Source organism: Petrotoga sp. HWHPT.55.6.3 (genome assembly GCF_002895495.1).
In the GTDB taxonomy this organism is placed as follows: Bacteria; Thermotogota; Thermotogae; order Petrotogales; family Petrotogaceae; genus Petrotoga; species Petrotoga mobilis.
In genome coordinates this window covers 1-57,671 of record NZ_AZRJ01000011.1, presented here as the reverse complement: position 1 = coordinate 57,671, position 57,671 = coordinate 1, and the positions used below count along the sequence as shown (strand labels likewise).

53 protein-coding genes and 4 tRNA genes (1 of these 57 running past the window's edge) are annotated in these 57,671 nt (G+C 34.6%); 26 read left to right on the top strand and 31 right to left on the bottom strand.

The genetic code is table 11. The annotated features are described in order from the left end of the window. The 7 genes from X926_RS04490 to X926_RS04460 all read left to right on the top strand — a co-directional run. Positions 1-243: the 3' end of an NAD(P)/FAD-dependent oxidoreductase gene (locus X926_RS04490; RefSeq protein WP_103065180.1), read on the top strand. The gene continues 975 nt to the left of window position 1, outside the view; 243 of the gene's 1,218 nt are visible here — the last part of the coding sequence; its start codon lies beyond the left edge, outside the window; it ends in the stop codon at positions 241-243. Then, positions 230-622, top strand: a complete 393-nt coding sequence (locus X926_RS04485) for a DUF1667 domain-containing protein (RefSeq protein WP_103065179.1) — start codon at positions 230-232, stop codon at positions 620-622. The genes X926_RS04490 and X926_RS04485 overlap by 14 nt, the downstream gene beginning before the upstream one ends. A 31-nt stretch (positions 623-653) precedes the next feature. Continuing rightward, positions 654-1,211: a glycerol-3-phosphate responsive antiterminator gene (locus X926_RS04480; protein ID WP_103065178.1), complete on the top strand. Its 558-nt coding sequence runs from the start codon at positions 654-656 to the stop codon at positions 1,209-1,211. A gap of 251 nt (positions 1,212-1,462) precedes the next feature. Beyond that, positions 1,463-2,800 carry an MATE family efflux transporter gene (locus tag X926_RS04475; protein WP_103065177.1) on the top strand — a complete coding sequence of 446 codons (1,338 nt, stop codon included), beginning with the start codon at positions 1,463-1,465 and terminating at the stop codon, positions 2,798-2,800. Between the two features lie 224 nt (positions 2,801-3,024). Then, positions 3,025-3,100: transfer RNA gene (locus X926_RS04470), tRNA-Lys, on the top strand. Between the two features lie 17 nt (positions 3,101-3,117). Continuing rightward, positions 3,118-3,205, top strand: a tRNA-Leu gene (locus X926_RS04465). A gap of 10 nt (positions 3,206-3,215) precedes the next feature. After that, positions 3,216-3,290: transfer RNA gene (locus X926_RS04460), tRNA-Gly, on the top strand. A 52-nt stretch (positions 3,291-3,342) separates the two neighbouring features. Here the strand turns inward: X926_RS04460 and pruA are convergent. From pruA to X926_RS04400, 13 genes are all read right to left on the bottom strand, one after another. Further along, on the bottom strand, positions 3,343-4,974 hold the full coding sequence (pruA, locus tag X926_RS04455; protein ID WP_233186678.1) for an L-glutamate gamma-semialdehyde dehydrogenase: 1,632 nt from the start codon (positions 4,972-4,974) through the stop codon (positions 3,343-3,345). A gap of 23 nt (positions 4,975-4,997) precedes the next feature. After that, positions 4,998-6,143: an FAD-binding oxidoreductase gene (locus X926_RS04450; protein ID WP_103065176.1), complete on the bottom strand. Its 1,146-nt coding sequence runs from the start codon at positions 6,141-6,143 to the stop codon at positions 4,998-5,000. 28 nt (positions 6,144-6,171) lie between these two features. Then, positions 6,172-6,459 carry a (2Fe-2S)-binding protein gene (locus X926_RS04445; RefSeq protein ID WP_103065175.1) on the bottom strand — a complete coding sequence of 96 codons (288 nt, stop codon included), beginning with the start codon at positions 6,457-6,459 and terminating at the stop codon, positions 6,172-6,174. Further along, positions 6,452-8,095 (bottom strand): FAD-dependent oxidoreductase, encoded by a 1,644-nt coding sequence (locus X926_RS04440; RefSeq protein WP_103065174.1) that lies wholly within the window; start codon positions 8,093-8,095, stop codon positions 6,452-6,454. Before X926_RS04440 ends, X926_RS04445 begins: the two co-directional genes overlap by 8 nt. Further along, positions 8,088-8,396: a (2Fe-2S)-binding protein gene (locus tag X926_RS04435; RefSeq protein ID WP_103065173.1), complete on the bottom strand. Its 309-nt coding sequence runs from the start codon at positions 8,394-8,396 to the stop codon at positions 8,088-8,090. The genes X926_RS04440 and X926_RS04435 overlap by 8 nt, the downstream gene beginning before the upstream one ends. Before the next feature lie 264 nt (positions 8,397-8,660). After that, the gene (locus X926_RS04430; RefSeq protein WP_103065172.1) at positions 8,661-9,293 is read right to left on the bottom strand and encodes a hypothetical protein; all 633 of its coding nucleotides are present in this window, start codon (positions 9,291-9,293) and stop codon (positions 8,661-8,663) included. Positions 9,294-9,418: 125 nt separating this feature from the next. Further along, on the bottom strand, positions 9,419-10,153 hold the full coding sequence (locus X926_RS04425; RefSeq protein WP_012208120.1) for an ABC transporter ATP-binding protein: 735 nt from the start codon (positions 10,151-10,153) through the stop codon (positions 9,419-9,421). Further along, positions 10,150-10,947, bottom strand: a complete 798-nt coding sequence (locus X926_RS04420) for an ABC transporter ATP-binding protein (RefSeq protein WP_103065171.1) — start codon at positions 10,945-10,947, stop codon at positions 10,150-10,152. Before X926_RS04420 ends, X926_RS04425 begins: the two co-directional genes overlap by 4 nt. Before the next feature lie 27 nt (positions 10,948-10,974). Then, complete coding sequence (locus tag X926_RS04415; RefSeq protein WP_103065170.1) at positions 10,975-12,048, bottom strand: branched-chain amino acid ABC transporter permease; 1,074 nt, start codon at positions 12,046-12,048, stop codon at positions 10,975-10,977. A 2-nt stretch (positions 12,049-12,050) separates the two neighbouring features. Next, entirely contained in the window at positions 12,051-12,965 is a 915-nt protein-coding gene (locus tag X926_RS04410) for a branched-chain amino acid ABC transporter permease (RefSeq protein ID WP_012208117.1), read from the bottom strand. Between the two features lie 74 nt (positions 12,966-13,039). Further along, on the bottom strand, positions 13,040-14,170 hold the full coding sequence (locus tag X926_RS04405) for an ABC transporter substrate-binding protein (protein ID WP_103065169.1): 1,131 nt from the start codon (positions 14,168-14,170) through the stop codon (positions 13,040-13,042). A gap of 451 nt (positions 14,171-14,621) precedes the next feature. After that, a complete protein-coding gene (locus tag X926_RS10125; protein WP_155811035.1) occupies positions 14,622-14,768 on the bottom strand; it encodes a hypothetical protein in 147 nt (48 codons plus the stop codon). Between the two features lie 4 nt (positions 14,769-14,772). Beyond that, positions 14,773-15,333 carry an ABC transporter ATP-binding protein gene (locus tag X926_RS04400; RefSeq protein WP_012208115.1) on the bottom strand — a complete coding sequence of 187 codons (561 nt, stop codon included), beginning with the start codon at positions 15,331-15,333 and terminating at the stop codon, positions 14,773-14,775. A 91-nt stretch (positions 15,334-15,424) separates the two neighbouring features. Between X926_RS04400 and X926_RS04395 the strand changes: the two genes are divergently transcribed. Further along, the gene (locus X926_RS04395; protein ID WP_012208114.1) at positions 15,425-16,573 is read left to right on the top strand and encodes an RNA-guided endonuclease TnpB family protein; all 1,149 of its coding nucleotides are present in this window, start codon (positions 15,425-15,427) and stop codon (positions 16,571-16,573) included. 321 nt (positions 16,574-16,894) lie between these two features. Here the strand turns inward: X926_RS04395 and X926_RS04390 are convergent, their stop codons facing one another. The 6 genes from X926_RS04390 to X926_RS04365 all read right to left on the bottom strand — a co-directional run bounded on the left by X926_RS04390 (position 16,895) and on the right by X926_RS04365 (position 20,963). After that, the gene (locus X926_RS04390) at positions 16,895-17,293 is read right to left on the bottom strand and encodes a secondary thiamine-phosphate synthase enzyme YjbQ (RefSeq protein WP_012208113.1); all 399 of its coding nucleotides are present in this window, start codon (positions 17,291-17,293) and stop codon (positions 16,895-16,897) included. A 20-nt stretch (positions 17,294-17,313) separates the two neighbouring features. After that, positions 17,314-17,580: a hypothetical protein gene (locus X926_RS04385; protein ID WP_012208112.1), complete on the bottom strand. Its 267-nt coding sequence runs from the start codon at positions 17,578-17,580 to the stop codon at positions 17,314-17,316. Positions 17,581-17,586: 6 nt separating this feature from the next. Then, positions 17,587-18,408 (bottom strand): septum site-determining protein MinD, encoded by an 822-nt coding sequence (minD, locus tag X926_RS04380; protein WP_012208111.1) that lies wholly within the window; start codon positions 18,406-18,408, stop codon positions 17,587-17,589. Between the two features lie 154 nt (positions 18,409-18,562). Then, complete coding sequence (locus tag X926_RS04375; RefSeq protein ID WP_103065168.1) at positions 18,563-18,745, bottom strand: ferredoxin; 183 nt, start codon at positions 18,743-18,745, stop codon at positions 18,563-18,565. A 130-nt stretch (positions 18,746-18,875) separates the two neighbouring features. After that, positions 18,876-19,808 carry a D-2-hydroxyacid dehydrogenase gene (locus X926_RS04370; RefSeq protein ID WP_103065167.1) on the bottom strand — a complete coding sequence of 311 codons (933 nt, stop codon included), beginning with the start codon at positions 19,806-19,808 and terminating at the stop codon, positions 18,876-18,878. Positions 19,809-19,814: 6 nt separating this feature from the next. Beyond that, a complete protein-coding gene (locus X926_RS04365; protein WP_103065166.1) occupies positions 19,815-20,963 on the bottom strand; it encodes an alanine--glyoxylate aminotransferase family protein in 1,149 nt (382 codons plus the stop codon). A gap of 202 nt (positions 20,964-21,165) precedes the next feature. Here X926_RS04365 and X926_RS04360 point away from each other — a divergent pair, with 202 nt between their 5' ends. The 3 genes from X926_RS04360 to aroH are packed head-to-tail and all read left to right on the top strand — an operon-like array spanning position 21,166 to position 24,006. Then, positions 21,166-21,492 carry a ribosomal L7Ae/L30e/S12e/Gadd45 family protein gene (locus X926_RS04360; protein WP_103065165.1) on the top strand — a complete coding sequence of 109 codons (327 nt, stop codon included), beginning with the start codon at positions 21,166-21,168 and terminating at the stop codon, positions 21,490-21,492. Positions 21,493-21,508: 16 nt separating this feature from the next. After that, positions 21,509-23,611, top strand: coding sequence for a translation initiation factor IF-2 (gene infB, locus X926_RS04355; protein WP_103065164.1), 2,103 nt, complete (start codon positions 21,509-21,511; stop codon positions 23,609-23,611). Positions 23,612-23,649: 38 nt separating this feature from the next. Continuing rightward, positions 23,650-24,006, top strand: coding sequence for a chorismate mutase (gene aroH / locus X926_RS04350; protein ID WP_103065163.1), 357 nt, complete (start codon positions 23,650-23,652; stop codon positions 24,004-24,006). Positions 24,007-24,011: 5 nt separating this feature from the next. On the opposite strand, the gene X926_RS04345 is transcribed toward aroH, so the two are convergent. From X926_RS04345 to X926_RS04325, 5 genes are all read right to left on the bottom strand, one after another. After that, positions 24,012-24,782 (bottom strand): ABC transporter ATP-binding protein, encoded by a 771-nt coding sequence (locus tag X926_RS04345; RefSeq protein ID WP_199171173.1) that lies wholly within the window; start codon positions 24,780-24,782, stop codon positions 24,012-24,014. Between the two features lie 20 nt (positions 24,783-24,802). Then, a complete protein-coding gene (locus X926_RS04340; protein WP_103065187.1) occupies positions 24,803-25,849 on the bottom strand; it encodes a MetQ/NlpA family ABC transporter substrate-binding protein in 1,047 nt (348 codons plus the stop codon). A 37-nt stretch (positions 25,850-25,886) separates the two neighbouring features. Then, positions 25,887-26,675 carry an ABC transporter permease gene (locus X926_RS04335; protein ID WP_103065161.1) on the bottom strand — a complete coding sequence of 263 codons (789 nt, stop codon included), beginning with the start codon at positions 26,673-26,675 and terminating at the stop codon, positions 25,887-25,889. Positions 26,676-26,774: 99 nt separating this feature from the next. Beyond that, a complete protein-coding gene (locus tag X926_RS04330) occupies positions 26,775-28,472 on the bottom strand; it encodes an FAD-dependent oxidoreductase (protein WP_103065160.1) in 1,698 nt (565 codons plus the stop codon). Positions 28,473-28,561: 89 nt separating this feature from the next. Continuing rightward, positions 28,562-29,854, bottom strand: coding sequence for a YeeE/YedE family protein (locus tag X926_RS04325; RefSeq protein WP_103065159.1), 1,293 nt, complete (start codon positions 29,852-29,854; stop codon positions 28,562-28,564). 365 nt (positions 29,855-30,219) lie between these two features. Between X926_RS04325 and X926_RS04320 the strand changes: the two genes are divergently transcribed. Next, a complete protein-coding gene (locus X926_RS04320) occupies positions 30,220-30,924 on the top strand; it encodes a YjjG family noncanonical pyrimidine nucleotidase (RefSeq protein ID WP_103065158.1) in 705 nt (234 codons plus the stop codon). 2 nt (positions 30,925-30,926) lie between these two features. On the opposite strand, the gene X926_RS04315 is transcribed toward X926_RS04320, so the two are convergent. After that, entirely contained in the window at positions 30,927-32,237 is a 1,311-nt protein-coding gene (locus tag X926_RS04315) for an alpha-amylase family glycosyl hydrolase (RefSeq protein ID WP_103065157.1), read from the bottom strand. Positions 32,238-32,420: 183 nt separating this feature from the next. Here X926_RS04315 and X926_RS04310 point away from each other — a divergent pair, with 183 nt between their 5' ends. The 8 genes from X926_RS04310 to gcvH all read left to right on the top strand — a co-directional run bounded on the left by X926_RS04310 (position 32,421) and on the right by gcvH (position 41,973). Beyond that, complete coding sequence (locus X926_RS04310) at positions 32,421-33,902, top strand: B12-binding domain-containing radical SAM protein (protein WP_103065156.1); 1,482 nt, start codon at positions 32,421-32,423, stop codon at positions 33,900-33,902. 13 nt (positions 33,903-33,915) lie between these two features. Then, a complete protein-coding gene (locus tag X926_RS04305; protein WP_103065155.1) occupies positions 33,916-35,115 on the top strand; it encodes a hypothetical protein in 1,200 nt (399 codons plus the stop codon). A 132-nt stretch (positions 35,116-35,247) separates the two neighbouring features. Next, a complete protein-coding gene (locus X926_RS04300) occupies positions 35,248-36,171 on the top strand; it encodes an alpha/beta hydrolase (protein ID WP_233186677.1) in 924 nt (307 codons plus the stop codon). A gap of 34 nt (positions 36,172-36,205) precedes the next feature. After that, complete coding sequence (locus X926_RS04295; protein WP_103065153.1) at positions 36,206-37,219, top strand: dienelactone hydrolase family protein; 1,014 nt, start codon at positions 36,206-36,208, stop codon at positions 37,217-37,219. A 293-nt stretch (positions 37,220-37,512) separates the two neighbouring features. Then, a complete protein-coding gene (locus X926_RS04290; RefSeq protein ID WP_158245193.1) occupies positions 37,513-38,802 on the top strand; it encodes an amidohydrolase family protein in 1,290 nt (429 codons plus the stop codon). Positions 38,803-38,877: 75 nt separating this feature from the next. Further along, positions 38,878-40,878, top strand: a complete 2,001-nt coding sequence (locus X926_RS04285; RefSeq protein WP_103065151.1) for a S9 family peptidase — start codon at positions 38,878-38,880, stop codon at positions 40,876-40,878. Positions 40,879-40,922: 44 nt separating this feature from the next. Next, a complete protein-coding gene (locus tag X926_RS04280; protein WP_012208096.1) occupies positions 40,923-41,519 on the top strand; it encodes an ECF transporter S component in 597 nt (198 codons plus the stop codon). A gap of 103 nt (positions 41,520-41,622) precedes the next feature. After that, complete coding sequence (gcvH, locus tag X926_RS04275) at positions 41,623-41,973, top strand: glycine cleavage system protein GcvH (RefSeq protein ID WP_103065150.1); 351 nt, start codon at positions 41,623-41,625, stop codon at positions 41,971-41,973. A 30-nt stretch (positions 41,974-42,003) separates the two neighbouring features. Here gcvH and X926_RS04270 read toward each other — a convergent pair whose 3' ends face one another. The 6 genes from X926_RS04270 to hutH all read right to left on the bottom strand — a co-directional run bounded on the left by X926_RS04270 (position 42,004) and on the right by hutH (position 49,306). Beyond that, positions 42,004-43,182, bottom strand: a complete 1,179-nt coding sequence (locus tag X926_RS04270) for a ComEC/Rec2 family competence protein (RefSeq protein ID WP_103065149.1) — start codon at positions 43,180-43,182, stop codon at positions 42,004-42,006. Positions 43,183-43,400: 218 nt separating this feature from the next. Continuing rightward, a tRNA-Leu gene (locus X926_RS04265) sits at positions 43,401-43,489 on the bottom strand. 57 nt (positions 43,490-43,546) lie between these two features. Further along, positions 43,547-44,860: an imidazolonepropionase gene (gene hutI / locus X926_RS04260; RefSeq protein WP_304465925.1), complete on the bottom strand. Its 1,314-nt coding sequence runs from the start codon at positions 44,858-44,860 to the stop codon at positions 43,547-43,549. Next, positions 44,823-45,722, bottom strand: coding sequence for a glutamate formimidoyltransferase (ftcD, locus tag X926_RS04255; protein WP_103065147.1), 900 nt, complete (start codon positions 45,720-45,722; stop codon positions 44,823-44,825). Before ftcD ends, hutI begins: the two co-directional genes overlap by 38 nt. 12 nt (positions 45,723-45,734) lie before the next feature. Beyond that, the gene (locus X926_RS04250; protein ID WP_103065146.1) at positions 45,735-47,762 is read right to left on the bottom strand and encodes a urocanate hydratase; all 2,028 of its coding nucleotides are present in this window, start codon (positions 47,760-47,762) and stop codon (positions 45,735-45,737) included. 17 nt (positions 47,763-47,779) lie between these two features. Beyond that, positions 47,780-49,306 (bottom strand): histidine ammonia-lyase, encoded by a 1,527-nt coding sequence (gene hutH, locus X926_RS04245; RefSeq protein ID WP_103065145.1) that lies wholly within the window; start codon positions 49,304-49,306, stop codon positions 47,780-47,782. 360 nt (positions 49,307-49,666) lie between these two features. Between hutH and xylF the strand changes: the two genes are divergently transcribed. The 6 genes from xylF (at position 49,667) to xylB (ending at position 57,511) form a co-directional block, all read left to right on the top strand. Beyond that, positions 49,667-50,695 (top strand): D-xylose ABC transporter substrate-binding protein, encoded by a 1,029-nt coding sequence (gene xylF, locus X926_RS04240; RefSeq protein ID WP_103065144.1) that lies wholly within the window; start codon positions 49,667-49,669, stop codon positions 50,693-50,695. Between the two features lie 83 nt (positions 50,696-50,778). Further along, positions 50,779-52,317: a sugar ABC transporter ATP-binding protein gene (locus X926_RS04235; RefSeq protein WP_103065143.1), complete on the top strand. Its 1,539-nt coding sequence runs from the start codon at positions 50,779-50,781 to the stop codon at positions 52,315-52,317. Between the two features lie 41 nt (positions 52,318-52,358). Next, complete coding sequence (locus X926_RS04230; RefSeq protein WP_103065186.1) at positions 52,359-53,453, top strand: sugar ABC transporter permease; 1,095 nt, start codon at positions 52,359-52,361, stop codon at positions 53,451-53,453. A 33-nt stretch (positions 53,454-53,486) separates the two neighbouring features. Further along, on the top strand, positions 53,487-54,803 hold the full coding sequence (gene xylA, locus X926_RS04225) for a xylose isomerase (protein ID WP_103065142.1): 1,317 nt from the start codon (positions 53,487-53,489) through the stop codon (positions 54,801-54,803). Between the two features lie 23 nt (positions 54,804-54,826). Further along, positions 54,827-56,023 (top strand): ROK family transcriptional regulator, encoded by a 1,197-nt coding sequence (locus tag X926_RS04220; protein ID WP_103065141.1) that lies wholly within the window; start codon positions 54,827-54,829, stop codon positions 56,021-56,023. Positions 56,024-56,038: 15 nt separating this feature from the next. Then, complete coding sequence (xylB, locus tag X926_RS04215; protein WP_103065140.1) at positions 56,039-57,511, top strand: xylulokinase; 1,473 nt, start codon at positions 56,039-56,041, stop codon at positions 57,509-57,511. Positions 57,512-57,671 lie beyond the last annotated feature (160 nt).

Below are 57,671 nucleotides of genomic sequence, written 5' to 3'. Positions count from 1 at the left end.
AAGGTTAAAAAAGGAGAAAATATAAATATATTGCACCCAATGTATATAGATCCCAACGAAAGGACAAAGTTGTACCTTAGAGTCTCAAAAACTTTCAAAAGAGCAGAAGTTACAGTAGAACCTCTTGGAATTAAGTTGGTGGAAGAAGAAGCTAGACCTTCTGAAATGATTGAAATTTCCATAAAGCCATTTAATGATAAAAATCTGAAAGAAATAGAGGTGAGTGCACATGAACTCGGTTGAATATAAAAAAAAGAAAATAGTGTGTACACAATGTCCTTTGGGATGTAAAATAAACGTTGTTTATGCAGATGCGGATGAAATAGAAATTGTAGAAGTTAAAGGGAACAGATGTAAAAGAGGATTAGAATTTGTAAAGCAAGAAATCACCGACCCGTTAAGAGTGGTGGTAACAAGCGTTAAAGTAGAAAATGGGGAAATCCCAATGGCTTCGGTTAGGTCTGATAAACCTGTCCCATTAAGACTTATGCAAGACATAATGAAAATATTAAAACAAACAAAGGTAAAGGCACCCGTCAAAAGAGGGGACGTTATAATACAAAATATATTGGGCACAGGTAGTGATATAATAGCTACGAGAAGTGTCGACAGGAAAAAATAAGAAACAAAAAAGTGTCTTAAAAGGAGATAATATGGAAGGTTTATGTAATTTAATCAATAAAAATACGATAATTCCTGCTATTAGAGATTTAAATGACTTAGATGATGCCTTAAAAACTGAATCCCCTATCATTTTTTTGCTTACGGGATCCATATTGATTTTAGAAGATGTTATGCCTATTGTAAAACAATTTAATAAAAAGTTATTTATCAATATCGATTTACTAGAAGGCATCGCTTCTGATAAAAAAGGTATTGAATATTTAGCTCGTAAACAGTTATGTGATGGAATAATATCCACAAAAAATAACGCTATAAAAACAGCAATGCAAGAAAATTTAATGGCAGTTCAAAGGGTGTTTTTGATAGATTCTAACTCTTTAAAATCTGTTGTAAATTTTCTGGAAAAAACTTCTCAACCTAATGCCTTTGAAATATTACCAGCGATAGCAGCACCATATTTTTTAGAAAATATAGGAACAAAGGTATGTTTGATAGCTGGTGGATTGGTAAGTAAAAAAGAAGAGGTTTTGGAGCTCTTTAAAAAGGGTATCCATGCTATTTCTACCAGTGCTAAAGATTTATGGTAAAAAGATTATTTTAAAGTTTCTGATAAAGATGTTATATAATAAGTCTGCTCTGGGATAATTCTTTTTGAGCGGACTTATTTCTTTTAGTATTTGATGTTACCCAATTTTATTTTAGTAGAAGCACAGTTTTTATTCCGAGTGATTCTTAACAATTATTTTTTGATTTTTTAGAAAAATAACCATGACTATTGTGGTAGAATTCCTTTTGTGTATATATTCTTTATTTTGCAAAATGCATTGTGGGAGGTTCTATGGAGATCTACAAAAGAATAATCAGAATAGCTTTCCCAATAGCGCTTCAGCAAGTTATCTTTACAAGCGTTAATTTTGTTGATACCTTAATGATCGGTCTTTTGGGAGAGGTTGCCATCGCTTCAGTTGGACTTTCAAATCAGTTTTTCTTCTTGTACAACTTAATATTGTTTGGACTAGTCTCTGGAGGAGGCATTTTCTTTGCACAGTATTGGGGGAAAAAAGATGAAGATGGTTTATCTCGTTCTGTTGCGTTAACTATCTTGTCTTCCCTTCTCTTCTCTATTCCATTCTTTTTATTGAGTTATTTTACTCCAGAATTGGTTTTGAGATTTTTTAGCCCGGATATTGAGGTTATTAAAGCTGGAATACCTTATTTAAAGGTAATTGCTTTTAGTTACCCTTTATTTGCAATTACAATGGTCTTTTCTTTCATGCTTAGAAGTATAGGAAAAGCTCATCTGCCTTTGATAATAACTATTATAGAATTATCTACAAATATATTTTTAAATTATTTGCTAATTTTTGGTAAACTTGGTTTTCCTGTTTTAGGTATAAAAGGTGCTGCAATAGGAACTTTGATTGCTAGAGCAATAGGATGTACTGCAACAGTTTTTATAGTTTACGGTGGGAAACTTCCAGGAAGAGCTTATTTTAAACATGTTGCTAAATTGAATTCAAAATTTATGAAAAATTTCTTTCATTACGCCTTACCTACTTTGGCTAATGAATTCGCTTGGTCATTAGGGTTCACAATGTATTCTGTTGTTTATGCCCATATGGGGACAGATGTCATAGCTGCTCAAAGAGTTATGTCAACTATAGAAGGGTTTGCGGTTTCTGTGACTTTTTCTATAGCAAATGCCGCATCTGTAATTATTGGAAATATATTGGGAGTATCTAAATTTGAAGAAGCCTTTGAAACCTCCAAAAAAGCCTTAAAATTGGCGGAGTTAATAAGTGTAATAGCAGCTATTATAGGGATAGTAACTACATTTTTAGTAGTTGATATATTCGATGTTTCAGAAGAAGTAAAAAATATGGTAAAAGTCACAATAATTATTTCAATGGGCTTTCTACCGGTAAAGATCTTCAACGGTATGAACGTTGTGGGATTTTTAAGAGCCGGAGGAGACACAAGATTCTCTTTTTTGGTTGAAGCCTCTACGTTATGGCTTATAGGGGTTCCTCTAGCTGCAATTGGAGGACTGATATTAGATTTGAGTTTTCCCACCGTTTATTTTTTAACGATGATGGAAGAGATCATAAAATCAATAATTCTTTTTTTCAGATATAGAAGTAAAAAATGGCTTAGAAACGTTTTAGAAGAGGCTTAGGTTTTGGAGAGACAATAACGTAGAAATTGCTTCCATCGATTTAATAAGGTTCACAGGAAGTATCTAACAAATTAACTTAAACAATTTTTTAATAATGAAAAAAACTATCAATATTAAACTCAATTTTACTTGTTGTTTTAACTTTGTACTTGACAAAAGTGTTGTGAGCGGTTATAATATTCAACGGTTGCAAAAAAGAATTTTGATATATGTAACTACTAAGTGACCCGCTAGCTCAGCTGGTAGAGCATTTGACTTTTAATCAAAGGGTCCTGGGTTCGAATCCCAGGCGGGTCACCATTTTTTTATAGTTATTAGCGCGAGTGGCGGAACTGGCAGACGCGCAGGACTTAGAATCCTGTGGATTTATAATCCGTGTGGGTTCAAGTCCCACCTCGCGCACCAGCCAAATATTGCGGATATAGCTCAGCGGTAGAGCACTTGCTTGCCAAGCAAGGGGTCGTGGGTTCGAATCCCATTATCCGCTCCAACAAAAAAGTCCCCTGGTGGGGACATTTTCTTTACCTGCCGTGAGGCTGTCTTCATTCTTCTTTCATGAATGGATATTTGAAATCTTTTGGTGGAGCAAAATTTTCTTTAATTGCTCTGGTGGAAACCCATCTTAAAAGGTTTATAACGCTTCCAGCTTTGTCGTTTGTTCCTGAAGCCCTTGAACCACCAAACGGTTGTTGAGCTACTACAGCACCTGTAGGTTTATCGTTGATGTAAAAGTTCCCGGCAGCGTTAACGAGTACTTCTTCTGCCTTTTTAATAGCATTTCTATCTTGAGCGAAGATCGCTCCAGTCAAACCATAGGGTGAAGTTTCATCACATAATTTCAATACACTGTCAAATTCTTTTGCATCGTAAACGTAAATACTCAAAACAGGGCCGAATATTTCTTCTACCATAGTTTTAAACTTTGGATTAGTAGTTAATATTACAGTTGGCTCAATGAAATATCCAATAGAATCATCACACTTTCCACCATAGATTATTTCTGCTTCATTACTTTCCTTTGCAAAATCTATGTAACTTTTTATCTTATCAAAAGCCTCTTTGTCAATTACAGCATTCATAAAGTTGGTGAAATTTTCTGGAGAGCCGATTTTAATTTCTTTCAAATTTTCGATCAAATTTTCTTTTACCTTCGGCCAGATGTTGTTAGGTATATAAGCTCTTGAGACAGCCGAACATTTTTGACCTTGATATTCAAAGGCTCCCCTAATTAGCGCTGTTGCCAGTGTTTCTATTTCACTACTTTCGTGTGCAATCACAAAGTCTTTTCCACCTGTTTCCCCTACTATTCTTGGGTAAGTTTTGTAATTTCTTATGTTCTTCCCAATTGTTTCCCACATATTTTGAAATGTTGGAGCTGAACCAGTGAAATGTAATCCCGTAAAGTTAGGATCTTTAAAAACTATACTTCCAATTTTGGACCCTGAACCAGGTATGAAATTTATTACGCCATCGGGTAAGCCGGCTTCTTGTAGCAATTTCATAAAGAAGTATGCAGAATATACAGCTGAAGAAGCAGGTTTCCACAAAACCGTATTTCCCATGATAGCAGGTGCCGTGGGTAGGTTTCCTGCTATAGAAGCGAAATTAAATGGAGTAACTGCGAAAACGAATCCTTCTAAAGGCCTATACTCTAATCTATTCCATACACCTTTGATAGATTTTGGTTGATCCATGTATATCTTTGTTGCATAGTATGAGTTGAATCTTAAAAAGTCTATCAATTCGCAGGCTGAATCTATTTCTGCTTGAAAAACATTTTTGCTTTGACCGAGCATGGTTGCTGCATTTAATGTTGATCTCCAATTCGTTGATAACAGTTCAGCTGCTTTTTTGAAAATGGATAGTCTATCAGCCCATGAAAATTTATCCCATATTTTCTTTGCCTCTAAGGAACTTTCTATTGCCATTGCAACTTCTTTCTCGCTAGCTTTGTGATATTCTGCCAATACATGTCTATGATCATGAGGCATAACACATTTTCCAAGATCACCTGTTCTTACTTCTTTTCCACCAATTATAAGAGGGATTTCGATTTTCTCACTTTTGAGTTCAGAAAGTTTTTCCTTTAATTCTTTCTTTTCTTTACTTCCTGGCTCATAGTTTAAAATTGGCTCGTTTTCAGGCATTTCGAAAATAGGTATCGAGTTGTTCAAAGTTGATTCCTCCTTTTGAAGTTTTATACCACAGAGGGTTCTTCAATGATTTCTCCCCTGTTGAATCTTTCTAAATCTAAAATTACATCGTAAGTTAATTTATCTCCTGTAAGTATATCTGCCATTAGAATCCCAACGGCTGGTGCAAGCATAAAACCATGTCCACTGAATCCACAAGCCACATAGAGACCTTCTACCTGATTAATCTTTGATACTATTGGTTGTCTATCTGGTGAAATGTTGTATAAGCCAGCCCATTGCCTAATGATGCGAATATTTTTAAGAGGAGGCAGCAGCCACGTTGCCTTTTTTGACATAGTTTCAAGAAATTCCCATGAACTTTCCATGTTGTAAGTAGAGGGCTCGTTATCTGGTCCATAGCCCATAATGAAACTTCCATTAGGTTCTTGTTGACAATAAATATTGTAAGAGAAGGACATTAACATTGGATCGAGTATATTTTTAACAGATTCTGTTACCAATATTTCGTGTCTTTCGGAGTAAACTGGGAGTTCTATTCCAGCCATTTTAGCTATATTTTGTGTCCAACCTCCTGCTGCTACAACTACATTCTTACATTCTATGAAACCTTTGTTTGTTTGTACCCCCAGCACTGTGTCATTCTTAATTTTTATATCTTTGACTTCGGTAAATTTGTTTATTTCCACACCTAATCTTTGTGCAGCTTCAGCATAACCCAAAGTCACTTGGAAAGGGTTGGCATGCCCATCTTTAGCACAGTAAGCGGCTCCTACCAACTTTTCTATGTTTAAGTCGGGAACAATCTCTTTAGCTTCTTTAGGAGTTAATAGAATAGAAGGTATATTTAAACTGTGTTGAACTTCGATATTTTTTTTAAATTGCTCTAATTCTTTGTCAGAGTATGCTAGTAACAAATAACCTTTTTGCTTTAATTCTATGTATCTTTTTATTTGAAGGACATCTTCAAAGTGTTCAAAAATATGCATACTTTCGCTTGCCAAAAGACAGTTTTGTTTGGTGCCCCATTGTTGCCTAACTCCCGCACCACATCTACCAGTTGCTCCGCTTGAAAGGTAGGATTTTTCAAGTACTACTACATCTTTAACCCCTTTTTTGGCAAGGTTATAGGCAATGGAACAGCCTACAACTCCTCCTCCTATTATCACAACGTTTGCTTTATTTTTCATATTTTTCACCTGCTAATTATATTAGAGTTTATTTATCATTCTTCATTACGGTTCCTTTTGTTACTTCTTCAAAGGTTATTCCTCCGTATGGAGGTCTGATGTTTTGTAATTCTATTTCTTCCATCGGCTTGCCAGTCATCTGTGAAATTTCCCTTGCGATCAACAAGCCACAGGTTTTACCTTGACAAGGTCCCATCCCGCTTCTTGTCACCCTCTTTATTTCTTCAACGGTGGTGAATCCTTCTCTTATGGCATCCCTTATTTCTTTTAAAGTTACATCTTCACATCTACAAATTATTACCTTGTTTTCATCCATGGTTTCCTTCCTCCACTTTAAAATTCCTGGCTTGTAAATAGTATCTCTTTGGAATTTCTATACTCACTGCGGCTGTTTTGTCTTGAAATTTTCCATCCAATATTCTTATTACTTTGCCATCACATAAGTATTTTCCCTCTCTATCAAATACCTTTACAATTTCTCCTTTATGGGGTCTTGGAAGAAATTCGTAAGGCATAATAACAACCGAAGTTGTTTCACTGAAATTCTTATGAACTACAAACATTGCCAGTCCTGGACATTTGCTAACACATATGCCACATCCGGTGCATTTTTCAAAGTCAACGTAGGGAATGTTGTTGATGTTACCATTTTCAGATATGGCGTTGAAAGGGCAGCTTTTTACGCAGGGGTCGCAAGGGAATCTTTGAAAGCACTCTGATATGGCTATAGGTCCTTTGTCAAAGACCTTTTCTTCTGATGGTAACTTGTTTTTTAAGTTTTCTTCCGAAGGTACCCCAGTTTTCATCAAGTGAGAGATATCGAGTGCTTCTTCTGAAAAATTTTCGTTATAATTTTTCCCGTGATTCAAACCTAATTTAGATAAACCTTTCCTAATTTTCTTGCCTACAGGTCCAGATCTTAGCAATTCTAATTCATTTTTACCTTCTTCTATTCTTTTTTCAATTTCTTTTTTGTTGTTTTTTCCGATTCTTTTGGCAACGGATAAACCGGCTATTTGACCTTCGATCATTGCTGCTGTTGCTTCTTCTATCCCTGAAACATCCCCTGCAACAAATAAATTTTTAATTGAGGTTTCCATATTTTCGTCTCTTAAGGGGACGTAGCCGCCCAGTTCTGAGACATAAGTGGTTTTTACTTTCCTTTGTTTTAAGAGGTCAACCAATGGGGTTAATCCAACAGATAGACAGATTGCATCACATTTGATCAGTTGTTCTGTATCTTTTACTTCATTCCAATCGTTGTCGAGTTCACATATTACCGCTCCTTCAACTTTTTCTTTTCCGATAGCTTTTTTTATGGTATGAGACGTTAAAATCGGTACGCCCAACCTTCTGAGTTTTGATGCATGAACAGAGTATCCACCTATTTTTGGCGCTGCTTCAACTATTGCAGCTACTTTTACACCAGCTTGTAATAATTGGTAAGAAACTATCAACCCAATATTTCCCGAACCAATCATTAAGACATTTGTTGCTGGCATGACGCCATAAACATTCATCAAAGTCTGAACTGCCCCAGCACCAAAAATGCCAGGAAGGTCGTTATTCTCAAAAGCTAAAAATTTTTCGGATGCCCCCGTTGCAAAAATAATACTTTGAGGATAATACTTTTTCATTTTATGATCGTTTAATATAGTTACAACGTTATCCTCATAGATTCCCAAGACTCGAGAAGATAATAACACTTCTATGTTTTTATTTTTGTTAACTTCGTCGATCAACTTTCTCAGTATATCTATTCCCCTTGTGCCTGCGTATTCTTTTTCTGAACCGAAAAATCTATGGGTTTGTTTTATTAGTTGTCCCCCTAAAAATTCTCTTTCTTCTGCTAAAGATACTTTAATTCCGTAATTAGCAGCAGCAAGTGCAGCTGAAAGTCCTGCAGGACCTCCACCTACAACCAATAATTCAAGGTTTTCAATTTTACTCATTTATCTCAACTCCGATATTTTGGGATTCCACTTTCATTCCATCTTTTAGAGGAGTTATGCACGTTCTTACGTTTGGGACTCCATCAACTGTCATCAAGCAGGAGGAACAATGTCCAATAGCGCAGAAAATTCCTCTTGGTCTGTGTAATTTCTTACTTTCACTGAATTTAAAAACACCATTTGCGTACAATGCTGCCCCAATGGTTTCTCCTTCGTAACCTATCAATTCTTTACCATTGTAATAGAACTTTATTTGTTTATCTCTATTGAAACTTAGTATGGGATGATTTTGTATTCTCATTTTTTTCTCCCTCTTAAATAATTTATATGTTCCATTCGCCTCGCAGCTCCACACAAGTACCATGTTTCTACTATTAATTGAATCATAATTTTCGTTTTTTAAAAAAGGTGATTATAGACGATTATGAAAAAAATTTCATGATTATAGACGATTAAAGCCAAATATTGAAGTTTTTTTCAATTTTTGAAAAATATTATAAAGTTAATTATTTCTTTGTATAAAAAAAGAGGCCTTTAGGCCTCTTTTCATCGTTTTTACTTTGAATTAGTCGTTGTAATAGGGACAATCTTGATATCTTTGTTGATTGAATCTTTGGTAGTTTTGGTATCTTTGAAAATCTTGGTAGTCTTGATAATTCTTGTACTGTTGATATCTTTTGAAATCTTGGTAATCTTGGTAGTCTCTATATCTTTGATAATCTTGGTTTTGTTGGAAATCTTCTTGGTATCTTTCTTCGAAATTTTGAGATCGAACATTTTCCATATATCTCTGCATATTCACTGTTCTATCTTGATATTTGATCTCTAAAGGTACAAAGTTTTTGATGTCGTTTATTACTACCTTGTATCCTGTTAGTTCAATACTTTCACCGGCTTTTACATCATCCAAAAAATTCTTGGGCACTCTTACTGAGTAGATTTCAGAGTCTACTTCAACACTCAAGGTTAGAAATACATCGTTATCCACTATGGTTTTGACAGTTCCTGTAATGGTTACTGGTGAAACATCTTGAAAGAATATTCTTTCTTGCAATCTTTCTTGATCCTGAACCATTTGGTTGAGAGGATCCTGATTTTGTACCTGGGACATTGGAGCCCCACCAGCTGGTCCTACTTGTGCAAATAACGATCCGACTAAAAGAATACCTATAAAGAAAGACAGAAAAACTTTTTTCATACCAACACCTCCACTAAGTAATGTTTTTTATTTTTGATACATCAGAATAATAAAACAATATGCTTAATGTTCACTTAATGGAAGCTTAGAAGAAGCTTAAGAAAGTGTGATGTGGTTTCAAAGTTTTAAACCGTCACTCCTAGATAAGTTTTCCTAACTTCATCGTTTTCTAAGAGATCTTTTGCAGGTCCTTCGAGAACAATTTTGCCGGTTTCTAAGACATAACCATAATGAGCGATTTTTAATGCACCAACGGCATTTTGTTCTACAAGCAGTATGGTTACCCCCTCTTCACATATTTTTTCTATAGTTTCTAAAACCTCTTTAACTAGAATAGGAGCTAGTCCAAGAGAAGGTTCATCGAGCATTAGAACCTTTGGTCTTGACATTAACCCTCTTGCAACCGCCAGCATTTGTTGTTCTCCCCCAGATAGTGTGCCTCCAAGTTGCTTGAGTCTTTCCTTTAATCGTGGGAAAAGTGTAAGTACCCAATCGAAATCTTCGCTTATTTTTTCAGAGTCTTTGCGAGAATACGAACCCAATCGGAGGTTTTCTAAAACCGTTAGATTTGGGAATATACGTCTACCTTCAGGGACTAGAACTACTCCTTTTTCTACCATTCTATGAGTTTCCATGCTTGTAATATCAACATTATCTAAAAACACCTTTCCACCGCTCTTTTTAACTACATTCATTATTCCGTTCAAGGTTGTAGTTTTTCCCGCTCCATTTGATCCAATCAACGTTGTGATTTCATTCTTTTTGATTTCCATATCGATTCCTTTTACTGCATGGATACCACCATAGTGAACGTTCATATCAGATATTTTAAGAATTATGTTTGAATTTTCACTGTTCATATTGCCAACTCCTCACCTAAATAGGCTTTTATTACCAAAGGATCTTTTTGAATCTCCTGTGGACTTCCTTCAGCGATTTTTTTCCCATAATCCAAGACATAAATACGCTCACAAATTCCCATGATGACTTTCATGTCATGCTCTATAATGAGAATAGATAGCTCAAACTCCTGTCTTATATGTTTTATAAATTCCATCAATTCGCTCGTTTCATGAGGGTTCATTCCTGCTGCTGGTTCGTCTAACAGAAGTAGGTTTGCTCCGGTGGCAAGTGCTCTTGCGATTTCTAACTTTCTTTGTAATCCATATGGAAGAGAGTTTGCCTTGTCATTAGCGTAAACAGACAATCCGACTTCTTCTAGAAGATCCCAGGCTTCGTTTTGCATCTCTTTTTCCACTTTTAAAACGTCAGGAGTTTTTAAAACACTTTTAAAAAGCCAAATCCAACTTTTCAATTTCAAATGCTGAGAGACTAAAACATTTTCTAGAACTGTCATATCTTTAAACAATCGAATATTTTGAAAAGTTCTAGCAATTCCCAACTGAGTTATTTCATGAGGTTTTTTAGAATTTATTTTTTGTTTCTTAAATAAAATTTTTCCAGTATCTGGAGTGTATATACCAGTGATCAAATTGAAAAGAGTGGTTTTCCCTGCTCCATTGGGACCTATTAGACCAAGTAATTCGCCATTTTTCAAATAGCCATTGAAGTTATTAACTGCCATTAAACCTCCAAATCTTTTGGTTACATTCTCAAATTCTAAGATATATTCGTTATTGCTTGGGTTAGTCATTGGAAGCCTCCTTGAAAATTTTCTAATTCATTCATCATCTCTCAATCTATTTTTATTTCTTACTTTCATTATCAGTTTATAGATGCCATCCCATGTTATTTCATTTCTTCCCATTATGCCTCTTCTCCAGAATAGCATTATAATTATGAGAATGAGAGATAAAACCACCATTCTCATTCCCGGGATACCTGGTATGTAGATAGGACCAATCGATATGGGTTCTTCTAGAACTCTAAGGAACTCTAATCCTACTGTATAAAGTGAAGCTCCGATTATGGCTCCACTAATACTCCCAAGTCCACCGATGACCACCATTATCAATATTTCAAAGGTTTTTTGAAACATGAAAGATTTTGGATCTATAGTAGTGATTAAGTGAGCCCATAATGCTCCACCAACTCCTGCAAAAAAAGAACCAATTACAAAAGTGACTACTTGATGAGAAAAAACATTAATTCCCATAGATTTAGCAGCAATTGGATCTTCTCTTATTGCCTTCAAAGCTCTTCCATAACTACTTTTTATTAAGCTGGAAGTGAAGACTACGGTAATTAAAGCAAATCCCCAAGTCCACCATAGGTTAGAATATTGTGGGATGCTTTTTAAACCCAAAGCCCCATTTGTGATAGACCAGGTATTATTTGCAACGATTCTAACCACCTCACCTAAACCAAGGGTTGCGATGGCTAAATAATCACCAATTAGTCGAAGAGATGGGGCAGCAACTAAGTAACCAAACGCAGCAGCTACCAGTCCAGCTATTATGATTGCTGGTAGGAAAGGGATTTGGATAACATTTAAGGGGTATATTAAAGGTTTTATCAGAAAACTTATTTCTTTTTGAGCAGGAGAAAGTGTTAAAATGGACGATACATATGCCCCAATTGCGATGAATCCAACATGCCCCAACGAAAAGATACCTGTAATACCGTTAATAAAGGTTAAACTTACGGCGAATATTATATTAATTGCCATTAAATTCAATATCAAAATTAAATAATCACTAGCTTTGTTATTAGCTGTCAACAGTAATAGAAAGATTGCCAATATAAAAAGAATTGTCAAAAAGAATTTAGTCTTAAAAGATAGCGTTTTTTCCATATTCACACCTTCTCCCCTATTTCCACACCGAGAAGCCCGTTTGGTTTTACTAGAAGAATAACTATCAAAATAATATAAGCAATAGCGTCTCTATATCCTGCCAAAGCGGGTAAGAATGCGACTATCATTATTTCGGCAACCCCTAAAATAAAACCTCCAAGCATAGCTCCTGGAATACTTCCAATTCCTCCGACAACTGCAGCTATAAATGCCTTTAAACCGGGGATCATGCCGGTATAAGGATAGATTTGAGGGTATTTCATAGCCCAAAGAATACCTCCCACAGCTGCTAAGGCGGACCCCAACATAAATGTTTGAGAAATAGTTCTGTCGGTGTTTATGCCCATTAATTTTGCTGCAGTAACATCTTTAGAAACTGCCCTCATCGCCATGCCGGCTTTTGTTCTATAAACTATCCAAACCAATACAAAAAGTGCAAGAATAGAAACACCTATAATAATGAAGGTTAATAAAGGTATCCTTACATCTCCAAAAGTTAGTACTTGTGCAAATTGTGTTGGGTAAACTCCTAATTGGGGATTGAATGATTTTGCTCTTCCACCAAAGACAACTATTGCGAAGTTTTGTAGGAAGAACGATACACCAATAGCTGTGATTAATGCTGAGATCTTGGGGGCATTAGCCTTTCTTAATGGTCTGTAAGCAACTCGTTCGATTGTAGCACCTAGTAGAGTCGTTAAAACAATCGCAAAAATAAAAGCTGCCCACCATGGAAATAAAAAGAGAGTAACTGCATAAAAAGCAAAATACATGCTAAAAGTAAAAATGTCACCATGAGCAAAATTTATTAAATTGAGTATCCCATAAACCATAGTATAACCTATGGCAATAAGTGCGTATATGCTGCCAAGAGAGATGGCATTTGCTAGATGTTGAAAGAACATTTGGATAGTCAATTATGAGCCCCCTTTCTGGATCCAAGAAAGTATAGCCATCTCATTTTGTGAGATGGCTTTAATATAGTTAAATATTACATCCTGGGTTTTATAACGGTACGGAAAACAAATTGTCCGTTTTCAACCATGTTTATTACCGCTGGTTTTATAGGGTTTCCAGAGCCTTGAGGATACGTAATTGTACCGGCGACACCCGGAAAGTCTCTAGTTTGTGCTAAAGCGTCTCTAATTTTTACAGGATCTGTGGACTGTGCAGACTCAATAGCGTTAACTATTACCATGTAAGCATCATAGGCCAAAGCTCCAAATGCGTCGGCTCTTCTGTTGTATTCCTCTTGATAGGCCTCTACAAAAGGTTTAGTAGCAGGGGATAATTCTGCATCCTCGTGAAAGTAAGTTGTATAAGAAAGGCCTTCTACGTATTCTCCACCAATTTGTATTAATTCTGGTGCGTCGGCACCATCTCCAGCAAACATGGGTCCTGTGAAACCTAAATCTCTAGCTTGCTTGGAAATTAAGGCTATTTCAGCGTAGTACCCTGGCATAAAAATAGCATCTGGATTTTTTGAAAGGGCGTCGGTAAGTTGAGCGGTGAAATCTTGGTCACCAGTAGTATAAAATTCAGTAAAATACGTTCCTCCAAACTGTTCAAAAGCTTTTTCAAAATAATTAGCAAGTCCCACAACGTAATCTTGTGCTACATCTACCATTATGGCGACGTTTTGAGCTCCAAGTTCTTCCCAGGCAAATGTTGCAAGTAGAGCACCTTGCAAGGTATCCTCAAAACAGGTCCTGAATACATACTTTTTGTTTTGGGCAACTAAAGGGTTAGTGGCGGTGTTGACCACCATTGGTATTTGCCTTTCTTCCGCTATTGAAGCTGCAGCTAATGCTGCCGAACTTGTTGCAGGACCAATAACTGCAACTACCTTTTCGTGATCTATCAACCTTCTTATTGCGTTAGCTGATTCTGCTTTGTCAGATTTGTTATCGACAGCTACAACTTCCACTTTGATTTCTTTACCCCCGATGTTAACTGTTGGTTTCAACTTGTTGGCTAACATTACACCGTCTCTTGACATTTGACCATACCCAGAAACAGGTCCTGTTAGTTCGAAGTTCATACCAATTTTGATGACTTCTTGACCAAAGAGTGTGAAAGTCATAATAACTACCAAAAACACAAAAACAAAGGTTTTTTTCATGTTTTTCCCCTCCTCATATAATATGTGTGGATGTTATTTTGCTTAATAAAGTGTAGAAAAAATTTTCATAGTCTTTATCTTATGTGAACAGAATTTCATAAGAATATATTAATAATCTAACAGAAAAGAAATCAAATAGTAATTTTCTTAATTATACAACAAATAAAATTATAATGCAACTTTTTTTGCAGTCTTGTGCAAAACGTTTTATTTATAATGTTTTAGAAGTACTTTCCATATTCTCATTTGTGAGGTAAATGGCATGTAAAAACTGGGCAGAAGGTAGATAATTGATTTATCTACCGTTCTCCTACACCACCAATGAACACTCTTTGCTTTCAACTACTGATTGCCGCTACCTCTACTCACGAAGAACTTTTACCACTTAGATTTTATCTATACGCACTAAAAAAGAGGCCTTTAGGCCTCTTTTTAAAGTATTTGGTTTAAATTAGTCGTCGTAATAAGGACAATCTTGGTATCTTTGCTGGTTGAATCTTTGGTAGTTTTGGTATCTTTGGAAATCTTGGAAATCTTGAAAATCCTTGTACTGTTGATATCTTTCTTCGAAATCTTGAAAAGTATGAAATAGTTTCAAGGTTTTAAGCCGTTACTCCTAGATAAGTTTTCCTAACTTCATCGTTTTCTAAGAGATCTTCTGCCGGACCTTCAAGAACAATTTTTCCAGTTTCTAAGACGTAACCATAATTAGCGATTTTTAACGCACCAACAGCATTTTGCTCTATAAGCAATATAGTTACTCCCTGTTGGCTTATTTTTTCTATAGTTCCTAAAACCTCTTTGACTAGAATTGGAGCTAGTCCCAGAGATGGTTCGTCGAGCATTAGAACCTTTGGCCTTGACATTAACCCCCTTGCAACCGCCAACATTTGTTGTTCCCCTCCAGAGAGTGTACCCCCAAGTTGCTTAAGTCTTTCCTTTAATCGCGGGAAAAGTGTAAGTACCCAATCGAAATCTTCGTTTATTTTTTCAGAGTCTTTGCGAGAATACGAACCTAATCGGAGGTTTTCTAAAACAGTGAGATTAGGGAAAATACGTCTACCTTCAGGAACTAGGGCTATCCCCTTTTCTACTATTTTGTGAAAATCCAACGAGAACACTCTCCAATTTATTGGAGAGATGATAGCTAGCTTCAAACACAAAACGAATTTGAATCAAAAAATGTTGTTAATTATATGTATATGTGATACAATTGTATTATATCATACAATTATCGAATTAAGGTGATTGAATATGCTTAAAACATACAAGTTTCGTATATATCCAACTAACGAACAAATTGAGAAATTTAGCCAACATTTTGGACATACTCGATTTGTTTACAACCTATTCTTAGAGTTTGCTAACAAGGCATATAAGAATACTAAAACGTATACTAATTATTATATGTGGGCTAAAGTGCTTACGGTTCTTAAAAAGACAGAGAAGTATCGATGGTTGAATGATGTCAACTCTCAATCATTACAACAGTCCATAAAGAACTTAGAAACTGGATTCAAACGTTTCTTCAAGAAACAAAGTAAATACCCCAAATTTAAGAAAAAATCAAGTAGACAATCTTTTAGAGTTCCTCAACATATACAGTTATATGAAAATGAGAATAACGATAAATATGGAATTCTATTCGTGCCAAAGTTTAAAGAAGGTATCAAAGTAAGAGTCCATCGGAAAATAGATCCAAATGCAAAGATAAAAAATTGTACTTTCATTAAAACTCCAACAGGTAAGTACTTTGTCTCTATAACATTCCAAGTAGAAGGTTCTTACCCTGAAAGAGATATAGACTATGAGAACTCAATCGGTATGGATATGGGATTGAAAGATTGTGTGGTACTATCCGATGGAACAAAGTATCAAGCTCCTAAAGTTTTGTCTAAATACGAAAGAAAACTAAAACATGCATATAAAAAGTTTTCAAGCAAAGAACAAAGGTCAAAGAATTGGGACAAAGCAAAATTAGAAGTTGCTAGAATACATGAGAAAATAAAAAATACACGAGAGGATTTTCTACATAAACTAACAAAAGAAATCAGTGAGAACCAAGCTGATGTCTTTGTTGTAGAAACTCTCAACATAAGAGGCATGTTAAAGAATCATCACTTAGCTAAAAGTATCTCAGATTTAGGATGGTACAAATTCAAGACGTTCCTAAAATACAAAGCAGAAAGACTAGGTAAGAAAGTAATCGAGATAGGAACGTTCGAACCTTCGTCTAAAACTTGTAGTGTATGTGGGTATAAGAACGCAGGTTTAAAACTTTCTGATAGAGAATGGGTATGTCCTGAATGTGGAACTAAACATGATAGAGATATAAATGCTGCCGTTAACATTAGGCAGTTTGGATTAAAACAGGCATTTGCAACACTGCCTTACGGCAGATAAGGAAACAGCTAGTCACTGTATAAACTGACTCTACCCCAGGGACTGGGGAAAGTAAAGCCTTTGGAGACTGTGTAAGTCGAGCACCCTTAGATTCATTCTAGGATGTTTCGCAACGGTCGCTGAATTAGGAAGCTTACCTCTTTAGAGATAAGTAGTTCACAATGCAACTATTTTGCCGATTTGTGCAAAATCTTTTTTCGTAATGCTTTTGAAACAACGTTCAAACCCTCATTTGCTTTGCAAATGACGTAAATTAAAAAAAATTGACCGGAATATTTCCAGTCAATTTTTGTTGTAATAAAAGATTATTAACTTTAAACTTTAACCTTCGATGATTTTTACTATAAAATTTCTGTTTCTTGGACCATCGAACTCACAGAAATAAATTCCTTGCCATGTCCCCAATAAAAGCTTTCCATTTTCAATAATTAAAGACAATGTTGGTCCAACGAGCGTTGATTTTATATGCGAGTCAGCATTGCCTTCAAGATGAGAATATTCCGTACTTTTAGGGATTTTATTTCTTAGAAAATCTGTGATGTCTTTTCTTACAGATGGATCTGCATTTTCGTTGATTGTTACGGCGGCAGTTGTATGGGGGACATATACTATCAAAATGCCTTCTTCTATTTTTGAATTTTCGACACTCTGTTGAATATAGCTGGTTATGTCGATCATTTCTTCTCTATTATGGGTTTTTAAAGAGTAGGTATATATCATAATTCTCAACTCCTTATTTATTACTGGTAAAATATATTAGCAACAATAGTGATAGAGTTGCCTTCTTTGGAGACATGTACTTTGACATCTTCTTTTTTTACTGACAGATGTTTAACAGCATAATCTTTAATATAGTTTATTACGAAATCTAAATCTTCTTGTTTGACATTTTCAAATCTAATTTGGCTCTTTCCTCCATTTTTTCGGTCTGAGGTACTTAAGAAAGAATTCATTCTTTTTATTGCGGTTTCCCGAGTTTTAGTCTTTTTACTTTTGAAAGGCCACATTTACTTTCACCCTCTTCTGAATATTCTTTTGATGAATTCTATAAATCCTTGAGGGGCGTGGTCGACATCTATCAAATCTTTTTCTAACGGTATATCTTTTCCTAAGATTCTATCGCTTATATTATTGAAAACCGAATAAAGTTTAGCTTCTTGGTTTGTTGATATTGGAGTTCCTTCGTTGGAAGAAAGTAAAATTTCCTCACTATCAGGTATTATTCCGATTAAATTCAATGCTAGCGCTTCTTTGATATCATCAGCGGAAAGCATTTCGTTTCTTTTAACAAGTCTCAATTTTAATCGATTCACAATTAGTGATATGCGATCGTCGGTATAACCTTGATTTTCAAGCAACCCTATGACTCTATCTGCGTCGCTTATGGCAGTCAGGTCTGGTGTAGTAACAACGATAGCGTGTTGTGCAGATGAAACAGCGTTTTGGAATCCTCTTTCTATTCCTGCTGGGGAATCTATAATAATGTAATGAAAATGTTTAGAGAGTTTAGAAACTATATCGCTCATATCTTGAGGGGACATTAAATCTTTGTTGGCAATTTGAGAAGAAGCCAGTAGAGAGAGATTTTTTAATTGTTTGTGTTTTACGAGTGCTTCCATAACAGTTTTGTTACCACTTACAACATCCATTATAGTGTAAACTATTCTGTTTTCCAACCCCAAAATCAAATCCAGATTTTTCAATCCAATATCTGCATCTATAAGGCAAACATTGTAACCTTTTTTTGCTAAGGTGGCCCCTAAATTAGCTGTGATGGTAGTTTTACCAACTCCCCCTTTTCCAGAGGTAATAACAAACACCTTTGCATTTTCCATCTCTACCCCTCCACTAGAAAACTTTGCCCATTTTTTAAAAATTAAAAAAGTTATAATATTCTAAGGGCTAAACAGATTATACTACAAATTGATTAAAAATAAAAAAATCGGGGAGAAATCCCCGATTAATTTAAAAACTATTTTTGTTACCGTATTATTCTTCGATACTTATAGCTTCAGTTGGGCAGGCATCGATAGCATCTTGCACGCATGGTGCGTCACTTTGTTCATCAATGACTTCGGCCTTTCCGTCATCTCCCATTTGGAATACGTCTGGGCATAAACTTTCACATATAGCGTCTCCTATACAAGCTTCTTTGTCAATAACTATCTTCATAGCTACACCTCCAAATAGTTTTTAAAATCTTTGCTATCTGTTACATATGCTAATTAAAGCCATCTGATTATACCATATATCTACTCAATTAAATTTAAAAATTGATTTAAGAAAATATAACTTCATTTCGTCAGTTCAGTTTTTTAACTTCTTCTACTACTCTGTCTATTATATTTATTCCCACTCGTTCTTGCGCTTCTTTTGTAGAAGCACCTATATGGGGTGTTACGACAACGTTTTGTAAAGCAAAAAGTTCCTTGTATAGATCACCCTTTGGAGGTTCTTCTTCGAAAACATCCAATCCTACTCCAAGGAGCTTGCCATTTTTCAAATATTTAAGCACAGCATTCTCGTCGAGGACGCCCCCCCTTGCAGCATTAATTATTACTGCACCATCTTTCATCATTTTGATTTGGGGTTCACTTATAAAATGGTAAGTTTTTTCGTTTTTTGGAATATGTAAAGAAATAATGTCAGAATTTTGGAGTAACTCCTCCAAAGTTACCTGTCTAACATTATAATTCTTTTGCTCTTCTTCACTTATCTCAAAAACATCATACACCAGAGTATTGGTCTGAAAACCTTTTAGTAATTGTGCCAAATTTTTTCCTACATAGCCAAAACCGATGATGCCAAAGGTTTTTTGCGACAACTCCAATCCTTCTAGTTGTTTTTTCTCCCATTGTTCATTTTTTAAACCGATCGTCCCTCTTGTAATGTGCCGATAAATATCTAAAACCATTCCTATAACCAATTCTGCAACGGATAAAGAATTCTGGCCCGGCGTATTTAAGACGGTTATTCCTTTCAATTTAGCAGTATCGACATCTATATTATCTAATCCCATGCCCGCTCTTGCTACAATCTTTAATTTATCTGCGTGTTCTAATATTTCTTTTGTTACCTTAGTTGCACTTCTTACAATTAATACGTCAATTTCTTTAATTTTATCTTTGAGAACATCTTTTTCGAGGTGTTCCGAAGTGATTTCAACATCAGGTAATTCATTTTGTAATTTTTTTAAGGCATTTTCATCCAAAGGGTCGTTTATATGAATTTTCATAGTTATTTAAACCCCCTCTTTCATGAAAACTTCTTCGGCAGCTTTTACACCTTTTCCAAGTTCAACTTCGAAACCAAATTTGTTAAAAGCCATTTCTAAGGCACTTACCGCAACGATGACATCAAATTTTGACATGTAACCAAGATGAGCAATTCTTATTATTTTTCCTTTTAGCTGGGACTGTCCTCCTGCAAAGGTAACTCCCCATTCATCTCTCAAGAATTTAACTATACCTTCACCATTAATATTCTGAGGTACCTTTATTGCTGTTAATACATTTCCAGGTCTTTCTGCAAAAAGTTCTAAGTTCATCGCTTTAATAGCAGCCCTTGTTGCTTCTGCCAAGATTCTGTGTCTTTCCCAAACGCTTTCAATTGTTTCCTCTTTTAGCGTCTGGGTTGCCTTTGCTAACTGATAAACAAGGTTAACAGGAGGAGTATATGGAGAATCCGGAAAACTTTTTTTATATGCTCTTAAATCAAAGTAATATCTACGGTTGTTAGAATTTTCTACAACTTTCATTGCTTTGTCACTTAACGCTATCATTGCTATTCCTGGAGGCATCATAAATCCCTTTTGAACTCCAGTTACTACAACATCAATGTTCCACTCATCCATTTTTAAAGGTTCAGCCAGCATTCCAGAAATAGCATCAACAACTAAAACTGCATTGGTTTCTTTTACAATCTCGGCTATTTCTTTGATAGGATGTACAACACCTGTAGAGGTTTCGCTTATGGTGGTGAAAACAGCTTTTGTTTCTGGATGCTCTTCTAGTTCTTTTTTTATTTGTTCTACTCGAACATATTTTCCCCATTCGATATCGATTTCAACTAAATTTGCATCGTAAGCTTTACACAATTCGCACCATCTTTCCCCAAATTTACCTCCATTTACAGCAATAGCCGTATCACCTGGTGAAATAAGGTTGGCAACTGCAGCTTCCATTACTCCTGTTCCAGAAGCAGCTAAGGTGTATACATTATTCTTTGTTTGAAAGAGATATTTAAGATTTTCTAGGGCTGTGCTTTGAATTTCTAAATATTGTGGGGTTCTATGATGGATGGTATCCTTTGCACCTTCCAATAAAAGATCAATTGGAACAGGGGTTGGTCCTGGAGCCATGAGATAGTTCTTTCTTACTAACTTTGTCACAAGTATCCCTCCTCTAAAAATTGTGAAAGTTTTCTTATTTTTATTTTACCATACTTTTTAAAGTACAAATACGGATATTTTTTATCCTTTTTATTTTGTGTTTTCTTAAAATGTAATGAAAAAATATTTTGAATGACAGCAATAAAATGTTATAATAAAAAAGAAATCAAGGAATCACGAAAAAGGGGATTTTGAATAAAGCATGGGGAATGGGAATTCCTTAAATGAACAAAAGATTTTGAGTTATATGGGTTTTGCTGCTAAAGCGAAGAAGATTGTTTATGGTAAGCAAGGATTGAGGAATTATATACGCTCATTTCAAAAAAAGAAATTAATACTTATTCCAAAGGATGTTGGTTCAAGAGTGAAACTAGACGTAATAAAACATTGTCAAATTTTTGATGTACCTTATATAGAATTATATTGCTCAAAGTCAACATTAGCTAAGGCTCTTGGTAAACAAAATATAAGTGTCATAGGAATTACAGATGAAAATATCGTCGAAGGAATATTGAAAATGTTCCAATAGTGGAGGTGGTTTATAGGTGTCGAAGACCCGAATATATGAAGTTGCAAAGGAGTTGGGAATGAACTCTAAAGAATTAATGGAATTTTTAGAAAAGGAATTAAATATTTCTGTCAAAAGTCATATGAGCACTATAGAAGAAGAAACTGTGCAAGTTATCATGGATCTTATTGAGGAAGAAAGGCAAACTAAAAAGGAAGTAAAAAAGCAAAAAGAACCTTCGAAAGAGAAAGGCAAATCTTCAGAACAAGTGAAAGTCAAGGAAAAATCAAAAGAAGAACCTGTTGAAGAAAAGTTTTTAAGAGAGGTTACTATAACTTCCCACGATTTAAGCCTTGATATTTTAGCAAAACAAATTGGATTGGAACAAAATGATATTATAAAAGACATGTTTATGAAAGGCGTTGTATTAAGGCCAGGTCAGAAACTAGATATAACCATGGCAGAAAATATTGCTATGAATTATAACGTTATATTGAATTTCGAAATTGAAAAAAAGGAAACAGAAGAAGGAAAAGAACAAGATATAGAAGCTATCCTTGCTAAAAAATGGAACGATATTTATGAAAAAGAGAAAGACAAATTGGCTCCACGCCCTCCGGTTGTCACTATTATGGGACACGTTGATCATGGGAAAACAACCTTGTTAGACAAAATTAGAAATACCCACGTCGCTGATAAAGAAGAAGGCGGTATTACTCAATCTATAGGTGCTTACCAGATAGAGTACAACGGCCAAAGGATTACTTTTATTGATACCCCTGGCCACGAAGCATTTACAGAAATGAGAGCCAGAGGAGCTCAAGTAACTGATATAGTTGTTCTTATCATTGCGGCAGATGATGGTGTAATGCCTCAAACAATAGAAGCTTATAATCATGCAAAAAGTGCCAACGTTCCTATAATAGTGGCTATAAATAAAATTGATAAACCTAATGCCAATGTTGAATTAACAAAACAACAGATGGTATCTAAACTCAATCTTATTCCAGAAGATTGGGGAGGAGATACAATAACAGTTCTTGTTTCTGCAAAAACAGGCGAAGGAATCGATGAATTGTTGGAAATGATTCTCTTAGTATCTGAAATGCAGGAGATAAGGTGCATCCCCGATGGAAAAGCTAGAGCAGTAATCATAGAAAGTCGAGTTGACAAAGCTATGGGTCCTTTGGGAACGGTTATAGTTAAAGATGGAATATTGAAAGTTGGGGATGATTTTATCTCAGGTTCTACTTATGGCAGAGTCAGAAGATTGATAAATGACAAAGGAGAAAGTTTAATAAAAGCCGTTCCTTCCACTCCTGTCCAAGTTTTGGGGTTTAATGATGTTCCAAACACACATTCTATTTTATACGTTATTGATTCAAAAGAAGAAGCCAGAACGCTAGCAGAAAAAGTAAAAGAAAAAGAAGAAGAAAAAAGTAAAGGTCCAGCTAAAAGACACGTGAAGCTTGAAGATATTATGCAAAAAATGGAAGAGGAAGAAAAAAAGAAATTAAATATTTTATTAAAAGCCAGTACTTATGGAGAAATAGAGGCTTTAAGAAACGCTATACAGAAATTCGAAAATCCGGAAATAGATATTGAAATTATACATGCGGGGATAGGACCGGTAAGCACAAGTGATATAATGTTAGCTTCCGCTTCAGATGCGATTGTTCTGGGTTTTAGAGTAAAAGCTGATTCAAAGGCATTAAAGATGGCAGAAGCTGAGGGAATAGAAGTCAGAAGGTACAATATTATATTTGATTTGATTGATGATATCAAAAAAGCTTTAGAAGGTATGTTAGAACCCATTCAAAAGGAAGAACTCACGGGAAATGGTGTAATTAAGGAAGAGTTCAAGATAAAAGGTGTAGGGAAAATTGCTGGTGTTCAAGTAAATGAAGGGTACGTTCAAAGAGATGGCGGAGTTAGAATTTACAGGAATGGCGGTTTGATTGCCGATGTAAAAATTAAGAGTTTGAAACATTATAAAGATGAAGTTAAATCTATTGAAGCACCTAAAGAATGTGGAATTCAATTTGAAAATTTCGAAGATTTCACTAAAGGTGATGAATTAGAGTTTTATAAACATGTATTCGTTAAACGAGAATTGGGTTTGGAACAAAAAACTAAATAATTAAGTGTTTTGGTGATAATAAATGGGGATATGATAATATGGAGCCTGAATATAAAATAGTGGGAATAAGAGGAGCGACTTCTTTAAACGAAGATCATCCAATAGAATTAACTGAAAATGTTATAGAGCTATGGAATGAGATAATGAATAAAAACGATATATCACGTATAATATCAGTGATATTCTCTGTAACTCCTGACATCAAAAGTCTCAATCCTGCTACCATTTTACGTGAGAAATTAGATCTGAATAACGTCCCTTTTATGAGTTTAGAAGAAGCTTCCTTTAACGATTCTCGAGAAAAAATAATAAGGGTGCTGATTATTTGTGAAAGCAGCACCCAAAATTTTGTATACTTACATGAGGCAAAGAACTTAAGAGCAAAAAAAGAATAATCTTTTTATATTTCACTTTGAGAGTTTATTAAATCTAAAATTTCGCTTTTTGTATTAAAATATTCTTCTGTATGAAGTATCTCTTTTGCTTTTTGAGTTAGCAACTTGTTGGTAAAATCCAAGTTAAATTCCTTGATTATTTTTCCAGGTCTGGGAGACATCACTAAAACTTTCGTACCTAGCATTAAAGCTTCGTCTACATCATGAGTTATAAAAAATATACTACAATTATTTTCTTGCCAAATATTTCTAATCAAATTTTGCATATTGCTCCTAGTAAATGCGTCTAAGGATCCGAAAGGTTCATCCATTAAGATAACTTCAGGATAATTTGCTAAAACTCTTGCAAGAGCTACTCGCTGTTTCATACCTCCGGAAAGCTCGAAGGGATATTTTTCTTCAAAACCGGTAAGATCAACTTCTTGAATAAAAAATTTTGAAATTTCTTCGATTTTGTCTTTTGCGACACCCCTGCTTTTTGGCCCAAACTCGATGTTTCCTTTAACAGTTAACCATGGATATAGAGTAGGAGATTGAAATACAACTCCTCTATGCCAGTCTGGCCCTTCTATGGGGTTTTCATGCATCAAACATTTCCCTGATGTTAATGGGATGAAACCTGCTATTACTCTTAACAATGTACTTTTTCCGCAACCGGAGGGTCCTAAAATACAAAGAAACTCGCTTTTTTTCAATTCTAAATTAACGTCTTTTAAAGCTTCTATCACACCGGTTTTTGTTTCGTAATTGACACTCAAATTTTCAATTTTTATCAAAGTTTCTTTATAAAGATTGTCTATATTTCATCATCCTTTTCCAAGGATTTTTCAATGTAATAAGGGTTAATATATTCAATAAATTCTTCTAAACTTGGCGAACTTTCGATATAGCCCTGAGTTTTTAAAAAATCTGACGTATCTTTCATGACTCTTACAAAATTACCAGGTTTTTCACTTGTTCCCATATACATAGAACTGATCATCTCTTCTCTTGTAAGCCAAATTGAGCCTTGCATTTGGGTTAAAGCAGTTTCAGGAGATATTCCTAAATTTTTCGAAACTATTTCAGCAGCACGTTCTGGATCATTTAAATATATGTCGTTTGCTTCAGCCAAACAGTCTATAAAAGATACAACTAAATCAGGGTACTTTTCTGAAAACTTTTTGCTAACTAAAGCCACATTTGCTGTAATATAGCCTTGTTCTAACATATCCTCACTGGAAATCAAAACTCTTCCACCATTTGCTATAAGTTCACCTAAAGAAGGTTGCCAAGTATAAGCAGCATCTATATCTCCTCTTGACCAGGCAGCAACTATCTCGGTTGTTTTCATGTCTAGCAGTTGAACTTTATCTTCTATTCCTGCCTCTTTGAGAATATTCAGTAAAATATAATGACTAGTGGAAGCAAAAGGAGTTGCTATCTTTTTACCAATAAGATCGTTTATACTGTTTATTTCATCGTTCTCTCTAACGACCAGGGCCTCTATATCACCCAAGACTTCGTGTATCCAAATTAACTCTACATCAAGGTCTCTAACGAAAGCAATGATAGAATTTATGTTCCCCATGGTAGCAAAATCTATACTTCCTGAGGCGAAAGCTTGATTGGCTTCTACTCCAGAATCAAAAACTATAAAATTACATTTGATGCCCTTATCAGTAAAGTATTTATCAAACAGCCCTTGTTCAATGGCAATGGTTTCGTCATTCGGGACTCTTAAAATCCCAATATTGATCTCTTCGGGTAAGTCTTGCTGACCCTTATTACAACTTGTAAAAATAAGAGTTATCAATGTAATTAAAACCAAAAATAGTAAAGATTTCATTAATCTACTTTTCATATATGCCATAACACCTCCTCTAAGGAGAAACCAGTTTTTAAACCTTACCTTTCCAGAAAATTAATTTTCTTTCTAAAGATCGTAATCCATAATCTATTAAAACACCACTGATTCCCATTATAAAAATGCCAACGAATATGACATCGCTTTTTAAATAGTTAGAGGCATCAATTACCATCCAACCAATACCAGAGGTAGCTGCAACCATTTCAGAAGAAACAAGAGTTGTGTATGCCACACCGAAAGAAGTTCTGATACCGGTAAATATTTCTGGTAGACATGCAGGTAAAACAATTTTAAAAAACACATTCGTTTGATCTGCTCCCAAGGATCTTGCACTCAATATATAATCTTGGTTTATTCCTTTCACAGCGGAAACGCAAGCTATGTATATGGGAGCAAAGGCGGCTAAAAAAAGTAAAACTTCTTTTGATAAGTCTCCTATACCAAACCATAAGATAAGAATCGTGTAATAAGCCAAAGGAGGTAAAGGCCTATAAAATTCTACGATAGAATCTATTATCGCTTCCACTCTTTTAAAATAACCACTTAAAAGTCCTATAGGTAAAGCAAATATTATAGCAAAAGCTATGGAAACGAATAACCTTTTGAAACTTGTTCCTATATGCACCCATAATGGAATATTGTTGTATCCATCTCTGATCAAATTTAAAAAAGCGGACCAGACTCTTTGAGGTGAGGGTAGCAGAGTTGGAGTAAATATTTCTAGTTTTGTAACAATATACCAGGCTAAAAATATCGTTAACCAAGTGAATACTGTTAATAAAATATGATTGTTTTTTTTGTTTGATTCATTATTATTCATGCAAACAATTCCTTCTCTTTTTACAAAGATTTTAAATGAAAGGCCATCAATTTTCTTGATGGCCTATGAATTGTATCACAATTTTAGTCTAAACATAAATCAATCAAAATTATAAGCGGTAACTATCTTTTCTCTACCAGTGATTTGGTCTAAATAATATTCATAATAACAGGTACCTAAGAATGAACCGGAAATATTAAAGACATTTTTGTACCCTCTTCCTTGAAGAGCTATAATCGCATTATAACTTCTCTGAGAAGAACGGCAATGAATATAGACTGGACGATCTTTAGGTATTTCATTCAGTCTTTCCCTAAGTTCACTCAACGGTATGTTAACAGCGGTTTTTAGATGACCTTTTTCGTATTCATCTCTTTCACGACAATCAATGATGAAAGCGCCATTTTCGACAAGTTCCCTAACTTTAGTCACAGGGACTTGTCTGAATCTACCATGCAATAGATTTAAACCAACTAACGCAGCATGATTAACTGGATCTTTAGCAGTGGAAAACAGAGGCGCATAACATAGTTCTAACTCTTTTAAGTCTTCTAATGTTCCATTCATACGAATTAGTGTAGCTATCACATCAATACGTTTAGGGGCATCACCTTCGCTAATTGCTTGTGCTCCAAGTATTCTTCCCGTAGGAACTTCGTATATCAATTTTAAATGTAGCTGATAACTATTCGGCATTAAGCCGACTTTATCCTGAGGAATGATATAAACAAAGTCGTAAGGAATGTTATTAGCTTTAGCTTGCTTTTCATTTAGGCCCGTGGCAGCTGCGTTTAAATTGAAAACTTTCACAACTGATGACCCAATAACGCCTTTATTTATATGAGGTATATTGTAAATATGATCTGCTGCAGCCCTTGCTTGTCGTTGGGCAGGACCAGCAAGAGGTAGTCTGCAAGGTTTGCATAGTAAAGCAGAATAGGTTTCTATGGCGTCTCCAACAGCATAGATATCATCATCGCTTGTTCTGTAGTTATGATCTACTTTAATACCACCTGTTTCACCTATTTCCAAACCAGCATCCTTTGCCAAAGAGGTTTCAGGGCATACTCCTACAGCCATTATAACAGCTCTAGCATTTACTTTTTTACCGGATTTTAGTTCTACATAATCATCAAAGATTTTAGTTACAGAATCACTTAAAATAAGGTTTACACCGTTATCGTATAACTCTTTATGTAAGATCTGAACCATATCGTAGTCAAACGTTTGCATTACTTGATCTAGAGCTTCTATCAAATTAACGTTATAACCCGCTAATTTAAGGTTTTCTGCAACTTCGACTCCAATATAACCTCCTCCAACTACCGCAACATCTTTTATGTTATTTTTTTCTATGTAGTCTTTAATTTTAACTATATCTACCACGTTTCTGACTGTAAATACATTTGCTCTGTCTATTCCTTCGATACTTTTTGGAAGAACAGGTTTGGCCCCTGGAGAAAGAACCAATTTGTCATAATGCTCTTCGTATTCTTCTCCCGTTTTTGTATTTCTAACAATGACTTTCTTTTGGTCCCTTATAATTTTTATAACTTCACTGTTAACCCTTGCTTCAATGTTATACTGTTTTTTAAATTGTTCTGGTGTCATCAAAACTAAATCATCACTATTTTCAACCATACCACTTAAATGAAATGGTAAGGCACAATTGGAGAAAGAAACATGGGGCCCTCTTTCAAACATTATTATTTCAGCAGATTCATCAAGCCTTCTTGCTCTTGCTGCTACTGAGGCACCTCCAGCAACTCCTCCAACTATAAGTATTCGTTTACCCATTTTAAAGGCCTCCTTTAGTTGACCAAAAAAAGTCTGAATCGCATTGCATCAATGAAATTCATCTTTTTTTATAGTTCACAACTATTGTGTTAATTCTTATCTACTTTAAACTCAGTTTTTGATGGGATCTTATAAAATATCTTATTGCTAACCACAGCACCTAAAACCATGAAAGCTAAAAATATCCAACCTGATAATGAAAATTCGACTATAGGACTGTATAGTGCTCCAACATTACAACCATTGGCAAAACGGGTTCCGAATCCCATCAAAATACCACCCAAAGCGTATAAAAAGGCTTCTTTTCCAGTTACACGCAGCTCTGATTTAAATGATTCAACAAATTTACCAGCTGATAGAAGATAAGCAAGTGCTCCTACTACTATTCCGAAGTTTTGAACTAACGATGCATTTTGAAAAAAAGGCGTAGTAAAGGTAGAAACAGGCATTTTTGTAAACTCAGCAATAGTTTCCCCTGAAACACCAAAAACCATAAGTATTTTGCCTATAAAAACCCCGTGTGGAGTAGAAGCTCCCCAACCTGCCTTTGTAACTCCAAACAATAGAACAAAAAGTATACTTAATACTACTGCCCCTTCAGTTAAAGTCCAAGGTTTCACAAATATATGATCATAAGTTTCTTGACTAAAAAGCTTGAAATTAAAAAGATCTAATTTCTTTCTGCTTTCTTGTTCTTTTTCTGAGGGAACTCCAAAATATGTATTTTCTTTCCTTCTCTTTTTTTCGTATTGGTAAGAAGCAAAAATCACTATTGAGGAAAATAATCCCAACAATAAGATAGCCCCTAAATAACCTTGAAAACCGTCCCATTTGAATAAATCTGGCAAAAAAACTCCTCCACTAAACTCAGCTCCAGTTGGAGATGTAATCCATGAATTGGTAACCCATCCAGCGGTTCTTTGAATAGGAAATCCCAGAAAAACACCTATTCCAAAAAATATCAAAGTTATCAAAGCTCTTGTAAATCCCATAGTTAAGTCGGTAAGTACACCTGTAGCACAACAAACAGAAAGGGACATACCAAAACCAAAGAGGAAAGCTCCCAACAGTAAACCTAAATTAATTGGGTTTATCCAAAGGCTGTAATTAGTGGGGTCTGAATTAAACAAAAATCCCATGATCATCACAGAGGTTATAAAAAACATAAATATCATAGCACGCATGAGTTGAGTAGATCCTGTTCTATAAGCTCTATTGACACTTCCAGCAAATCCGGTATAAGCTCTCGCTAAGGTGTATCCAAAACCTACTCCAATCAAAAGTCTAAAAAAAAGCATATCTGTTGCCAAAAGTGTGTTTCCGAGGATGAGAATCAGTGCAAAAGTTAACAAACCAAGGACTTTCTCTACTGTTTTAGTCATACTTTTTCCTCCTGTCTAAAGGCATTTTTAAAACAAAAGATTGAAATTTCTAAAAGAATAGTTTTACTAGAACATTAGTTTAATATTTAGGCTTCACCCCCTTTGTGAAATAGTTCATGAAGTATGAAAAAATATAAAATATTTTTAAACACTAAAATTTTAATTGTTAGTTCTTTCACTAATTACGATTCAAAATTATTCTAACAAAAAAAAGTAAAAATAGAATTAACTTTGTCAGCTTTTTAATAAAGAAAGATTAAATAATGGTTATTTCATAAGTTTTGAATAAAAAAGGTTTAATGTTATAATTAAAAAAGAGATTTTTTTCAGTAATTTTATCTAGTTGAAGAATAGAGGTGAAATATTTGAAAAACCAAGTAAAGATGATCTACTTTGATTTAGATCATACCCTTTGGGATTTTGAAAGTAATTCACAAGAAGCATTGAAGTTGGTCTATCAAAAGTACGGTCACGTTTTTCGTGAAACGTCTTTGGACAAGTTTGTAGAATCCTACCAAAAGATCAATAAAAAGTTATGGGAAATGTATAGGAAAAAAGAAATAGGTCAACATGAATTAAAACTTCTTCGTTTTGAAATTTCTTTGAATGCTTTAAAGATAAAGCATAGGGAAGATTTGATAGAAGAGATGAATAATACTTACCTAAATATTTTATCGAATCAAAAACTCCTCGTCGAAGGGACAGTGGAAATTTTGGAGTATTTAAAAGATAAATATGAATTGGGAATTTTGACAAACGGCTTTAGAGAAACTCAAATTGTTAAAATGAAAAGTTCGGGAATATATGACTATTTTAGTATTTTAGTTAGTTCAGAAGATGTCGGTTTTCCGAAACCCGATGAAAGGATTTTTAATTATGCCATTTTAATGTCTAAAAAGTCTAAAGATGAAATTATTTACGTTGGTGATGATCTTGAAAATGACATCCTACCGGCAATAAAATGTGGAATTGATGCCATCTGGTTTAAAAATCATGAGGAATCTCTTCAAATCCAAGAAAAGGATGTTCTCGCTATATCCAAGCTTATAGAGCTGAAAAATATACTTTAAATTCATTGAAGGTAATAAATGCCTTTTTTTAATTTCAAAACTTTTGTATTTCTAATTAGATCTAAATATTCTTTATCCAAATGATACTCTTGTTCTCCGATATAAATGACTACCTTTATCTCGTCATATGCTGCTTTCTTTTTAAAAATTAGTAAATTTTCTTCCGAAGTTATAAGTTCATAACTCCCTGATGAAAGAGAGGGGTGAACTCTTCTTAATTTAATGAGATTTTTACAATAATTGAAGGTTTGTTTCTCTAGATCTGACCAATCTTCTTTGAATTTCATCGCAACTCTTCCACTTTCGTGAAAATTTTGAATTGTTGAGTCTCCTTTTAAAGCTATCTCATTGCCATATTCTAACATCACATTTCCTGTAAGAGCCATTAATAAACCAAGTGCTATGTAAAATGTCTCTAATTCTTGGCATATATCTATGAACCTTGGAAGATCGTGATTTTCTATAAAATAAGTTAGCTGGAACACCCTTTCGTTTAATTGGTTTGATAATACTATTTGATTATATAAATCGAGTAACGACCCATTTTTCTTTCCTAAAACTTCTTTAATTGTATCGTATGTAGCAAAATCAAACAGACTGGTAAAACGTTGAGCATCTTCTCCTTTGAACTTTTTAAGGAGATTAAAATTTTTTATCTTATCTCCCTCGTCTTCCCATACTTCACCTAAAATTACCACATCTTTTTTTATTTTTTTCATCCTTGTAGAAAATTCCTCTAAAAAGTTTAATGGCAAGCCTAAGGCATGATCCAATCTAAATCCGTCTAATTCAAAGTTTTTTAGCCAATACTCTCCAACTCTTATTAAAAATTCTCTTGTCTCTTTATCATCTAGATTCCAAAACAAAAAGGATCTTTGCCATCTTTCTTCTTGAGGTGAACGGGGAGATTCAGTTTTAATGTTCAAATCTTTGGGGACAGAATTAAAATCAAATTCCTTTGAGGCATGGTTAAGTACTAGATCGATAATAACCTTTATTCCTCTTTTATGAGCATCTTCAATAAGCTTTTTAAAGATCGCTTTAGCATCTTCTTCGGAGTTGGAACTTATGTTTTCTGAGATAGAAAAATAATTGGTAATATCGTATCCGTGTGTGGTTTTACTTTTAAAAATAGGCCCAAGATATATCAAATCTATCCCAAGCTCTTTTAAATAGTCTAATTCTTTAATGACACCTTGAAGATCTCCATCTATTGCATTTTTTTCGTAATAGCGATAACTCTCCTTTGGAAAATCATTTGTTAATTCTCCATTTTTATAAAATTTTATTAGAATGTGGTATCCTAAAAACATAAAATTCCTCCCATAGTTTACTTCTGGTTATTTTACCACTCTTTTTTTAAAGAAATGAAAACGTTTCCTAAAGATATTCACTTTTTTTACTTTTAAAATTTAAAATTAAAAAATGTGGTATAATTAAATTATAAATGGATCGTTAGCCCCGTTGCAATAAAGCAACTAGAAGGAGGGGTAACTATGAACATACTTTTGGTTTATCCCGCTTATCCCGAAACATTTTGGAGTTTCAAACACGTGCTGAAATTTATTTCCAAACGCGCTGCTTTGCCGCCTTTGGGTTTGATTACAATAGCTTCTTATCTACCCGAAGAATGGAACATCAGGTTGGTGGATATGAATTGTGAAAAATTAAAAAAAGAAGATATATTAAATTCAGATTATGTTTTTATAAGCGCCATGGCTGTTCAAAGAGAGTCAGCGGTAAATGTGATCGAACAATGTAATGACTATGGCAAACCTATAGTTGCCGGTGGTCCTCTTTTTACAATGGAACCCGACACATTTCAAAATACTGTAGACCATTTTGTTCTTGGAGAAGCGGAAGAATTAATGGATGAGTTGGTTGAAGATATAAAAAATAACAAATTAAAAAGATATTATGCAAAACCTAATTTTTGCAATATTGAAACTACGCCTGTTCCCAGGTGGGATCTGTTAAATCTCAAATGGTATGGGTCCATGAGCATCCAGTATTCTAGAGGTTGCCCTTATAATTGTGAATTTTGCGATATTGCCGCCTTGAATGGTAGAAAACCCAGAACTAAGACAAGCGTACAGTTGATTCAAGAACTTCAATCTTTGTACGATGCAGGGTGGAGGCGTTCTGTTTTCTTTGTAGACGATAATTTTATCTCAAATAAATCAAAATTAAAAAAAGATGTGTTACCCGCAATAATACAGTGGCAAAAAGCTCATGGTTACCCGTTTTCTTTTTATACCGAAGTGTCTGTAGATTTTTCTAATGATGATCAACTCATGGACTTGATGTTCAAAGCGGGTTTTGACAGAGTTTTTATTGGCTTAGAAACCCCTGATCCGGATAGTCTACGAGAAGCTAATAAGTATCAAAATATTAAGCAAAATCTTGAAGAGTCTATCAAAAAAATTCAAAGTTTTGGTTTTGAAATTCAGGGAGGATTTATTGTCGGTTTTGACAGTGATAAGCCCACAATTTTCGATAAGCAATTCGAGTTTATTCAGAAAAACGGCATAGTTACCGCCATGGTTGGCATTTTAAATGCGCCAAGGGGAAGTGAATTATACTCAAGATTACTCAAGGAAAATAGATTACGGGGAGAAATAAGTGGAAACAATGTGGATATCAATACGAATATAATTCCAAAGATGAACTTGGAAATCCTAGTCAAGAATTACAAAAATCTTGTTGCTAAGCTTTATCAGCCCAAAAACTATTATGATCGTTTGAAGAAATTTTTGGTTAATTATAAGGTACCTGGATTCTCCAAGGCTAAGATAGGTTTTCAAGAAATTAGTGCTTTTATTAAATCCATCTTTATTTTAGGGATTGTTGGTAAAGAAAGAAAACAATATTGGAAAATGTTTTTTTGGAGTTTGTTTAAGAAACCTAAAGCTTTTCCAAAAATGATTTCTCTTTCAATTTACGGTTACCATTTCAGGAAAATTGCAGAAAATTTATAAGGTGAGAAAAGGTATGATAAAAAAGATAATTTTGGTTTTTGCATTTATTCCCGTTATAGTAGTCTCTTTTGCTGCAAATCTATCAAAAGATAATATGATTATAAATTTAAACGATAATACATGGATAACAAATCAAATTGCAGAAAAAATAAAAAGTATCGGAAGTTATATGTACAATATAAACATAAAAGATGCGATGTCTAACTCCATAAATATCAATGATTATGATGTAACAATGAATATATTTACAAATACTAAGGAAAATATCACAATTGCGTTTGGATACTTTGATGGCGGAGGTTTTTCATACTCTGAAGAATCTGGTGAAACTAGTGATTGGGTAGAAAAGTTTGCGGTAAAAACTCTGGAGACATTATCCATTCAAAGGTTTTTGTATGGAGAAAACTGGGATGTTTTACAGATCACTTTTTGGAAAGGGGTAGATGAATACCCTGTTTTTCAAAATAATAAGTTGTATCTTGTAAGCGACAGATATATTGGTAATAGGGAAATTTATATTTTTGACTTTAAAGAAGGTACACAAGATAAGATTCCATTGGAATATTCTGCTGAGTATTTTCCTGATATTTCCCCAAACGATGAGTATTTAACTTTTCAAACTACATTGTTTGGAAAATGGGATATTGTATTGTATAATCTAGAAACTGAGGAGATTCAAAAAGTAAGTCCGTCCGATAAGAATGCTTATTCACCATATTTTTATGATAATACTTTGATTCTATTCACTATGGATGAAGATGGTGGTCAGTGGACGGAAGTTTGGATTTATGACTTATACTACGATAAACTTGAGAAATTAACGGAATCAAAGGATCTTTTGAAATTTCGCCCCACCAAATGGGATGGTAACAAAATCAGTTTTTATGGTGTGGATCATCAAACGGCGAATATGAATGTTTATTTTGTTGACGAAGAAAACAGTATCTCACCGTTAATAGCACAACAAAATAATCAAACCGATAATTGGTCAAATGGTTCAGAGCTTCTTGTGTTTTCTGAGTTTAACGGAACCTATTTCAGTATATATGAATACGATGATGGAGAAAAAAGGAATTTATCAGGCATGTTGACAAATGACTGCTTCTATCCAACATATACACCCGACAAAAAATATGTTTTTTTTACTAATTATTATTCAGAATCTGATATTTTTGTTATAAACAGAGAAAAGATCAATATGAACGAACAATAAAACTCTATCGGAGTGATTTGAATAAACAACGAAAAGGTGAATGAAGAAAATTCCGACAAAAATGAGTATAAAAAAATTGCTAAAATCTTTGGATTAATTCTTTTGTTTTTTCTTTTTTTCTGGAATGCTTTGATGACTTTTTTTCTAATAATTCTATTGAATGCAAAAACAATTAAGAAATCTGTATTTGGGAACCTTCCATTGGAAGTTAAGAAAGGTTCCTATACTGATGCAATTACTGTGGAGTATAAAAAGGAAAAGTTACCTTTGAAATTAGATGTTTACTATCCTTCTAAAGAAAAAAGCAAATTTCCTGTAGTCTTTTTTGCTCATGGAGGAGGGTGGATAACTGGAAGTAGGAAATTATCAAGCGTTACCGCATGGGCAAAATTTTTAGCGAGTAGAGGATTTGCCGTTGTTGCAATAGATTACAGGTATAGCTATTTAAACAAATATGAAGAGTTGATAGAAGATTACCACGACGCCCTAAATTATATAAAAGATCATAGTGAAGAGCTGAGTTTAGACAAAGAAAATATCGTGTTGATGGGCACGTCCGCAGGCGGTACTTTGTCACTTTATTATGCAGCATATAATTCTTACTACAATCATTTTGAAAAGATGAAGGGAATAAAGGGAGTTGTGGCTTGGTACGCTCCATCGGATCTTTTAGATCTGTGGAGTAATCAAGTAGATTCTCTTTTTGCACAATTTGCAGTTACAACCACAATGAAAGGAACGCCTAAAACAAAATTTGAAGAATATAAGTTATATTCACCTATAAATTATATATCTGAAAGAATGGTTCCAACACTGTTAGTACATGGGGAAAAAGACGCTACCGTCCCTGTAACAACTTCTATAAAGTTAAACCAGAAGATAAAAGAATGTGGTGTTCCTTCTACATTGTTAATTCATCCAAAAGGGAAGCATTCTTTCGAATTAGAATTAAAAGATGTTTTAACCCAGAAATTTGTTGAAAAAACGGTGAGTTTTATTAAAAAAGTATGCCAAAATAAAGAAACTGATGATACATTAAATAGAAGAGCTGTTTAGAAATAAAGATCTACGAAGATGGGGAGATGAACATATGCTACAAGAGAATTTTAAAATAGATTTTAGTTATGCAAAACAAAATATAGAATTTACTCAAGCTTTCATAAATAAAGGTAAAAATTATAGAGAATCATTAATAAAATTTAATTCTTTATACAAATATAATAAAAAAGGTACCGAAACTAATGAAATCTATCTTTTTGAACCCCGAGGAAAGGCTTTGGGTGTTGCTTTGATACTTCATGGTTTGGGAACTAAAAACATTACCTATATCTTAAAAATGGGGCGATATTTTTCCAAATTAGGCATAAGGGCTGTAGTACCATTATTACCCGACAATTATACCAGAACATCTAACGGATCTATGAGTGGTAAAAATTATTTTTCTGCCGATATTTATACAACCTTGAACACCTGGGAACATGCGGTTGTTGACGTATTAAGTATCATAGATTTTTTGAAAGCGAACGCGCTTTGGCACGAGCGAAACTTCATGATAGGATACTGCCTTGGGGGCATGGTATCTGTTATCGCTAACGCTTTAAATCCTGAAATAAAGCACAATTTCATTATAGCCAGTGGTGGAAACATGGCTGAACTTATATGGGAATCACCTACATTGGAATTTACAAGAAGGGAATTGCTTAAAAAGAAAGACCAAATAGCTTATTTAAGCGATAGAGAAAGGCTAAGAAAGACCTTTCAAAACGATTTAAAGAGGATAGGAGAGTTTAAGAACATTCAAGAGTTTTTAAATTCAGATATACATCCATTGATGAAGGTTGATCCTGCAGCCTATGCCAAATTTTTAAACAGAGAAAAGGTAACATTCTTAGAAGCAGCTTTTGATAAAACCTTACCCAAAAATACAAGAAGGGTTCTATGGGAAAACTTATCAAGACCTAGAAAGGTGACGGTCCCCATTGATCATATTACCTGGCTACCTTTTCAAAGGTTAATATCAAATATTATAATTAACGAAATGAGGTTCGAAGAAATTAAATACCGTTTCGCTAATTTAGGATATTTGGCTATTTTATCAAAGTGAAGTGATATTTCTTCATCAATTTTAACTTAGAAAATTCATGTTCATAGCGAGATATAAAAAATAAAGGCGTCGAAATTGAACGCCTTCATTTTTTCTTTTACCCTGCAATTTCTACATTTTACTTAGTTTACAATTTCTTCAGAGTAAAGATGACATTTCACTTCTCTTTAGTCAATTATGTCGATAAATCTTAAAAATCGAAACTTGCATTTAATTTAAAAAATAAAAAAAGATTAGTGGTAAAATATTGAAATAAGGTAGAAACATTGACTTAAAAAGGGGGAAATTGAATTTTGTTTAAACTCAGTAGAAATGGTAAGTTTAAATTTGTGAGCACTAAACACAACAAACAGATATTCGTTACTCCATTGATAACAGATTCACATTTACATATATTGGGATTGGGAGAAAAGCTGTCTCAACCGACTTTGGAGAAAAAGAAACTATCTGAAATTAAGGGTATTATAGAAGAAATTGTCAGTAAAAGACCGAATAAAATTGTTTTAAGAGGTTGGACCGAAGAATTTGCAAATCCTGATAAAAATTTTTTAGATTCAATAAACAGAGAAATCCCCATCATGTTGGTTAGAAGATGCGGACATTTTGCGGTTGTTAATTCAAAGGTTTTTGAGGGTATTGATTTTTCAGATTCAAGTAATTACGTGGATTTTGAAGAAGGAAAAATCAAAGAAAGTGCGATCGATAAATTTTATAAAACCTTTGGCCCTTTCACAGACGTAAAAAATAATTACGAGACCTCAAAGAGGTATTTAAAAGAAAAAGGGTATGGTTTTGTTCATTCAGATGATTTACATGGTATTTCTCAAGACGAGTTACCATTTACACACGATAATGATTTTTTTGTATATGAAAAGGTTGCCGTTAAGGGCTATAATGAGCTTTCAAAATATTATGAATCAGGATATTTTAATGAATTTAAATGTGTTAAAATATATTTGGATGGTTCGTTAGGTGCACGAACAGCTTTATTGCTTAATAAGTACACCGATTCTGATACGTATGGGGAAAAATTATGGGAAGATACTGAGTTAACTGCGGTTGTTGAATTTTGTGAAGATAACGGACTTCATTTAGCTGCTCATGCTATAGGAGATGGGGCTATAGAACAAATTTTACGAGTTTTTGAAAGAGTCAATCCTAAATTAAGGCATAGAATAATTCATGCTATTCTGCTTAGTTCTAACCAAATAGAAAGGATTAAAAAACATAACCTTATTGTAGACATACAACCTCAATTCATTGAATCCGATAAAGTTTTTATTGCAGATAGATTGGGTGAAAGGGTAAAAGATGCGTTTAGATTTTATGATTTATACAAGTCACAAGTTCCTCTTTTTATTTCATCAGATGCTCCAGTTGAAGAACCAGATTGGTTGAGAGATATTAAAAGATTGAAAGAAATAGGTATCCCTTACAATTATTCTTTGTATCAGCTTATCTATGGCCCAGAAACCATAGATAACATTGATAGGCAAGAAAGCATGGAAAGTAACGCTTTAATATTTCAGGACGATCCTTTTGTTGAAATATCTCAACCAAAGATCTATCAAAATGAAAATTAGATTTTGATTTTAAAAAAGTGCAAGTATTAGAATTTTAACGACAGTAATAATTACATTTTGTGAGGAGGTAGAGTAATGGAGAAATTAGCTTTAGAGGATTTTACAAAGTACAAATTTATATCGAACACAAAATTTTCACCGAATGGTAAAAACTTAGCTTTTGTTGTCTCTGAGATGGATGTCGATGAGAACAAGTATCTATCAAATATATGGCTTTACAATGTAGATAATAGAAAGACCAACAAACTTACTACTTTCAATCAAGAAAGTTCTTATGTATGGTTGGACGATGAGAATATCATCTTCTCAACGGTAAGAGAGGAAAAGGATAAAAAGAGGAAAGAAAAGGGAGAACCTTTTACAATTTTTTATATAATAAACATCAAAGGTGGAGAAGCTCAAAAATACTTTGAACTCCCGTTCTTTGCATCAGATATTGAACCCATATCTAAGGATAAGTTTGTTGTAACTGGTATTTACGACCCGAAATATAAGAATTTGGATAACCTTTCAAAGGAAGAAAAAGAAAAGGAATTGGATAAGCTCAAAGAAGAAAAAGATTACGAAGTTTTAGATGAAATACCCTTCTGGTCGAATGGCCGAGGATTTACCAACAAGAAAAGAAATAGATTATACATTTATACGTTAGAAGATAAGAAAGTTACCCCCTTAACAGATGAATTGACAAACGTAGAAGGTTTTAAATTAAATGAAGAGAAAGATTTAATACTTTTCATTTCCAACACTTTTAAAGATAAAATGGAAATAAGATCCGATCTTTATTTATATGACTTAAAGAAAGAAAGTTTAGAAAAATTAACTCATGAAGATCCTTTCAATTATGTATATGCAGACTTTCTCAAAGAGAAAATAATCTTCTTAGGGTCCAACATGAAAGAGTATGGAATCAACGAGAACCCAAAATTTTATTTGATGGACTTACAAACAAAAGAAGTGAAACAAATTCAAACTGATTTTGATTTTAGTACTTGGAGTTCTGTAGGTTCTGATTGTAGATATGGTTCTAATAGTGAATTCAAAGTGGAGGACAATTACCTTTATTTTGAAACAACAGAGTATGGAAATTCTTTCATAAATAGAATAGATGAGAGAGGTAAGAGGGAAAAATTAACCACACAAAGCGGATCCGTTGATGGTTTTGATGTATTTAAAGATCGTATCATCTTTGTGGGGATGAGAGATGTTAAACTTCAAGAACTATACGAATTAGCAGGCAATGAAGAGAAACAACTAACTACTTTCAACGAATGGGTAATAGGAGAAAAAACTTTATCTAAGCCTGAAAAAATAACCTTTCTTGGCAAAGGTGAGATAGAAATAGAAGGATGGGTTATGAAACCTGTTAATTTTGAAGAGAACAAGAAATACCCCGCAATCTTAGATATTCATGGTGGCCCAAAAACCGTTTATGGTGGAGATGTTTTTTTCCATGAAATGCAGTATTGGGCAAATGAAGGTTATGTTGTTATGTTTTGTAATCCCCGAGGAAGTGATGGAAGAGGGGATGAGTTTGCAGATATCAGAGGAAAGTATGGAACAATAGACTATGAAGACATAATGGACTTTGTTGATAAAGTATTGGAAAAGTTCTCTTTCATAGACGAAAATAGAATAGGGGTAACAGGTGGTTCTTATGGTGGTTATATGACCAACTGGGTAATTGGACATACTGATAGGTTCAAGGCTGCTGTTTCTCAAAGAAGTATAGCGAATTGGATAGCTAAATTTGGCACTACCGATATCGGTTACTATTTCGTTGAAGATCAACAAGCAGCCACCCCCTGGAGTGATTATGAAAAGTTATGGTTCCATTCACCTATGAAATACGCAGATAACGTTAAAACTCCAACTCTTTTTATACATTCGGAAGAAGATTACCGTTGTTGGTTGGCTGAAGGATTGCAGATGTTCACTTCACTCAAATACAATGGCGTGGAATCAAAATTGGTTATGTTCAGAGGAGAAAATCATGAGTTGAGCAGAAGTGGAAAACCAAAACATCGAGTAAGAAGATTAAAAGAGATTACCGCGTGGTTTGACAATTATTTAAAATAGTTAAATGTTTGTAGCTAACTTTTCACATTAAAAGGAGAAAAAGCATGAGATCAAAAACCAAACGCTTGGTAACTATATCGTTGTTATCTGGTATTTCTTTTGTTCTAGGATTTACTCCATTGGGATTTATCCCTATTCCTCCAGCGAATGCAACAACTATGCATATTCCAGTTATAATTGGGGCAATATTGGAGGGACCTATTGCAGGAATGGTTATAGGTTTGATATTTGGGGTGTCTAGTATAATTCAAGCACTTTTAAGACCGAATATATTGTCTTTTGCTTTTGTTAATCCTTTAGTTTCTGTATTACCAAGAATATTGATTGGTTTAGTTTCATATTATTCATACAGGTTAGTATTTGAACTTTTCTCGAGTAATAAAGAAAAAGTTTCAAAATGGAGAGATAGCGTATCTATTGGTGTAAGTGCTGCTTTAGGAACTTTTACTAACACCGCAGGTGTTTTAGGTATGATGTATCTCTTATTTGCCGACAGGATAGCTACCGCTATGGGAGTAGCAAGGGAAGCCGTAGGTGGGGTAGTGTTGGCTATAGGCCTAACAAACGGTATTCCAGAGATCATAATAGCGATTTTAATAACTGTTGGGGTAATCAGAGCGGTAAAAAAGGCAGGCTATTGATTATCTCATCATTTGGGTGGGATGCGGGGGAAGGGCGCTATAGCAACTTTTTTGATTTCTATAGACAACAAAAATTACAAATTAAAAGGAGGAGTCAAGTATTATGAAGAAATACACAGCTACCCACGAATATGTAACAATAGAAGGAAATATTGCAACTGTTGGGATTTCTGCGAAGGCTGCTGAAGAATTGGGTGATGTAACCTACGTTGAATTACCAGAAGTTGGGAAAGAAGTAAAAAAAGGTGAAGTCCTGTGCACCATAGAATCTGTGAAGTCAGCCGAAGATATATATGTACCTTTAAGTGGAAAAATTGTTGAAGTTAACAAAGATCTTGAAGACCAGCCGGAAATAATAAACGAAGATGCGGAAAATAAAGGATGGATTGTAAAAATTGAATTTTCTGATCAATCAGAGATCGAAGATCTTTTGGATGAAGAACCTCCAATGTAGACAAGTATGATTCAAAATTAAGGGCCCTTATTAAATGGGGTCCTTTTTTCTTTTGTTAACTTGAAGAAGCCAGACATAAAGCAAAAAGATCAAACTCCATAGAAATAACGGAATAAATAAAGAATTAAATTCAATTGGCTCCCAAAATGTAAAAAGATTTACGAAGTTTTTTATTGACAAAGCAAAAAAAGTTGAAAAAGAATGAACAAAATTGAAAGGCAATAATATTGAAAGAACGCTACATAAGATTAGTAATGAAATAGCAGGGGTTAGAATGGGCGTTATGAAAAGTCCAATCAAAGAAATTTCTCCAAAGTGTATCAACGCTATAGGAAATATACCGACATATGCCGCTATAGGAACAGATAAGGATCTAAAATATTGATTTTCTATATGGTTCATTGAAAATAAAATCATAAAAGTTGCTGCATAACTCATTTGGAAACTAACGTTCATAAGATTATTGGGGAAGAACAAAAGGTTGAGATATCCTATTAATCCTAAGATGTTGAAAGAGCTAACAGGAACGTCGAAAAGTCTGAATAAGTTTAAAGTGACTAAAAGCGATACAGCCCGTACAGAACTTGGGGTGAATCCGGTAAAAACCAAATAAAAAGTGATGATAGTGGAGTATAAGATGAGTCTTAAATTCCTTTTCAAGATAAAAAAGTTGAGAAAGAAACTGATCATCGAGTAAATTATGTACACGTGCATACCTGAAACGGCAAATAGATGCAAAGTCCCTGTTTTTTGAAATACCTCTTTATCCCGTATATTACCCATAAAAGAGCTCGTCAATATATCAAGTGCCTCGGTATTTTGAATGTTTTCAGACAATCTATTGGTTGCAAGATCTTTTATCTTCATAATCGAATTGTTGTTGGCAGGAGCCACATATTCAGCTCTAAGAAAATCGTTTTCAATGGTTCCGTATATGTAGACGTTTTTGCCCGTAGTGATGGGAACCGTACTGAATTCACCATAGTAAAATTTATAATAATTCCTGTATTTCTGCCATTGATTTTCATAATAGATTTTTCTTGAAAATACCGTATAATAATTTCCTCTTTTGTCTATAATTTTCCCTAAAATACCTGCTTCTGAATTGAGATTGATGGGAATGTATAACAAGCCAGGAAACAACAAGACACCGATTAAAAAGACTTTTAATTTATCTTTCTCAAAGAGTTTTAAAAGAAGAAGAAACAAAAAATAGCCTATTAATACTGCGGCTTTATTCAAGTAGGAAAGTACTAATAACAAAGAAAAGGCAATGAATAATTCAATAAAAAAGGGGAAGGTAACTTCAGTTTTCTTTTCTATACTTTTACCCCCAGTAGATAGAAATCAGAAGTGAGATTATCAATCAGGAATATAATAAAATTAATTCAAAAAACAAAAGGATCGTAAAACACGATCCTTTATTCTGGTGCCGGGGGCGGGACTTGAACCCGCACGAGTGTAAATACTCATATGGCCCTCAACCATACGTGTCTACCAATTCCACCACCCCGGCGAAAAAGTTATTTATGTCAATATATCAAAATTATTATACACTACGTTATAGGCTTTGTCAAGAGACCGTGGCTATGTCATACACTTCACCATTTTTGATAACAGTTTGAGTGTGGTTTACTCCGAAGTGGTATATTAAGTATTCTATATTTGGAACATCGAAAATCGCCATATCAGTTTTTTTACCTACCTCCAAACTACCAATTTTATCTTCTAATTTCAGTGCACAAGCCGCATTAATAGTAACCGATGTAATTATTTCCTTTGGATTCATATGTAATTTTATTGCCCCAAACGTCATAACCAATTGTAAATTTTCTGTAGGCGAACTTCCTGGGTTATAATCGGTCGATAATGCAATTGGTATACCAAGTTCAATCATCTTTCTGGCGTTTGCATACTTCTCACTTTGTAAAAAGAAGGTTGTTGTAGGAAGAAGGGTAGCTATAACGTTGTTCTCAGCCATTTTTTTCAAGCCTTCATCACTTGCACCTACCAAATGATCTGCTGAAACGCAGCCTAACTCAGCAGCTAATTCGGTACCTCCTAAAGGTTCTATTTCGTCTGCGTGAATTTTGAGGAATAGACCGTGTTCTTTTGCAGCAGAAAGTATTTTTCTGGATTGATCAACTGAGAAAACTCCTTTTTCACAGAATACATCACAAAATTTAGCTAAATTTTTTTCTGCTACATACGGGATCATTTCAGTTATGAGTATATCTACGAATTTATCGACGTTGTCTTGGTACTTTTTAGGTACGGCATGCGCCCCCAAAAATGTAGGAACCAAATCTATGGGGTGGATTCTATTGAGTTCTCTTATGACCTCAAGCTGTTTCAATTCTGTGTCAAAGTCATCAAGCCCATAACCGCTTTTTGCTTCAACGGTTGTTACTCCGTAAGACAACATTCTATTTAAACTCTTTTCTGACTTTTCAAGTAATTCTTCAAAAGATGCCTTTTTAGTTGATTCAACGGTGTCGTATATTCCTCCCCCAGAACTTAAAATATCTAAGTAACTCTCACCTTCTAATTTTTTAAATAATTCATATTCCCTTGAGCCACCATGGACCAAATGAGTGTGAGAGTCTATTAAACCGGGTGTTACAGTTTTCCCTTGGGCGTTTATAATTTTTGCATCTTGAGCTATTTCTATGTCTTTTGGCAAATCACCACTTCCAACGTAGATAATCTTATCTTTTGAAGCAGCAATTATGCCATTTTTTATTAAGCCAATTTCTGACATTTCCTCTTTCTTTCTTGGTCTATTAGGACCTCTCATCGTTATTAAATTTGAGATGTTTTTTATTATTAAAGTAGCTTTTTCGCTCATATCAATCGCCATAAATCCTATTCTCCAAAACTTTGTCATAACTGAAATCTTCTAATTTTAAAAAGTAATCAGCTGTATCAACAAGGGCATTCAAAGGTACCAACCCAACTATTTCACTTCCAACAACGTTCACTCCATACCTGTTCGCTTCATTTTCTATCACCTGAAATACCCTGTACAAAGGTGTTTTTGTGTAATCAACCATATTCATGGAAACTTGGACTATATTTCTTTCTTTCAATTCAAAACCCAACGCTTTACAATATTTAAATCCTCCACTTTTACCTCTCACAGCTTGGGCTATCTTTTTTGCAATGTCTATGTTGTTGGTATTTAGGTTCACGTTGAAAGCTATCAAAGGCATCCTTGCCCCCACGGCGGTAACTCCTGCACTTTCATGCGGTTTATCTGGGCCAAAATCTGGTTTGAACGCTTCTTGTTTTAACTTCTCAAACATTCCTTCGAACTCGCCTTTTCTTATAACAGCTAAATCCTCTCTTTCAGGTCGGCTGGCTGATTTTTCATACAATATTACGGGGATATTCAACTCTTCTCCTATTCTTTTTGCCAATTTTTTAGAGTACTCTACACACTCTTGCATCGATATGTTTTTAATTGGAATGAGCGGTATGACGTCTGTAGCCCCCATTCTTGGATGTTCACCTTTGTGGGTTCTCAAATCTATCAATTCAGCCGCTTTTTTACAAGCGTTAAAAGCTGCTTCTATTACTTGATCTGGTTCCCCCACAAAAGTAACTACGCTTCTGTTGTGGTCTCTGTCCATAGAGTAATCTAATAATTTTACTCCTTCTTGTTTTCTTATTTCATCTACAATACGCTCTAATTTTTCTTTATCTCTTCCTTCACTGAAATTTGGAACACATTCTACAATTTTGTTCAAAGTATCTACCTCCTAACCCTGATAATATTTATCAACTAAATCTTTTACCATATTTTCATCAGCAATGTACGGTAAAGTTATGTGGTCTGTATTTTTGTTTTCTTTGTTGTACTCTATGGATGTTTCTATAGAAGCTTCATTCCTAGCCCATGATCGTCTGGCAACCCCAACCATAACATCCCATGGAATTGCGTCCTTTATTATTTCATCCACCCTTTCGCTTCCATCCAGAACCAAGCCAAAGCCACCGTTAATGGCTTTACCGATACCAACTCCACCTCCGTTGTGTAATGTTACCAAACTCATTCCCCTTGCTATATTTCCAGCGAAATCATGGGTTGCCATATCAGCCATTATATTACTCCCATCTTTTATATTCGCTGTTTCTCTAAAAGGAGAGTCAGCTCCGCCTGCATCGTGATGATCCCTTCCAAGCATAATGGGACCAACTTCCCCTTTTCTAACCATTTCATTGAATTTAAGGGCTATCTTCATCCTTCCCATAGCATCCTGATAAAGAATTCGTGCTTGAGTACCAACAACAAGATTGTTTTTATCTGCATCCCTAATCCATATGTAGTTGTCTCTATCCTGGCCCCTTCTATTGGGATCTATGCATTCCATCGCTGCTTTGTCCGTTTTCAATAGATCTTCCCTTTTTCCACTTAAACATACCCATCTGAAAGGTCCATAACCATAGTCGAATATTAATGGCCCCATTATATCTTCCACATACGAGGGAAATATGAACCCTTCGCTTTCATCTAACCCATTTTTTGCTATTTCTTTCACTCCTGCATCAAAAACCGCCTTCATGAAACTATTCCCATAGTCAAAAAAGTAGGTTCCCCTTTCAACCATTGTTTTTATAAGCTCGAAATGTCTTCTCAATGAATTGTTGACTAATTCAACAAATCTCTCTTTATTTGTTTCTAAGAGGTGATTCTTCTCTTCATGAGTCAAGCCTTGCGGGCAGTACCCTCCCTCGTAGGCGGCGTGACAAGACGTCTGATCTGATAGCAAATCTACCTTTATACCTTTCTTTACAATGTATTCCAATAGATCTACAATATTACCATAATAACCTATGGAAATGGATTCTTTTCTATTTAGATGATCGAAGGCTATTTCAAAAACTTCGTCCAAATCTTTGCTGTAAGTTTTTAGCCAACCTTGGTTGAGCCTTGTTTGAATTCTGGAATAATCTACTTCTGCAATTATCCCAACCCCTCTTGCAATTTCTATTGCTTTTGCCTGAGCACCGCTCATTCCACCTAAACCTGAACTAACAAACAAACGTCCTCTTAGATCACTATCTTGTGGTATCCCTAATTTCAACCTTCCAGCGTTCAACAAGGTATTGTAAGTGCCATGAACGATACCTTGAGGTCCTATATACATCCAACCTCCTGCAGTCATTTGCCCGTAGTTGGCAACACCCATAGCTTGTGCCTTAATCCAATGTTCTTGGTCATCGAACATCCCAACCATCAAGGCGTTTGTTATTATCACTCGTGGACTATTTGGAGTTGATCTGAACAATCCTAGGGGATGTCCTGAAGCTACAACTAAGGTTTGTTCTCTTGTAAGTTCTTCTAGGTATTTTTTAATCAACCTGTACTGCATCCAATTTTGACAAACTTGACCGGTTTCACCATAGGTTACCAGTTCATAAGGATACAAAGCGACATCGAAATCCAAGTTGTTGTCGATCATGACCTGAAATGCCTTTCCTTCAATACATTTACCCTTGTACATATCTATAGGTTTTGCTTTAATGTTGCCCTCAGGCCTATACCTGTATCCATAAATTCTACCTCGAGTAAACAACTCTTGCAGAAATTCTGGAGCCAATTTTTCATGCAAATTTTCTGGTACGTACCTTAAGGCGTTTGCAAGGGCTAATTCAACTTCTCTTTTTGATAAGTTCAAAGGCCTTTTAGGTGCCCTTCTTATGCCTTCTATGAATTTGGGCATACTAGGAAGTTCATCAACCAACTTAATGGACATTGCGTTAGAAATATCGATATTGTTCACCATGATAATTTCTCCTTTCTTTAAAATAATTTACCAATTACTTTTTCCACTTCTTTAACGATTATGCCAGATTTTAATATGTCTTCACATTTATCTATCACTTCGTACATTGCTCTGTCTTCGTTTATCTTTGGTACTTTATCTCTTACTATATCATAAACTATCTTTGAACCTTTTCCTAAACCTTTATTCCCTCGTAAATCTATGGCTTGGCAAGCACACATCATTTCCATAGCTAATACTTTTTGGACGTTGTTTAGAATATTTTTCGCCTTCCTCGCTGAGATTGTACCCATAGAAACGTGATCTTCTTGGTTTGCAGAAGAAGGAATCGAGTCAACACTTGCAGGATGAGCTAAGACTTTGTTTTCTGAAACCAACGAAGCAGCTGAATATTGAACCAGCATAAAACCAGAATTCAAGCCACTTTCTTCTATCAAAAAAGGAGCTAACCCACTCAATTTAGGGTTAACAAGCCTTTCTATTCGTCTTTCTGATATATTTGCAATTTCAGACAAAGCAATCGCCAAAAAGTCCATGCCCAATGCAATTGGTTGGCCGTGAAAATTCCCCGCGGATATTGCTTCTTCTTCTTTTGAAAATATCAAAGGATTATCGGTTGCTGCATTCATCTCTTTCACGATGATATCTTCTACATAATTTACCGCATCACGTGAAGCACCGTGAACCTGCGGGATACATCTCAAGGAATAAGCATCTTGAACACGTAATACCCCTTGATGAGACACCATTTTACTACCTTCAAGTATTTTCCTTAAATTATTAGCGGACCCAATTTGCCCTTTATGAGGTCTTAGATTGTGTACCCTGTCATCAAAAGCCTCGATGACACCGTTCAGCGCCTCAAAACTCAACGATGAAATTATGTCTGCTGTTTTTAAAAGTTCTATGCTATCGTATATCGATAATGCACCTATAGCCGTCATAACTTGTGTTCCATTTATCAAAGCGAGACCTTCCTTGGCAACAAGATTTATCGTATCTATTCCCGCCAACTTCATCGCTTCTTTTCCATTTAACCGTTTGCCCTCGTAATAAGCTTCTCCTTCTCCTATCATCGGTAAAACCATATGGGCTAAAGGAGCAAGATCACCACTGGCTCCTAAAGATCCTTTTTCTGGTATTATTGGGTGAACCTTCTTGTTGATCATATCAATCAGAGTTTGTATGGTGGATAACCTTATTCCAGAAAAACCTTTGACCAAAGAATTCGCACGAAGCAACATAATCGCTCTAACAGTTTCTATATCCAAAGGATCCCCAATTCCGCATGCATGGCTTCTGATCAGATTCTTTTGTAATTTCTCTGTTTTATCGTTCGAAATGAAAACATTACAGAGTTCTCCAAAGCCAGTAGTTATACCATATATGACTTTTTCCTCTTCTGCAAACTTTTCTACAATTTTTCTGGAGTTCTCAATGTTCTCAAGGACAGATTTATCGATAGCCACTTCGTAATAATGTCTAGCTACATTAATCACATCTTCCAAACTCAGATGTTCGCCGTCTATATAGACCTTTTTCAAATATAAGACCTCTCTTTCGATTAAGCAAAAACTTCACATCTTCTAACAAAATTATAACACCGTGAAAAAAATTTCTCACTTTTAAATAGAGCTGATTAATGTCGATTAAAAACAATCTAAGTCGATTAAACAAGAAAATCTAATGAAATCTTACAAAACAATTTTTAACAAAATTCAAGAAAAACTAAGAAAAAGCTTCCTAATCGCAAATAATTGCTCGTAATTGCTCCTAATATTAGTTGATTGGATAAACTTACTATTGACAATGATAAATAGAATATTTTAAAATGGAAGTAGTTAGATGCAGTTTTTACCATTAGTACTAATGGTAAAAAAACAAAAAAAGAGGAGGTTAGTAAAATGAAGAAAGTTCTTTTGGTTTTTCTGGTGTTTTTATTAACATTTGGTGGTGCTTTATTTGCAAAGGATGAGGTGTTGATTGGGCTTTCTGTTGCTAATTTGCAACTTGAAAGGTGGCAAAAAGATAGAGATATTTTTGTTGAAACTGCTGAGAAACTTGGTGCAAAGGTTATTGTACAATCGGCCAATAATGATGATTTATTGCAAGTTTCTCAGGTTGAAAACATGATGAATCAAGGAGCTGATGTTTTAGTTATCATTGCACATGATGGTTATATTATGGGAAGTGTGGTTGAAGAGGCTCACGCTAACGGAATTCCAGTAATTGCGTATGATCGTCTTTTAATGGAATGTGATTTAGATTATTACATTACTTTCGACCCAATAAGAATTGGAGAAATTCAAGCACAGTACTTGGTTGATAGGAAACCAGAAGGTAATTATTTCTTGTTGGGAGGGTCTCCAACAGATATGAATGCGCATTTTGTTAGAGAAGGTCAAATGAACGTTCTTCAGCCATATATTGATAGTGGGGCGATAAAAATAGTAGGAGATCAATGGGCAAAAGACTGGTCAATGCAAGAAGCTATGAAGATTGTAGAAAATGCTTTAACCGCTACTCAAAATCAGATTGATGCAATTGTTGCTTCCAACGATAGTACAGCTGGAGGGGCGGTAGAAGCGTTAAAGGAACAAGGACTAGCGGGAAAAGTTTTAGTATCTGGACAAGACGCAGACCTGGTTGCCTGCCAGAGAGTAGTTGAAGGTACACAAACAGTGACCGTCTATAAACCTATAAAGGATATCGCCACAATGGCTGCTATTATGGCTGTTTCAGCTGCTAAGGATATTCATATTGTAACAAATGGATCAATTAACAATGAGTATAAGGAGGTTCCTACTTTCTTCTTGGAGCCTATCCCTGTTGATAAAACTAATATAGTAGAAACGGTTATAAAGGATGGTTTCCAAAGGTTAGAAGATGTATATAAAAATGTTCCCAAATCTCAATGGCCGAAAGTGGATTAAACAGAACTTTGAATATTGGGTTAGGGGTCAATCCCTAACCCTTCAGTCTCATTTTTATAACACATAACAATTGAGGTGATTAAATGGCCGCTCTTTTAGAATTGAAAAACATATCAAAAGAGTTTCCAGGGGTAAAAGCCCTTGAAAATATCAATTTAAAAATTGAGGAAAATACAATCCATGCTATTTGTGGAGAAAACGGAGCAGGAAAGTCTACTTTGATAAGTATATTAGGTGGAATATATCCATTGGGAACCTATGAAGGTGAAATTTATCTACATGGAGAAAGGGTGAAATTTAGAAATCCAAAAGAAGCAGAAGAAGCAGGAATCGCTGTTGTTCACCAGGAATTGAGCCTATTTGACGAATTAAATATCGTTGAAAACATCTTTATGGGTAAAGCTATTGTAAGAGGAGTTTCAATAGATTGGAATGAAATGATCAAGGAAGCTAAGGAATGGTTAAAAAAATTGAAGATGGAGAATGAAAATGTTCTTAATAAAGTAAAATACTTAGGTTCTGCAAAACAACAGTTAATTGAAATTGCTAAAGCCTTAGTTAAAAATTGTAATATTTTGATTTTGGATGAACCTACTTCATCTTTAACAGAAAATGAAACAAAGATATTGTTTGCTATTTTAAAAGAGTTGAAATCTGAAGGGGTTACGTCTATTTATATTTCACATAAGCTTGACGAAATTTTTGAGTTAGCTGATACTGTCAGCGTTCTAAGAGATGGCAAATTAATTGACACAAGGCCCATTGGTGAAGTAAAAGAAAGTGATCTCATAAAAATGATGGTGGGGAGAGAAATAAATCAAATGTTTCCCAAAAGACGTTATATTCCAAACGAAATAGTATTTGAAGTGAGTGATTATACGCTTTTTGAGGATTACGATTCTCAAAGAAAAGTTGTTGAAAATATTAGTTTTCACCTTAGAAAAGGAGAAATATTAGGTCTGTTTGGATTAGTCGGTGCGGGTAGAACAGAATTAATGACTAGCATAATAGGATTCAATTCGAGTAATAAAAGTGGAAAGGTATTTTTGAATTCCAAAGAATTAGAAATAAGTTCACCAAGGCAAGCGTTAGAACTCGGAATAGCTTATTTATCTGAAAATAGGAAAAATTTGGGGATATTTCCCAATCTATCTGTAAGGCAAAACCTTTCAATTACTTTCATTAAATCGTTTGGTAGTTATTTTAAAATATCTGAAGAAGACGAAATAGTAGAAGCTCTTAGAATGATCAAACAACTAAATATTAAAACTTCTTCTCCAGAAACAAATATTACTACTTTGAGTGGAGGTAATCAACAGAAGGTTTTACTAGGTAGAAATTTGATAAGAACACCAAAAATATTGATTATGGATGAACCTACAAAAGGAATAGATGTTGGAGCTAAGCAAGAAATATATTCATTAATGAATGATTTAGCATCTCAAGGTATTTCAATAATTATGATATCTTCTGAATTACCAGAAATAATAGGTATGAGCGATAGAGTTATAGTTATGCATGAAGGTAAATTTATGGGAGAATTAGAAAATATCAACCACAATTTAACCCAAGAAGAAGTTATGTACCTTGCCACTGGGACTAAAGGAGGAGAGGTGTTTTGAAAAGGGGAAAGATTAGTTTAAATTTAAGTTTAAGATCGTACATGATGATAATAGCTCTAATAGTAATTTGGGTATTTTTTACCATCTTGACCGAAGGTTCTTTTTTAAGTGCTAGGAATATTTCTAATTTATTCAGACAATCAGTATTTTTATCAGTATTAGCAATGGGTATGGTTTTTGTTATAATATTGGGGCAAATAGATCTTTCGGTTGGCTCTATTGTAGGACTAACTGGGGGTATTGTAGCAATTTTGCATGTGTGGAACGGAATGGATCCTTTTATTTCTATCCTCATTACTTTAGGTATTGGACTTCTTATAGGTCTATGGAATGGATATTGGGTAGCTTACCGAGGAGTTCCAGCCTTTGTTGTTACATTAGGTGGCATGCTCATTTTCAGGGGAATTCTATTAGGAATTACAAAAGGTACTACTATTGGTCCAATGAGAGGTTTTTTTGAATTTTTGGGAAAAGGTTATCTATCAAACATTGTAGGGATAATAATAGGAGTTATCGGTGCTATTCTCATAATACTAGCAGAACTTAATTCATGGAAGAAGAAAAAATCTCATGGATTAAATGCTCCCTCTTTGAGAGTAGAATTTTTAAAATTATTGGCTTATATTTTATTAATAACCATTTTTATTGTAATTTTCAATTCTTATCGAGGAGTTCCTTTTCCTGTTTTAATAGCTGTTATTCTTTTAATATTCTTCACTTATATTTCTCAAAATACAGTTTTTGGAAGATATATATATGCAATTGGCGGTAATAGTCAGGCTGCAACTTTATCTGGAATAAACGTAAAAAAGATTACACTTATAGTTTTTATGATTAATGGACTATTAGCAGCTTTTGCAGGCATTTTTTTAACTTCTCGACTTAATGCGGCGGCTGTTTCGGGTGGAGAAGGAGCTGAGTTAGATACTATAGCTGCTTGTGTTATAGGTGGTACAAGCTTAATGGGAGGAATAGGTACTGTTGTTGGTGCAGTAATTGGAGCAATTGTAATGGCAAGTCTAGACAATGGAATGAGTCTTATGAATGTCCCGGTTTTTTGGCAGTCTATAATAAAAGGTTTAGTATTAATATTTGCGGTATGGTTTGATGTTGCAAGTAAAAAGAAAGAGGCTTAAATATGTACAAAAAAACTTACAGGAGGTCTTAAAATGACAGAATACTTCAAAGATATTAAAAAGGTTGAGTATGTTGGTAAGGAATCAAAGGATCCGTTAGCTTTTCACTATTATGATCCCAAGAGAAAAATTGGTAATAAAACTATGGAAGAACATCTGAGATTTTCTGTGGCCTACTGGCACACTTTCACCGCAGAAGGAAGGGACATGTTCGGTATAGAAAGTGCCAGCAGAGAGTGGAATAAGTTTTCAGATTCTTTAGATAAAGCTTACGCAAGATGTGATGCAGCATTTGAGTTCATGAGCAAATTAGGGGTTAAATATTTTTGTACCCATGACAGAGACTTAGTTGATGAACAAGAAACGTTGAGAGAAACAAATAAGTTATTAGACAAAGTAGTAGAAAGAATAAAAGAAAGAATGAAAGAAACAGGTATAAAGCTTCTTTGGGGAACAGCGAATCTTTTCACTCATCCAAGGTTTATGCAAGGTGCAGCAACGTCTTGTGATGCAGATGTATATGCTTATGCCGCTGCACAGGTGAAAAAGGCACTTGAGATTACTAAGGAATTAAATGGTGAAAATTATGTTTTTTGGGGTGGAAGAGAAGGATATGAAACCCTTTTAAACACTAATATGGAGTTGGAATTGAACAATTTGGCTAATTTTTTACACATGGCTGTAGATTACGCCAAAGAAATTGGTTTTGATGGCCAATTTTTGATAGAACCCAAACCAAAAGAGCCCACAAAACATCAATATGATTTTGATGTTGCGAACTCTTATGCATTTTTACAAAAGTACGATCTTGATAAGTATTTCAAGTTCAATATAGAAGCAAATCATGCCACTCTTGCTGGTCATACTTTTCAGCATGAATTAAGGTATGCAAGGATAAATAATATATTGGGAAGCGTTGATGCTAACATGGGTGATCTATTGTTGGGATGGGATACAGATCAATTCCCAACAAACGTATTTGAAAACGTTTTGGCAATGTATGAAATACTTAAGAATGGAGGAATAGCTCCGGGTGGTTTGAACTTTGACTCACATGTTAGAAGACCTTCTTACGAAAATATTGATCTGTTTTACGCTCATATAGCAGGAATGGATGCATTTGCGTTAGGATTGATATTAGCCAATAAGATTTTAGAAGACAAAGTTTTGGAAGACTTTGTAGAAAAAAGGTATAATAGTTTTAATGAAGGAATGGGTAAAAAGATAGTGGATGGACGAACTAATTTCAAAGAACTCGAAGAGTATGTACTAGATAAAAAAGTGGGAGTACCAAAATCTGGAAGACAAGAATATTTGGAAAACTTATTAAATTTGTATATCTACGAATAGACAATAAATCAGGAGGCTTTGTTTTGAAGATAAAGAAAATCAATGCAGAAAGAATGGGATATTCAAACAAATTAATGGTTTTCAATTTGATCAGATATTATTCTGGAATCTCAAGAAATGAGATTTCTAAGCTTACAGGTTTGGATAAAAGTACTGTGACAAAGATTACGTATGATTTGATTTCTAAAAACTTAATAGAAGAAGGAGATAGAAAATCTTCTAAAGGGGTTGGAAGAAAACCTATAAAACTGGAAGCAGCGAAAGGCGTTGCTGCTTCCATTATCGTTAAGGTTGGAGTTGAAAAAACAGTCGTAGGTCTTGGATATATGAACAATTCAATAAATAAGATTGTTGAATTTGAAACCCCAAAAAATTTTAATGTTTTTATTGGTAAATTAGCTGTTGAGATAAAAAGAATATATGAAAATGCTAATGGGAATAATATAGTAGGCCTTTCTTTTTCTTTTCCAGGAATGATTGATAGGAAAAACTTGATTATCGAATACGTACCTCATTTTAATTGGAGTGAGATCGATCTTAAAGCAGCTCTTTTAAAGGAACTACCCAAATGTGACAAACCAATTTTCGCTGCAAATGAGGCAAAGTTAGCTCTACAAGCAGAGATGTATTTTAACAAGAATATTGCCAACCTAAACAACGGAGTCTATGTTTTCATATCTCAGGGGATAGGAGGAGCTTTGCTTATAGATGGTCAAATTCATTTGGGACCTAATTTCACAGCAGGTGAATTTGGTCACATGAGCATCGATGAAGATGGAGAAAAATGTTTTTGCAATAATCAAGGATGTTGGGAAACGTTTGCCTCAATTGATACAGTTTCTAAGATATATGAATACAGCAATGGGCGATTGGAAGGCAACAATTACGAAGAAAAATTTAGAAATCTTCTTATAAAAGCCCAGAAGAAGGAAGGAAACGCCGATGAAATAATTAAACAGATGTTATATTATTTGGGAGTAGGGACGGTTAATTTAATAAATATCTTAAATCCTGAGTTTGTAATTTTTGGGGGGTATGGGTATCTTTTCCCGGATGAGTATTTCACAGAGATTGAAAATATTATAAAGACTCGAGCTCTGAAGCCAACCTTAAAATCTTTAAAAAAGCCCTTGAGACCTGTTTTTGATATAGAAACAGCATGTTTGACGGGGGCAAATTTAAGGGTGATGGATGATTTTGCAGAAAAAGCTGTAATTTAGAATGAGGTGATAAGTTTGCATAAGTACTTAGGAATTGACGTTGGGACAACTGGATTGAAGGGTTTAGTAGTATCTGAAGAAGGAGAAGTTTTGGATAGTTATTCCTATCCATTAGAAATGAAAGTTCCCAAACCTGCATGGGCTGAACAAGACCCTGAAGATTGGTGGATTGGTGTATACGAAATATTAAAAAAAGTTTCCAGAACGCATCAAATAGATGTAATAGGGTTTTCCGGACAAATGCATAGCTTGGTGGTTTTGGATGAAAATAATAAACCTATTAGGCCAGCAATCCTTTGGTGTGATCAAAGGACCACTCCCCAGTGTAAAAAAGCTACAGAAGTTTTTGGTGGTGAAGAAAAGGTTATCTCCAAAATAGGGAATCCCTTTTTGGAAGGTTTCACTTTCCCAAAAATACTGTGGTTAAAAGAAAATGAAGGAGAGAATTTTAAAAAAATAAAGAAGATTCTTCTACCTAAGGATTATATTGTTTTTAAGTTAACGGGTAGTATTGGTATAGATTATTCGGATGCTTCTGGAACAGCATGTTTTAATGTAAAAACAAATTATTGGGATGAAGATATATTTGAAACTTTTGGCATTAATATGGATATAATGCCTGAATTGTATCCTTCTTATGGGATTCGAGGCGAATTAAAAGAAAGCTTGCAAAATGAATTGGGATGGAGGAACACAAAAGTCGTTTCTGGAGGAGCAGATAATGCATCAGCTGCATTTGGAATAGGTATATCAAAAGTGGGAGAGTCGATGGTTAGTATCGGAACTTCAGGCACTGTTTTAACCCTCACTGAAAAAAAAGTTCCTGATTTATCTGGAAAAATACATTACTTTAACTATGTAATACAAGATAAATATTACTACATGGGAGTAATGCTTTCAGCCGCTCATTCTCTAAATTGGGTAAAGAATCGATTTTTTCCCAGTTCAGATTGGGCAGAAATAGAAGAAAGAACAAACCAATCAGTCCCTGGTTCAAACGGTATTATTTTTCTTCCTTATTTAAACGGAGAAAGAACCCCGCATAGAGATCCTAACGCAAGAGGCGTTTTCTTTGGGATTTCTTCTTTGAATACTGAAAATGACATACTAAGGGCAACTATGGAAGGTATAACCTTTGGCCTTAGGGATTCTTTTGAACTTATAAAAGAAAAAACAGAGATAAAAGATATTAGAATAGTTGGAGGAGGGGCCAAAAACAAAGCATGGGCAAAGATAGTTGCAACAAACTTCAAAATGCCTGTTAAAATGCCTGAAATTGATGAAGGTGGTGCTTATGGAGCAGCTATGTTGGCTGCAGTGGGAGATGGCCAAAAGCTTGAAGATGTTTTAAAATGGGTAAAATTTAAAGAAGTTATTGAACCTGATTATCAAGATACCAAGATTTACGATGATTATTATGAGACTTACAAGAATTTGTATAAATCGTTGAAGGGAAATTTCGAAGAGTTGGCAAAAATTCAAAAATGATATATAAAAAGAGCGGCTTTAGCCGCTTTTAAAATTGTTAATTTAATTCCGACTTTTTTTGTGATATAATTAGTATGGATCATTAAACAATGATGGTTACTGGGGAAAAGGGAAAAGAACTTTTATCCTTATGGGCGGGCTGCGGGGCGAAGGGGCGCTA

Bases quoted from the DNA above. Each gene is read 5' to 3' on its own strand.
- X926_RS04485 (WP_103065179.1), top strand. From the start codon at position 230: ATGAACTCGGTTGAATATAAAAAAAAGAAAATAGTGTGTACACAATGT.
- X926_RS04480 (WP_103065178.1), top strand. From the start codon at position 654: ATGGAAGGTTTATGTAATTTAATCAATAAAAATACGATAATTCCTGCT.
- X926_RS04475 (WP_103065177.1), top strand. From the start codon at position 1,463: ATGGAGATCTACAAAAGAATAATCAGAATAGCTTTCCCAATAGCGCTT.
- X926_RS04450 (WP_103065176.1), bottom strand. From the start codon at position 6,143: ATGAAAAATAAAGCAAACGTTGTGATAATAGGAGGAGGAGTTGTAGGC.
- X926_RS04445 (WP_103065175.1), bottom strand. From the start codon at position 6,459: ATGGATGAAAACAAGGTAATAATTTGTAGATGTGAAGATGTAACTTTA.
- X926_RS04440 (WP_103065174.1), bottom strand. From the start codon at position 8,095: ATGAGTAAAATTGAAAACCTTGAATTATTGGTTGTAGGTGGAGGTCCT.
- X926_RS04435 (WP_103065173.1), bottom strand. From the start codon at position 8,396: ATGAGAATACAAAATCATCCCATACTAAGTTTCAATAGAGATAAACAA.
- X926_RS04430 (WP_103065172.1), bottom strand. From the start codon at position 9,293: ATGAAAAAAGTTTTTCTGTCTTTCTTTATAGGTATTCTTTTAGTCGGA.
- X926_RS04425 (WP_012208120.1), bottom strand. From the start codon at position 10,153: ATGAACAGTGAAAATTCAAACATAATTCTTAAAATATCTGATATGAAC.
- X926_RS04420 (WP_103065171.1), bottom strand. From the start codon at position 10,947: ATGACTAACCCAAGCAATAACGAATATATCTTAGAATTTGAGAATGTA.
- X926_RS04415 (WP_103065170.1), bottom strand. From the start codon at position 12,048: ATGGAAAAAACGCTATCTTTTAAGACTAAATTCTTTTTGACAATTCTT.
- X926_RS04405 (WP_103065169.1), bottom strand. From the start codon at position 14,170: ATGAAAAAAACCTTTGTTTTTGTGTTTTTGGTAGTTATTATGACTTTC.
- X926_RS04395 (WP_012208114.1), top strand. From the start codon at position 15,425: ATGCTTAAAACATACAAGTTTCGTATATATCCAACTAACGAACAAATT.
- X926_RS04390 (WP_012208113.1), bottom strand. From the start codon at position 17,293: ATGATATATACCTACTCTTTAAAAACCCATAATAGAGAAGAAATGATC.
- X926_RS04385 (WP_012208112.1), bottom strand. From the start codon at position 17,580: ATGTGGCCTTTCAAAAGTAAAAAGACTAAAACTCGGGAAACCGCAATA.
- minD (WP_012208111.1), bottom strand. From the start codon at position 18,408: ATGGAAAATGCAAAGGTGTTTGTTATTACCTCTGGAAAAGGGGGAGTT.
- X926_RS04375 (WP_103065168.1), bottom strand. From the start codon at position 18,745: ATGAAGATAGTTATTGACAAAGAAGCTTGTATAGGAGACGCTATATGT.
- X926_RS04370 (WP_103065167.1), bottom strand. From the start codon at position 19,808: ATGAAAATTCATATAAACGACCCTTTGGATGAAAATGCCTTAAAAAAA.
- X926_RS04360 (WP_103065165.1), top strand. From the start codon at position 21,166: ATGGGGAATGGGAATTCCTTAAATGAACAAAAGATTTTGAGTTATATG.
- aroH (WP_103065163.1), top strand. From the start codon at position 23,650: ATGGAGCCTGAATATAAAATAGTGGGAATAAGAGGAGCGACTTCTTTA.
- X926_RS04340 (WP_103065187.1), bottom strand. From the start codon at position 25,849: ATGAAAAGTAGATTAATGAAATCTTTACTATTTTTGGTTTTAATTACA.
- X926_RS04335 (WP_103065161.1), bottom strand. From the start codon at position 26,675: ATGAATAATAATGAATCAAACAAAAAAAACAATCATATTTTATTAACA.
- X926_RS04330 (WP_103065160.1), bottom strand. From the start codon at position 28,472: ATGGGTAAACGAATACTTATAGTTGGAGGAGTTGCTGGAGGTGCCTCA.
- X926_RS04325 (WP_103065159.1), bottom strand. From the start codon at position 29,854: ATGACTAAAACAGTAGAGAAAGTCCTTGGTTTGTTAACTTTTGCACTG.
- X926_RS04315 (WP_103065157.1), bottom strand. From the start codon at position 32,237: ATGTTTTTAGGATACCACATTCTAATAAAATTTTATAAAAATGGAGAA.
- X926_RS04310 (WP_103065156.1), top strand. From the start codon at position 32,421: ATGAACATACTTTTGGTTTATCCCGCTTATCCCGAAACATTTTGGAGT.
- X926_RS04305 (WP_103065155.1), top strand. From the start codon at position 33,916: ATGATAAAAAAGATAATTTTGGTTTTTGCATTTATTCCCGTTATAGTA.
- X926_RS04300 (WP_233186677.1), top strand. From the start codon at position 35,248: ATGACTTTTTTTCTAATAATTCTATTGAATGCAAAAACAATTAAGAAA.
- X926_RS04295 (WP_103065153.1), top strand. From the start codon at position 36,206: ATGCTACAAGAGAATTTTAAAATAGATTTTAGTTATGCAAAACAAAAT.
- X926_RS04285 (WP_103065151.1), top strand. From the start codon at position 38,878: ATGGAGAAATTAGCTTTAGAGGATTTTACAAAGTACAAATTTATATCG.
- X926_RS04280 (WP_012208096.1), top strand. From the start codon at position 40,923: ATGAGATCAAAAACCAAACGCTTGGTAACTATATCGTTGTTATCTGGT.
- gcvH (WP_103065150.1), top strand. From the start codon at position 41,623: ATGAAGAAATACACAGCTACCCACGAATATGTAACAATAGAAGGAAAT.
- hutI (WP_304465925.1), bottom strand. From the start codon at position 44,860: ATGACAAAGTTTTGGAGAATAGGATTTATGGCGATTGATATGAGCGAA.
- X926_RS04250 (WP_103065146.1), bottom strand. From the start codon at position 47,762: ATGGTGAACAATATCGATATTTCTAACGCAATGTCCATTAAGTTGGTT.
- xylF (WP_103065144.1), top strand. From the start codon at position 49,667: ATGAAGAAAGTTCTTTTGGTTTTTCTGGTGTTTTTATTAACATTTGGT.
- X926_RS04235 (WP_103065143.1), top strand. From the start codon at position 50,779: ATGGCCGCTCTTTTAGAATTGAAAAACATATCAAAAGAGTTTCCAGGG.
- X926_RS04230 (WP_103065186.1), top strand. From the start codon at position 52,359: ATGATGATAATAGCTCTAATAGTAATTTGGGTATTTTTTACCATCTTG.
- xylA (WP_103065142.1), top strand. From the start codon at position 53,487: ATGACAGAATACTTCAAAGATATTAAAAAGGTTGAGTATGTTGGTAAG.